Annotated in this window: 41 protein-coding genes and 1 tRNA gene (1 of these 42 cut by a window edge); 23 read left to right on the top strand and 19 right to left on the bottom strand. The window is 69.0% G+C overall.

Annotation, left to right across the window (positions count from 1 at the left end; genetic code table 11):
• A protein-coding gene (locus tag Q8W67_RS16810; protein ID WP_305547560.1) for a zinc-finger-containing protein crosses the window boundary here: on the top strand, positions 1-431 show its 3' portion. The gene continues 79 nt to the left of window position 1, outside the view; 431 of the gene's 510 nt are visible here — the last part of the coding sequence; its start codon lies beyond the left edge, outside the window; it ends in the stop codon at positions 429-431.
• 71 nt (positions 432-502) lie between these two features.
• Here the strand turns inward: Q8W67_RS16810 and Q8W67_RS16815 are convergent, their stop codons facing one another.
• Positions 503-1,366: a hypothetical protein gene (locus Q8W67_RS16815; protein WP_305547562.1), complete on the bottom strand. Its 864-nt coding sequence runs from the start codon at positions 1,364-1,366 to the stop codon at positions 503-505.
• Between the two features lie 77 nt (positions 1,367-1,443).
• Between Q8W67_RS16815 and Q8W67_RS16820 the strand changes: the two genes are divergently transcribed.
• From Q8W67_RS16820 to Q8W67_RS16830, 3 genes are all read left to right on the top strand, one after another.
• Positions 1,444-2,145, top strand: a complete 702-nt coding sequence (locus Q8W67_RS16820) for a hypothetical protein (protein WP_305547564.1) — start codon at positions 1,444-1,446, stop codon at positions 2,143-2,145.
• 4 nt (positions 2,146-2,149) lie between these two features.
• The gene (locus Q8W67_RS16825; protein ID WP_305547566.1) at positions 2,150-2,401 is read left to right on the top strand and encodes a hypothetical protein; all 252 of its coding nucleotides are present in this window, start codon (positions 2,150-2,152) and stop codon (positions 2,399-2,401) included.
• 103 nt (positions 2,402-2,504) lie between these two features.
• The gene (locus Q8W67_RS16830) at positions 2,505-2,831 is read left to right on the top strand and encodes a hypothetical protein (RefSeq protein WP_305547568.1); all 327 of its coding nucleotides are present in this window, start codon (positions 2,505-2,507) and stop codon (positions 2,829-2,831) included.
• A gap of 9 nt (positions 2,832-2,840) precedes the next feature.
• On the opposite strand, the gene Q8W67_RS16835 is transcribed toward Q8W67_RS16830, so the two are convergent.
• Complete coding sequence (locus Q8W67_RS16835; protein ID WP_305547570.1) at positions 2,841-3,092, bottom strand: PilZ domain-containing protein; 252 nt, start codon at positions 3,090-3,092, stop codon at positions 2,841-2,843.
• A gap of 190 nt (positions 3,093-3,282) precedes the next feature.
• On the opposite strand from Q8W67_RS16835, the gene Q8W67_RS16840 reads away from it, so the two are divergent.
• On the top strand, positions 3,283-3,555 hold the full coding sequence (locus Q8W67_RS16840) for an AlpA family transcriptional regulator (RefSeq protein WP_305547572.1): 273 nt from the start codon (positions 3,283-3,285) through the stop codon (positions 3,553-3,555).
• A complete protein-coding gene (locus Q8W67_RS16845; protein WP_305547575.1) occupies positions 3,552-4,706 on the top strand; it encodes an integrase in 1,155 nt (384 codons plus the stop codon). Before Q8W67_RS16840 ends, Q8W67_RS16845 begins: the two co-directional genes overlap by 4 nt.
• Here Q8W67_RS16845 and Q8W67_RS16850 read toward each other — a convergent pair.
• Together Q8W67_RS16850 and Q8W67_RS16855 are read right to left on the bottom strand one after the other, a co-directional pair.
• Positions 4,685-4,761, bottom strand: a tRNA-Met gene (locus tag Q8W67_RS16850). The two genes, Q8W67_RS16845 and Q8W67_RS16850, sit on opposite strands and share 22 nt — an antisense overlap.
• Positions 4,762-4,832: 71 nt before the next feature.
• The gene (locus tag Q8W67_RS16855; RefSeq protein WP_305547640.1) at positions 4,833-6,857 is read right to left on the bottom strand and encodes an OPT family oligopeptide transporter; all 2,025 of its coding nucleotides are present in this window, start codon (positions 6,855-6,857) and stop codon (positions 4,833-4,835) included.
• A 136-nt stretch (positions 6,858-6,993) separates the two neighbouring features.
• Here Q8W67_RS16855 and Q8W67_RS16860 point away from each other — a divergent pair, with 136 nt between their 5' ends.
• The 5 genes from Q8W67_RS16860 to Q8W67_RS16880 all read left to right on the top strand — a co-directional run bounded on the left by Q8W67_RS16860 (position 6,994) and on the right by Q8W67_RS16880 (position 11,207).
• Positions 6,994-7,443: a CHRD domain-containing protein gene (locus Q8W67_RS16860; protein ID WP_305547580.1), complete on the top strand. Its 450-nt coding sequence runs from the start codon at positions 6,994-6,996 to the stop codon at positions 7,441-7,443.
• A gap of 73 nt (positions 7,444-7,516) precedes the next feature.
• Positions 7,517-7,855: a hypothetical protein gene (locus Q8W67_RS16865; RefSeq protein WP_305547582.1), complete on the top strand. Its 339-nt coding sequence runs from the start codon at positions 7,517-7,519 to the stop codon at positions 7,853-7,855.
• Positions 7,856-8,190: 335 nt separating this feature from the next.
• The gene (locus tag Q8W67_RS16870) at positions 8,191-9,096 is read left to right on the top strand and encodes an aldo/keto reductase (protein WP_305547584.1); all 906 of its coding nucleotides are present in this window, start codon (positions 8,191-8,193) and stop codon (positions 9,094-9,096) included.
• On the top strand, positions 9,086-9,832 hold the full coding sequence (locus Q8W67_RS16875) for an NADPH-dependent F420 reductase (protein ID WP_305547586.1): 747 nt from the start codon (positions 9,086-9,088) through the stop codon (positions 9,830-9,832). The genes Q8W67_RS16870 and Q8W67_RS16875 overlap by 11 nt, the downstream gene beginning before the upstream one ends.
• 7 nt (positions 9,833-9,839) lie before the next feature.
• The gene (locus tag Q8W67_RS16880; protein ID WP_305547588.1) at positions 9,840-11,207 is read left to right on the top strand and encodes an NTP/NDP exchange transporter; all 1,368 of its coding nucleotides are present in this window, start codon (positions 9,840-9,842) and stop codon (positions 11,205-11,207) included.
• On the opposite strand, the gene Q8W67_RS16885 is transcribed toward Q8W67_RS16880, so the two are convergent.
• On the bottom strand, positions 11,179-11,310 hold the full coding sequence (locus tag Q8W67_RS16885) for a hypothetical protein (protein ID WP_305547590.1): 132 nt from the start codon (positions 11,308-11,310) through the stop codon (positions 11,179-11,181). The two genes, Q8W67_RS16880 and Q8W67_RS16885, sit on opposite strands and share 29 nt — an antisense overlap.
• Positions 11,311-11,850: 540 nt before the next feature.
• Here Q8W67_RS16885 and Q8W67_RS16890 point away from each other — a divergent pair.
• Both Q8W67_RS16890 and guaA read left to right on the top strand, forming a co-directional pair.
• Positions 11,851-12,270 (top strand): hypothetical protein, encoded by a 420-nt coding sequence (locus tag Q8W67_RS16890; RefSeq protein ID WP_305547592.1) that lies wholly within the window; start codon positions 11,851-11,853, stop codon positions 12,268-12,270.
• A gap of 94 nt (positions 12,271-12,364) precedes the next feature.
• Entirely contained in the window at positions 12,365-13,921 is a 1,557-nt protein-coding gene (gene guaA, locus Q8W67_RS16895) for a glutamine-hydrolyzing GMP synthase (protein WP_305547594.1), read from the top strand.
• A 237-nt stretch (positions 13,922-14,158) separates the two neighbouring features.
• Here the strand turns inward: guaA and Q8W67_RS16900 are convergent, their stop codons facing one another.
• Positions 14,159-15,643 (bottom strand): PAS domain S-box protein, encoded by a 1,485-nt coding sequence (locus Q8W67_RS16900; RefSeq protein WP_305547642.1) that lies wholly within the window; start codon positions 15,641-15,643, stop codon positions 14,159-14,161.
• 1,077 nt (positions 15,644-16,720) lie between these two features.
• Here Q8W67_RS16900 and Q8W67_RS16905 point away from each other — a divergent pair.
• Entirely contained in the window at positions 16,721-17,218 is a 498-nt protein-coding gene (locus Q8W67_RS16905) for a heme-binding protein (protein WP_305547596.1), read from the top strand.
• A gap of 529 nt (positions 17,219-17,747) precedes the next feature.
• Here Q8W67_RS16905 and Q8W67_RS16910 read toward each other — a convergent pair.
• The 4 genes from Q8W67_RS16910 to Q8W67_RS16925 form a co-directional block, all read right to left on the bottom strand.
• Positions 17,748-18,734: an FAD:protein FMN transferase gene (locus Q8W67_RS16910; RefSeq protein ID WP_305547598.1), complete on the bottom strand. Its 987-nt coding sequence runs from the start codon at positions 18,732-18,734 to the stop codon at positions 17,748-17,750.
• Entirely contained in the window at positions 18,731-20,869 is a 2,139-nt protein-coding gene (locus tag Q8W67_RS16915; RefSeq protein ID WP_305547644.1) for a 4Fe-4S binding protein, read from the bottom strand. The genes Q8W67_RS16910 and Q8W67_RS16915 overlap by 4 nt, the downstream gene beginning before the upstream one ends.
• Before the next feature lie 119 nt (positions 20,870-20,988).
• On the bottom strand, positions 20,989-21,996 hold the full coding sequence (locus tag Q8W67_RS16920; RefSeq protein ID WP_305547600.1) for a PQQ-dependent catabolism-associated beta-propeller protein: 1,008 nt from the start codon (positions 21,994-21,996) through the stop codon (positions 20,989-20,991).
• Positions 21,993-23,234 carry an ABC transporter substrate-binding protein gene (locus Q8W67_RS16925; RefSeq protein ID WP_370693894.1) on the bottom strand — a complete coding sequence of 414 codons (1,242 nt, stop codon included), beginning with the start codon at positions 23,232-23,234 and terminating at the stop codon, positions 21,993-21,995. The genes Q8W67_RS16920 and Q8W67_RS16925 overlap by 4 nt, the downstream gene beginning before the upstream one ends.
• A 216-nt stretch (positions 23,235-23,450) precedes the next feature.
• Here Q8W67_RS16925 and pedF point away from each other — a divergent pair, with 216 nt between their 5' ends.
• The 4 genes from pedF (at position 23,451) to Q8W67_RS16945 (ending at position 27,713) form a co-directional block, all read left to right on the top strand.
• Complete coding sequence (pedF, locus tag Q8W67_RS16930; protein ID WP_305547602.1) at positions 23,451-23,879, top strand: cytochrome c-550 PedF; 429 nt, start codon at positions 23,451-23,453, stop codon at positions 23,877-23,879.
• Positions 23,869-24,750 (top strand): substrate-binding periplasmic protein, encoded by an 882-nt coding sequence (locus tag Q8W67_RS16935; protein ID WP_370693895.1) that lies wholly within the window; start codon positions 23,869-23,871, stop codon positions 24,748-24,750. The genes pedF and Q8W67_RS16935 overlap by 11 nt, the downstream gene beginning before the upstream one ends.
• A gap of 273 nt (positions 24,751-25,023) precedes the next feature.
• Positions 25,024-26,793 carry a PQQ-dependent methanol/ethanol family dehydrogenase gene (locus Q8W67_RS16940; RefSeq protein ID WP_305547604.1) on the top strand — a complete coding sequence of 590 codons (1,770 nt, stop codon included), beginning with the start codon at positions 25,024-25,026 and terminating at the stop codon, positions 26,791-26,793.
• Positions 26,794-27,053: 260 nt separating this feature from the next.
• Positions 27,054-27,713: a response regulator transcription factor gene (locus tag Q8W67_RS16945; RefSeq protein WP_305547606.1), complete on the top strand. Its 660-nt coding sequence runs from the start codon at positions 27,054-27,056 to the stop codon at positions 27,711-27,713.
• A gap of 124 nt (positions 27,714-27,837) precedes the next feature.
• Here the strand turns inward: Q8W67_RS16945 and Q8W67_RS16950 are convergent, their stop codons facing one another.
• The 6 genes from Q8W67_RS16950 to Q8W67_RS16975 form a co-directional block, all read right to left on the bottom strand.
• Complete coding sequence (locus tag Q8W67_RS16950) at positions 27,838-29,310, bottom strand: NAD-dependent succinate-semialdehyde dehydrogenase (RefSeq protein ID WP_305547608.1); 1,473 nt, start codon at positions 29,308-29,310, stop codon at positions 27,838-27,840.
• The gene (locus tag Q8W67_RS16955) at positions 29,303-31,315 is read right to left on the bottom strand and encodes an acyl CoA:acetate/3-ketoacid CoA transferase (protein ID WP_305547610.1); all 2,013 of its coding nucleotides are present in this window, start codon (positions 31,313-31,315) and stop codon (positions 29,303-29,305) included. The genes Q8W67_RS16950 and Q8W67_RS16955 overlap by 8 nt, the downstream gene beginning before the upstream one ends.
• A 249-nt stretch (positions 31,316-31,564) precedes the next feature.
• The gene (gene phaC / locus Q8W67_RS16960; RefSeq protein WP_305547612.1) at positions 31,565-32,695 is read right to left on the bottom strand and encodes a class III poly(R)-hydroxyalkanoic acid synthase subunit PhaC; all 1,131 of its coding nucleotides are present in this window, start codon (positions 32,693-32,695) and stop codon (positions 31,565-31,567) included.
• A complete protein-coding gene (locus tag Q8W67_RS16965; protein ID WP_305547614.1) occupies positions 32,688-33,503 on the bottom strand; it encodes a poly(R)-hydroxyalkanoic acid synthase subunit PhaE in 816 nt (271 codons plus the stop codon). Before Q8W67_RS16965 ends, phaC begins: the two co-directional genes overlap by 8 nt.
• Positions 33,504-33,690: 187 nt before the next feature.
• Positions 33,691-34,866 (bottom strand): iron-containing alcohol dehydrogenase, encoded by a 1,176-nt coding sequence (locus Q8W67_RS16970; RefSeq protein ID WP_305547616.1) that lies wholly within the window; start codon positions 34,864-34,866, stop codon positions 33,691-33,693.
• 45 nt (positions 34,867-34,911) lie between these two features.
• Positions 34,912-36,564 carry an acetolactate synthase large subunit gene (locus tag Q8W67_RS16975; RefSeq protein ID WP_305547618.1) on the bottom strand — a complete coding sequence of 551 codons (1,653 nt, stop codon included), beginning with the start codon at positions 36,562-36,564 and terminating at the stop codon, positions 34,912-34,914.
• Positions 36,565-36,852: 288 nt separating this feature from the next.
• Here Q8W67_RS16975 and Q8W67_RS16980 point away from each other — a divergent pair, with 288 nt between their 5' ends.
• The gene (locus Q8W67_RS16980) at positions 36,853-38,316 is read left to right on the top strand and encodes a DUF2252 domain-containing protein (RefSeq protein WP_370693896.1); all 1,464 of its coding nucleotides are present in this window, start codon (positions 36,853-36,855) and stop codon (positions 38,314-38,316) included.
• A 9-nt stretch (positions 38,317-38,325) separates the two neighbouring features.
• On the opposite strand, the gene Q8W67_RS16985 is transcribed toward Q8W67_RS16980, so the two are convergent.
• Complete coding sequence (locus tag Q8W67_RS16985; RefSeq protein ID WP_305547622.1) at positions 38,326-39,264, bottom strand: LysR family transcriptional regulator; 939 nt, start codon at positions 39,262-39,264, stop codon at positions 38,326-38,328.
• Between the two features lie 98 nt (positions 39,265-39,362).
• Here Q8W67_RS16985 and Q8W67_RS16990 point away from each other — a divergent pair, with 98 nt between their 5' ends.
• Positions 39,363-39,722: a hypothetical protein gene (locus tag Q8W67_RS16990; protein ID WP_305547624.1), complete on the top strand. Its 360-nt coding sequence runs from the start codon at positions 39,363-39,365 to the stop codon at positions 39,720-39,722.
• Between the two features lie 37 nt (positions 39,723-39,759).
• On the opposite strand, the gene Q8W67_RS16995 is transcribed toward Q8W67_RS16990, so the two are convergent.
• Positions 39,760-41,403 carry a GMC oxidoreductase gene (locus Q8W67_RS16995; protein ID WP_305547626.1) on the bottom strand — a complete coding sequence of 548 codons (1,644 nt, stop codon included), beginning with the start codon at positions 41,401-41,403 and terminating at the stop codon, positions 39,760-39,762.
• A gap of 188 nt (positions 41,404-41,591) precedes the next feature.
• On the opposite strand from Q8W67_RS16995, the gene Q8W67_RS17000 reads away from it, so the two are divergent.
• The 3 genes from Q8W67_RS17000 to gluQRS are packed head-to-tail and all read left to right on the top strand — an operon-like array spanning position 41,592 to position 44,823.
• The gene (locus Q8W67_RS17000) at positions 41,592-43,628 is read left to right on the top strand and encodes an ATP-binding protein (protein ID WP_305547628.1); all 2,037 of its coding nucleotides are present in this window, start codon (positions 41,592-41,594) and stop codon (positions 43,626-43,628) included.
• A gap of 53 nt (positions 43,629-43,681) precedes the next feature.
• Positions 43,682-43,963 carry a hypothetical protein gene (locus Q8W67_RS17005; protein WP_305547630.1) on the top strand — a complete coding sequence of 94 codons (282 nt, stop codon included), beginning with the start codon at positions 43,682-43,684 and terminating at the stop codon, positions 43,961-43,963.
• Positions 43,960-44,823: a tRNA glutamyl-Q(34) synthetase GluQRS gene (gluQRS, locus tag Q8W67_RS17010; RefSeq protein ID WP_305547632.1), complete on the top strand. Its 864-nt coding sequence runs from the start codon at positions 43,960-43,962 to the stop codon at positions 44,821-44,823. Before Q8W67_RS17005 ends, gluQRS begins: the two co-directional genes overlap by 4 nt.
• Before the next feature lie 9 nt (positions 44,824-44,832).
• On the opposite strand, the gene Q8W67_RS17015 is transcribed toward gluQRS, so the two are convergent.
• A complete protein-coding gene (locus Q8W67_RS17015) occupies positions 44,833-46,863 on the bottom strand; it encodes a M23 family metallopeptidase (RefSeq protein ID WP_305547634.1) in 2,031 nt (676 codons plus the stop codon).
• Positions 46,864-47,698 lie beyond the last annotated feature (835 nt).

A 47,698-nucleotide genomic window follows, 5' to 3' on the forward strand; every position in this document is an offset into this window, starting at 1 on the left:
ACCTCGCGGACAAGCCGATCTGGGCCTGCATGATCTGCGAGGACACGTACGTCGGCTGCCATCCCGGCATCGAGGATCCGCTGGGATTCCCGGCCGACGCCGCCCTGCGCGAGGCGCGGATGATCCTGCACCATCGCCGGATCGACCCGCTGTGGAAGCACGCGCCGCGCACCGGCGGCTACGGCAACCTCGACATGGCCGGCATCAAGACCGTCCAAAAGGCCGCCCGAGGCCGCGTCTACGGCTTCCTGGCCGCGCGGATGGGGCTGACCCGTGAGACCTGCCACACGGCGATGTTCACGCTGGAGCAGTGCTGCGAGGCTTGGACTGCGCTGGCCGGGGTCTCGTACCGGGAGGTTCGGCACTGGGCGAAGTTCGGCGATGGTCGGAAGCGGCACGCCCCGGCGAGCGGGGAGGGCGTGGCGGCATGAAGCGCTCCCCTATCTCCCCGAAGCGGAGCGAGGCATTTTGTGCAGGCAGCCCGCACAATATATTGTCAAATCTAGCCGTCTCTACTTTCTGCAGACTCGATTGCGCTATCTCTAAGCAATTTAAGCCTTCTGAGCTCGCTGTTAACGAGGGCGTAATCGGCCAATTGCTTCAGTTCTATCTCGCGCTCTCTCCTGTTTATTGCGTCGACGATCGCCCTCATATCGTCATGCAAGCGAAGATCGAAGAGCTGATTTTGCGCCAATGGACGGTCAATACTTTTTTTGACGCTTATCAGTTTCTGATATTCTTGTTTAGATTTCTCAAAAAATTGCGAGGCAGCTTCATGAATTTGCTGAGGCATCCTAGCCTCCTCAAGAAGCTTGAATGCTTTGTCTGCGCTGTCATTAATAGCGTTGAGGTTTCTGTTTATTTCCCCGCTTACGCCGCTCATGTCCTCAGTAGTCGCCTTGCCGTCAAACGCCTCCGCTGCCGCATAGAGTTCAGACTTAGATTTGATAAAATTAAAATTATTGATTGCTTCACATTGTGCCGATGCTGCTTTCTCCATGAGCACGAAAATAGCGGAAATGTAAGATATAAGATCGCTAAGCCGAGAGACTGTCTCAGAAAATATCTGCTTTCTCAGAATTTTTACTTGCGCATCGGTGCCGGTGGCTTGTTTCATCGCTCCGGCAAAGGCAAGCCATCCAGCTATAATCGTTGCGGCGGCTCCAATGATTGCCTGGTATCGGTTGAACCAAAATTCAAAGCATCCTGCCGCATCGCCTACTTTCACGGCTTTGGCTGCTTCCTGGTCCCAGCAGACGCTCTCCATGCTTGTTTCGAGAGCGACCGCCAACAGGATCAGCAGCGCTACGCCGATCCATGGCGCCCAGCGCCGCAACTCGCCCTCACGCACGAAGCCCTTGAACACGTCCAGTCCTCTCGATCGCAGGTCGAGAGCGTAGCAGCGGGCCTAGCCGCATGCATCGGCAAAACCGGGGCCGCGGCATGATCCACTACCACGGCACGCCGATCACGCCCGTGGCGGCGCTCTACCAGCTCGCCGGCCGGCACTTCTGCGTCAGCCACGCCCGGCCGGAGCAGGTCGGCCGAGTTCACGAGATCGGCCAGAGCGTCATGCTCGACAACGGCGCGTTCTCAAAGTGGAAGCGCGGCGCCGAGACCGACTGGCCGGCCTTCTACGCCTGGTGTGACCGCTGGCTCGGATTCCCGACCACTTGGGCGGTGATCCCTGACGTGATCGACGGCGGGTCGCAGCTCCAGGACGCGCTCCTGCGGGAATGGCCCTTCGGCCACCGCGGCGCGCCGGTCTGGCACATGGACGAGCCGCTGCCCCGGCTCCTGCGCTTGTGCTCGAAGTGGCCGCGCGTCTGCATCGGCTCGACCGCGGAGTACCGCAAGGTCATGTCCGACCTCTGGCGTCGCCGGATGGACGAGTGCTGGAACGCGCTCGCCCGCGAGCACCGGCATCTGCCGTGGGTGCACATGCTCCGCGGCATGCAGTGCAGCGGCGAGCCCTGGCCGTTCGCCTCCGCCGACAGCACCGACATCGCGCAGAACCACTGGCGCCCGCAGAACACCCCGCGCGGCATGGCCGACGGCTGGGACGCTCTGCAGACGCCGGGCGCCTGGTCACCCAGGCCCGAGCAGATGGAGCTCGGAGCCTCCTTTCCCATCGCCGCGGAGTAGCAGCATGGCCGAGTCCCGCACCATCACGCGTGAGGGCTTCACCGCCGCCGACCTCGCCGACTGTGCCGAACGCGAGGTCCGCCAGCGTCAGCGCGCCTATCCGCGCTGGGTCGAGGCCGGCCGCATGACACAACAGCACGCCGACCGCCAGACCGCGCTCATGCGGGCGATCGCCCGCAAGCTCCGCGCAGAGGCCGATGCCGAGGGCGCGAAGGGGGATCTGTTCGGCATTGAGGAGGTTCGCCGTGGCTTCTGAGTGCCTACATCCTCTTCATCGAGGCGATGAGGCCTGTCTCCTCGTCTTCGGAGACCGTTCCGGTCGGACGTTCCTTACCCGAGGTATTCTCGTCCCGAGGCTGGTGCGGACCACCTTCCTCGATGAATCGCTTCCTGCTGGCATCCTCTCGGGCAGCAACATCCTCTACGGACGGCGCAACGCCGTCTTTCTCGCCGCCAGTCATCGCGCTCTCCCGGTCTTTCGTGGATACGCAGGACGCTCAGAGCCATGGCGTGACCTGTCGTCCGTGGACGGTAAGAACGCCGTCCAATCGATCTATGTTGAATTGATCGACAAGGTCGCTCGTTCCTTGAGAGCAATCATCTGGCGCCCACCATTTTGCTGCTGGCAGCCGCTCGCCCCGCCCGACGCGCTCGAAGTCGCTACCGTGGAGGTGCGCCATGGGTGAGCGCAGCGTTCAGATGACGAACTTCAAGCCCAGCTTCTGGCCGTCACGCCAAACCACCTCGCAGAGTTGGTTGAGCGATAATCCTGTCGAGATCAGACGGAATGTTTCCGGAGCCGTCATGTCGGGTTCCAGTTCGATCATCGCTCCGGATCTAGCGATATCCCAAACGAGGCAATCGCAGTGCTCTTGCGGGTGGCCGAAAGCGAGCTGCCCTGTCTTTAGGGCGTGGCTGCGTGGCTCGTTTCTGCGTTCTTCGGCCACTGTTCGACTCCGAATCATCAGAAATCAGACTATCGGCCGAGGTATTAAGTCCGGCTTTGTTTCCGGAGCTGTTTTCGACGCAATCGATGCGCTCGACATCGCGGGGGCGGCATGAGCGCGGCGATTGACTGGAAGCGCGGTGCATTTGTCCAGGCGCGCGACGCCGGACTTAAGGGGCAGGGAGGGGATAGTGCCGCGTAGCGCTCGTGCACAGGAGCGGCCCGAGCGGCTCGCGCTACCGTTCGCTCCGAAGGGGCTCTCCCGATTGGAAGCTGCCCGCTACGTCGGCGTGTCGACGACCACCTTCGACGAGATGGTGCGCGAGCGCCTGATGCCGCGGCCAAAGCTGGTCGGCACTCGCGTGCTGTGGGATCGCGCGCAGATCGACCTGTTCTTCGAGGCACTTCCGGAACGCGAGGCGTCGCAGGAGAGCGACGAGGAGATCCTGGAGAGGCTCGGGTGACGCGCGTCCGGGTAAAGGGGTTCAAGATCTTTGCGGACCGGCACGGAGCCATGCGGTGTTACCACCGGGCGACCGGCGAGAAGATCGACCTGAAGAAGGCGCCGCTCGGCTCCGCGGCCTTCTTCAACGAGGTCGCGCGGATCGGCCGTAGCGCAGAGGCGGCGGCTGCACCGAAGGCCGGTACGCTCGGCAGTCTCATCGCAGCCTACCGGGCGCACACAGCCTTCACCGACCTCGCACCGCAGACACGCGCCGACTACCAAAAGGTCCTCGACTATCTGAAGGACATCGACGGCACGGACCTGCAGCGCTTTACGCGTCCCTTCGTCGTGAAGGTCCGGGATCGTGCGGCCGAGCGGAAGGGCCGGCGGTTCGGAAACTATGTGAAGGCGGTCCTGTCTCTGCTGTTCGCATGGGGCTCGGAGCGCGGCCACCTGCCGGCCAACACGGCCGCCGGCATCAAGGATCTGCGCAAGAAGAAGGGCGAACCCGACGCGAATCGGCCATGGTCGGACGCCGAGCGCGAGGCCGTGCTGGCCGGCGCCCCGCCGCATATCCTCACCCCTGTGGCCCTGATGATGTTCACCGGTCTCGGGCCGAAGGATGCGCTCACCCTGCCTCGCGCGGCGTACCGGGACGGTGAACTGTCGACGAGCCGCTCGAAGACGGGCGAGCCGGTGTTCTGGCCGGCACCGCTGCCGCTTGCGATGATCCTGGCTGCAGCCCCGGAGCACACCGCGCCGACGCTGTGCGCCAACTCGGAAGGCAAGCCCTGGACGCTCAGCGGATTCCGAGCCTCCTGGCGGCCGATCCGGATGCGGCTGGAGGAGGCGGGGAGGGTGCAGCCTGGGCTGACACTCTACGGCCTTCGTCACACCCTCGCGGTGGTCCTGCGGGAGATCGGGCACGACGAGCGAGCGATCGCGGACGCGCTTGGACAGCGCACGATCGAGATGGCTCGGCATTATGCGAAGGGGGCCGATCTAGCGCCGAAGATGCGGGCGTTAGTGGCTACGCTCGACGCCGAATTCGCCCGCCGGAGCGAGGAGAGGCGTCAAACCGAAGCCGAACAAGTGTCAAACCGGAAAAGAGACTATCCGGCCGATGTCAGTAAAAACAAAGACTTAAATGGTAGCGAGGGAGGGATTTGAACCCCCGACACAAGGATTATGATTCCTCTGCTCTAACCAGCTGAGCTACCCCGCCCCAAGCCGCGCCTGTCCCGAAAGGGATCGCGCGTCCAGCGGGCGGGGTATAGGGAGGGCAGGCGCGGGCTGTCAACGGTCTTGCGCGCGCAATTCGCCGGTGCCGGCGGCTGCGGACTTCAACGGGGCTTCGAAGGGTCCGCGGATGAGCCGGGCCGTCACCGCAAGTCCCACGGCGAAAGCGCCGAGCCCGAGATACGGCGCGGCCTCGGCAATGCCCGGGCCGGCCAGGCTCAGCGTGGACGACCGGCCGGAGGCCGCGTCGATGGCGGTCAGCGCGATGCCGACGAAGCTCTCGCCGACCAGGAACCCGGATGCGATCAGAACACCCCGGCGGCGGGAAGCCTCCACGAGCTCCGGACCGGCGCCGCGCCGGCGCATGGAGCGCTCGCACAGGAAGCCGAGCACGCCACCGACGCCGATGGTCATCTCGACGGAGAGCGGCAGGTACATGCCGATCCCGACGGTGAGCGCCGGGAAGCTGAATGCCCGCCGCTTGAGCACGACCTCGAGGCCGACCATCGCGGCGCCGAGGATGCAGCCGAGCAGCAGCATCGGCCACGGCAGCGTGCGCGCCACGATGCCGTCGGCGATCTGGGTCACCAAGGAGGCCTGGGGCACGGTGAGCGCCAGGGCCGGGTCCATGCCGGACCGCGGCATGGACCCGACGAAGCCGTAGGCGCCGTAGAGCAGCGACAGAAGCGGCACGATCACCACCGAACCCACGGCGACGCCGACGATCAGGACGAGCTGCTGACGCCAGGGCGTCGCGTCGACGATCTGACCGGTCTTGAGATCCTGCAGGTTGTCGTTGGCGATGGAGGCTGCCGTGACGATCACCGAGGCTGCGAGCAGCACCAGGGCCACCGTGACGCGCCGCGCATCGGGGCCGACGGCCTGCCCGAGGATCAGCGGAAGGAGCAGGGCGCCGACCATGGCGGTCAGGATCCCGATCCCGGAGATCGGGCTGGTCGAGGAGCCGAGCAGGCCCGCGAGATAGCCGCAGACCGCCGCCATCGCGGCGCCGAAGGCCACGCAGAACAGCAGCGACGCTGCCGCCACGCTGACCAGCGTCGGGCCCGCGATGCCGAGATCCGCCGCGAACCGGGTGAACAAGGCCCCCAGGGGGACGCACAGGGCGAGGCCGGCCCCGAGCACGAGCGCCAGCGGCAGGTCGCGCTCCTGCCGGGAGGCGGCGCGCGCGGGGCGTCCGGCGGCTGCGGCCGCGCGGATGCTGCGGGCGATCGGCCGGACCAGGGTGGCGACGGTCCAGAACCCGCCGACCGCGATGATGCCGGCGCCGACGAGCCGCACCTGCCCCGCCCAGACGGCCTGGGCGGCCTCGCCGGGCGATAGCCCTGGCTGGGGGGCTAGGGCGGTGAGAACCGGGACCATGATGCCCCAGGCCACGACCACGCCGGTCAGCAGGGCGAGGCAGGCGCCGATCCCCACGAGGTAGCCGACCCCGACCAGCGCCAGCGAGAAGCCGCTCCCGATGCTGAACGCGGCGCCGCCCAGGCTGAAGGCCGTGAGCACGCCGTCCGCCAGTAGGCGCAGCCCGTTCGTCGCGAATGCGACGAGGCCCGAGCCCGCAGCGGCGCCCAGCAGAGTGGCGAGGCCGCGATCGTCCGAGTCCGTATGCCCGGCGCGCAGGACCTCGGCCGCGGCGACACCCTCGGGATATGGGAGATCGCTGCCCACTACGAGGGCCCGGCGCAGCGGGATCGAGAATGCGACGCCGAGCCAGCCGCCGATCAGGCAGACGAGGCTCGTCTCCCAGAACGGGAAGCCATGCCAGTGCCCGATCAGCACCAGCCCCGGCAGGACCAAGATGACATTGCACAGGGTGCCGGCGGCCGACGCCTGCGTCTGCACGATGTTGTTCTCGAGGATGCCGGCGCCTCCCACGAACCGGAGCGCGCCCATCGAGATCAGCGCGGCCGGGATCGACGAGGAGAAGGTCATCCCGGTCTTGAGACCCATGTAGATGTTGGCGGCCATAAAGACGACCGTGATGAGCGCGCCCAGCACGAGGCCGCGCACCGTGATCTCGCGTCCGTGCTCGGTCGCCGGGGCACCCGCCTCCATCACCGCCATCGCGTCCCCGCCGCTGAACCGTCGTGGGACGACACCACGTCCTGCGGCCGAGGACAACGCGATGGCCGGCGTCGGCACGTCCCCTATCTTGCGACACGTGGCCTCGCCTCGGGGCCGTGACGCCCAGGAGCGTTCGATGACACGCCTTGCCCGCACCAGCCTCGCCGCCCTCCTCGCCCTGGCGGCACCCGCGCCATTCGCCTGTTCAGCCGCCTGGGCTGCGGGGTCGAGCATGACCTACAAGGCCACCCTCGACGGCGGCAGCGAGGTTCCGGCCACGCAGTCGAAGGCTACCGGCCAAGTCACCGCGACCTACGATCCGGCCACCAAGCGCCTGAGCTGGAACGGGACCTACAGCGGTCTGACCGGCCCGGTCACCGCCGCGCATTTCCACGGCCCGGCCAAGGCCGGCGAGAATGCGGGCGTGCTCGTGCCGGTGACCGCCACCAGCAGCCCGTTCTCCGGCGAGGCGACCCTGGACGATTCCAAGGCCGCCGATCTCGAGGCTGGCAAGATCTACTTCAACGTCCACACCGCGGCGAACCCGAAGGGTGAGATCCGCGGACAGGTCGAGATGGCGCACTGACACGTCGCCGGGCCTCGACGCACGCGCGCGCGCTCGGTAGGCGGGTCTTCCCGACCCGCCGCCGGAGGTGCCGATGAAGCAGATCGAGGCCATCATCGCCTGGACGCCCGCCCGCTGGGCGGAGCTGAGGCCAGACACCGCCGGGCAGGTTGTCGTGGTGCCTGCGCCCGACGTGGCAGGGGCGGCGAAGCGCTACATGATGCGGGCGGGCGCGAGTTCCTCAGCGCTCGCCGGCCTTTCGGAGGAGGCTCGGATCGCCCGCCTGTTCATCGACTTCCAGACGCTCGTGGTGCGCGACGGCATCGACCCGCAGGCCGCGCACCGCGCCTTCCTGGCCATCGACGAGTATCGGTTCCGCATCGCTCCGGACACCGAGGGTGCCGAGTTCGAGGACCCGCCCGAGGAGGATTAGGCACAGAAGCGACGACCGTCGCGGAGCGGGCTGTTCTCGCGCCGCCCCTGTGGCGGACGCGTGCAGCCCCACCGGAATGCGACCTCGGACCTCGCACGGATGACGGGAAGCGTCCACTCGCGACGACGTCGCTTCTCGATCGTGCGGCTGGGCAGCGCGGCGTCGGCCGGATCCCGGATCGTCTGCCCCTGACGGTCTAAGCGTCCCTGAAAGGGCGGGTCCTGTCGCGGATGACGGCCTATCCGGCGCTCGCGCAAGCGTGAGAATAAAGAATGCACATGGCTCGGACGGCGCCCTATCTCCCGATGCTGTCCTGAACACGCCGGAGGCCGGCCATGCCCGTATCGCGTCGCGCCGTCATCGCGGCGGCGGCCCTCGCGCCGCTCGCCACCCGTCCCGCCCGGGCCGCGGAGCTCCTGATCCGGCGACCGATCCCGTCCACCGGGGAGATGCTGCCGGCGATCGGGATCGGCACGTCGCGTCGCTATGAGGTCGAGCCGACGCCCGACACGGTCGCGCCCCTGCGTGAAGCGGTGCAGACCTTCGTATCGCTCGGCGGCTCGATGATCGACACCGCGCCGAGCTACGGCACCGCCGAGGACGTGCTGGGCATGATCCTGGCGGAACCCGGGCTGCGCCAGAAGATTTTCCTGGCCACCAAGGTCGACACCCAGGGCCGCGACGCCACGCTCGCCGAGTTCGAGCGGTCGCTGAAGCGGATGAAGGTCGATACGATCGACCTCGTGGCCGTCCATAACCTGATCGACGCGGGCGAGAACCTCGCGGTGTTGCGCGACCTGAAGCGCGGCAAGCGGATCCGCTACATCGGAGTCACGGTCTGGCGCGACGGCCAGCTCGATGCCCTCGAGGCCGTGATGAAGCGGGAGACCCTCGACTTCATCCAGGTGAATTACGCCATCGACAATCGGGCCGCGGCCGAGCGCGTGATCCCGCTCGCCGCCGACCGGGGCGTGGCCGTGATGACCAACGTCCCCTTCGGCCGCGACCGCCTGTTCAAGGCGGTCCAGGGCAAGGAGCTGCCGCCCGTGGCGACGGACCTCGGCTGCGCGAGCTGGCCGCAGTTCTTTCTCAAATACGTGCTCGCCAACCCGGCCGTGACCTGCCCGATTCCCGGCATGGCGAAGGCCGCTTACGTCGAGGACAACCTCGGCGCCGCACGGGGCCGGCTCCCGGACCCAGCCCAGCGCAAGCAGATGGAGACGTTCATCGATGCGGTCTGATCGCACCCCGCGGCGCGCCGCGCTCGCCATCGCCCTCGCCAGCCTCCTCACGGCATCCGCGATGCCGGCCCTGGCGCAGGAACATCCCAAGAAAATCCGGATCGGGGTGATCGGGGCCGGCAATATAGGCGGGACGATCGGGAGCCTGTGGGTCAAGGACGGCCACGAGGTGATGTTCGCCTCGCGCCATCCGGAGACCCTGGCGCCGATGATCGCGGAACTGGGGCCGAAGGCCAGGGCCGGGACGCCCGAGGAGGCGATCACGTTCGGCGACGCGGTGTTCGTGGCGGTGCCCTACAAGGCCTATCCGGACCTCTCGAAGGATCTCGCGTCCTCGCTCGCCGGCAAGGTCGTGCTCGACGCCGGCAACGCCACGCAGAAGCGCGACGGCGCCCTCTTCGACGAGGTTCAGGCGAACGGGATCGGCACGACCTCGGCCAAGTACTTTCCGGGCGCGAAGCTGGTCCGGGCGTTCAACGCCGCCAACTACAAGATCTTCGCCAAGGCGGGCGCCAATGGCGGCAAGGACCGACCCGGCGGCCGAATGGCGATCCCGATCGCCGGGGACGATCCCGCGGCGCTGAATGTGGCCGAGGGCCTGGTCCGCGACGCCGGGTTCGATCCGGTTGTGGTCGGCCCGCTCAAGGACGCCGACAAGTTCGCCATAACCTCCCCGGGCTTCGGCCACGAGGCCACCGCGCCGGAACTGCGCGAGAAGCTCGGGTTGGGGAAGTGAGAGACGCGTGGCTGAGGACTCGATTCCCCGCGGCCCGCTCGCGCGCCTGATCGATATCCGCTCCGGCGAGGGCCAGGCGCTCGCTTGGTCCTGGGCGTACATCTTCTCGATCCTGGCGGCCTATTACGTGCTGCGCCCGATCCGCGACCAGATGGGCGTGGCCGGGGGCATCGAGAACCTGCCCTGGCTGTTCACCGCGACGCTGGTCGGCATGCTCGCCCTGAACCTGCCCTTCGCCTACCTGGTGAAGCGCATGCCGCGGGCGCGGTTCGTGCCGATCACCTACCGGTTCTTCGCGGCCAACATCCTGGCCTTCGCGCTGACGCTCTGTCTGGCGCCGCCGGAATGGGGCATCTGGATCGGGCGGGTGTTCTTCGTCTGGCTGTCGATCTTCAACCTGTTCGTGGTCTCGATCTTCTGGGCCACCATCGTCGACGTTTTCTCGAACCAGCAGGGCAAGCGCCTGTTCGGCTTCATCGCGGCCGGGGCGACGCTGGGCGCCATCGCGGGCTCGGCCACGACCGCAATCCTCGCCAAGAACGTACCCACCTGGGGCCTGATGCTCTGCGCGGTGGTGCTCCTCGAAGCGGCCGTGTTCTGCATGCGCGGGCTCGCGGCCCTGTCGGCGCGGCTCCACGCGGTGCCGGGCAGCGGCGATTCGGCCAATGACGGCCAGGACCGCACCATCGGCGGCGGGGTGCTCGCCGGCGTCACCCGCACCCTGGCTTCGCCTTACTTGCTGAACATCTCGCTGTTCCTGCTGCTGTTCTCGGTCACCTCGACCTTCCTGTATTTCGAGCAGGCGGGCATCGCCAAGCGCAGCTTTCCGGACCGGGGCGCGCAGACCGCCTTCTTCGCGAGCGTCGACCTCGCGGTGAACGTGCTGACGCTGGGCGTGCAGATTTTTCTGACCGGGCGGATCGTGAACCGCCTCGGCGTCGGGCTGACCCTCGCCCTGCTGCCGGCCTTCAGCGTGCTGGGCTTCGCCGCGCTCGCGGTCTCGCCGACCATCGGGGTGATCGTGGCGTTCCAGGTCCTGCGGCGGGCCGGCAACTTCGCCATCGCCCGGCCGGTCCGGGAGGTGCTGTTCACCGTGGTCCCGCGGGAGGACCGCTACAAGGCCAAGAGCTTCATCGACACGGTGGTGTATCGCCTGGGCGATCAGGTGGGGGCATGGTCCTTCACCGGCATCCAGGGGCTCGGGTTCGGCAGCACCGGCATCGCCGGGGCGGCGGTGCCACTGTCCCTGGCATGGCTGATCAACAGCCTCTGGCTCGGCCGGACCCAGGACCGGCGCCGGGCCGCGCAGGATCAGAGCGCCACCGCGATCCCCGGCGACGGGCCGCTCAGCCGCGCCGCCGCGCCCGAACGGTGACGGGCCGCAGGGCGGGACGTATCGCCGCCATCCGCGTCAGGGCACCCAGCGCCAGGGCGCCCGAGAGGGCGGCCGCGACTTCGACAACGACCTGGCTCGTCATGGGAGACCCTCCGAACAGGTGAGGAAAGAATGTCCGCCCGCGGGCTAACGAGCCGTTAACCCGCGGGCGGACATTCGGCCATGTTAAGCTCCGGTTTACCATGAGGCGCGAGGTCTCGGGGTCTGCTCCGCAGGAAGGACGAGACGTCATGACGTGCGAGGCTGCTCCGGACCGACGGCTCTGCGCCCAGACGCTCGTGCTGCTCGCCCTCCTGGCCAGCGCGCCGCTCCCGGCTTGCGCGGAGGAGGCGTTGTTCATCCGCATCCGGCCGCTGCCGGAGGCCGGATCGGACGAGGGCGCGCGCGCCGCCCGGGAGGCCCTCTGGGCGCGCCGGCAGGCCCATGCCCGCGCGATCATCGAAACCGTCTGCACCGGCTGTCTCGGGCCGTGGGAGCCCGCGGCCGAGGTGTCCCCCACTCCGCCCCCGCGCCCCATGCCGGCCAGGATTGCGGACCTTACTGCGCCGGCAGGGCTTGAAACTGATACCGGCTCCGGGGCATCCGGGCCGGCACCCGACTCATCGACTCCCGAGAGGCAACCATGACGCAAGCGCACCCGACCAGCGGCGCCGAGCCCGAAGTCGATTGCCCCGTGAGCCTCGAGGTTCTGGGCGAGGTCTACCGGGCCGACGAGTTCGACCTGCCGATGATCCTCGAGACGATCCCGCCGCTGAAGCGCGCCCAGCTCGCCGCCTACCTTTACGGCAAGAGCCACATGCACAAGCTCGGTCTCAAGGTCGCCCGCTCCTGCGACCGGGAGGACCTGATCCGGGTCGCCGGCGAGATCGGCTCGGTGATCCACGGTCAGGCGCACCTGAAGCCCGCCAAGCCGGTGCCGACGGCCGCGCCAGAGCTGCGCGCAAAAACCCTGCCGGGCCAGAAGAAGGTCAGCCTCGCCGGCGCCCCGGCCAAGCCCGCGATCAGCCTGGGCGGGTCGGCCAAGGTCCGCAATTTCGACTGACTGCGCCGCTTTGGCGCGCGCCTTGCGCGATGATCCCCAGCCGGAGCCGGGCACGCGCGTTGCGTGCGCCCCGGCCTTCGGATAATCGCCCGCGATGAACACCGACCACGACAAGATCCTGATCGTCGATTTCGGCTCTCAGGTGACCCAGCTCATCGCCCGCCGGGTGCGCGAAGAGGGGGTCTACTGCGAGATCGTGCCCTTCACGAAGGCCGAGGCCGCTTTCCGCGAGCAGCGGCCGAAGGGTGTGATCCTCTCCGGCGGCCCCGAATCGGTCACCGTCGAGGCGAGCCCCCGAGCCCCGCAGCTCGTGTTCGATTCGGGCGTTCCGGTGTTCGGCATCTGCTATGGCCAACAGACCATGGCGGCCCAACTCGGCGGCGCGGTCGAGGGCGGCCACCACGCGGAGTTCGGCCGGGCCGAGGTCGAGATCCTGGCCGATTGCCCCCTGTTCCAGGGCGTCTGGCACAAGGGCGAGACCTACCCGGTCTGGATGAGCCACGGCGACCGGGTCACCAAGCTGCCCGACGGTTTCTCCACCGTCGCGATCTCGAAGAATGCTCCCTTCGCGGCCGTGGCCGACGAGGCGCGGCGCTACTACGCGGTGCAGTTCCACCCGGAGGTGGCGCACACGCCGCACGGCGCCCTGCTGATCCGCAACTTCGTGCGCGACATCGCGGGCTGCTCGGGCGACTGGACAATGGGCGCCTACCGCGAGGAGGCAATCGCGAAGATCCGCGAGCAGGTCGGCGCGGAGCGGGTGATCTGCGGCCTGTCCGGCGGCGTCGATTCGGCGGTGGCGGCGGTGCTGATCCACGAGGCGATCGGCGACCAGCTCACCTGCGTATTCGTGGACCACGGGCTGCTGCGGCTGGGCGAAGCCGAGCAGGTCGTGGCCCTGTTCCGCGACCACTACAACATCCCGCTGGTCCACGTGGAAGCCAGCGGGATGTTCCTGTCCGCCCTGGAGGGCGTGAGCGACCCGGAAATCAAAAGGAAGACCATCGGCCGCCTGTTCATCGATGTCTTCGAGGCCGAGTCCAAGAAGATCGGCGGCGCCGCTTTCCTGGCGCAGGGCACGCTCTACCCGGACGTGATCGAGAGCGTCTCGTTCACCGGCGGGCCCTCCGTGACGATCAAGAGCCACCACAATGTCGGCGGCCTGCCCGAACGCATGAACATGAAGCTCGTGGAGCCGCTCCGCGAGCTGTTCAAGGACGAGGTCAGGGTGCTCGGCAAGGAACTCGGCCTGCCCGACGGCTTCGTCGGCCGCCATCCGTTCCCGGGGCCGGGCCTAGCGATCCGCTGTCCCGGCACGATCACCGCTGAGAAGCTCGACGCCCTGCGCAAGGCGGACGCGATCTACCTCGACGAGATCCGGAAGGCCGGACTCTACGACACGATCTGGCAGGCCTTCGCGGTGATCCTGCCGGTGAAGACCGTTGGCGTGATGGGCGACGGCCGGACTTACGACCACGTCTGTGCGCTGCGCGCCGTCACCTCGGTGGACGGCATGACGGCCGACTTCTACCCGTTCGACATGGCCTTCCTCGGGCGGGTCGCGACCCGCATCATCAACGAGGTGAAGGGCATCAACCGGGTGACCTACGACATCACCTCCAAGCCGCCCGGCACGATTGAATGGGAGTGAGGCTGGGCTGACGGCCGGACAGTTCTGCGCGGCAGAGAAATCCGCGCCGTCGGACAGGTTCGATCGGTTTCGAGGCGCACCCTCGCATCCGCCTCTCGGCTGCGGAAGATCCCGGGATGATGGAGCGATTCCCCACGATCGATTCGGTACCGTAGGCAAACCGGCATTCGGGACTGTCGGCCGCCACGCGGTGCCCGCTGCGGCCGGCGCTCTCCGCCGGGAATGCCGCGACGGGGGTCAGCCCACCGCGCGGGAGGCCTCCCGAACCTGACGGGTGGCCCGGTCGACCTGCTCGCTCGCCTGGGCGATCGTGTCCATGCCGACAGCGATGGTCGACACGCCTTGAGAGGCTGTCTGCATGCTGGCGGACATCTCCCGTGTGACCGCGGACTGCTCCTCCACCGCCGCGGCGATGGTGGACGACACCTCGTTCAGCGTCAGGATCGTGCCCCGGATGCCATCGATCGCGTCGGCGGCTTCCCGCGTCGCCGACTGGGTCGCGATGATCTGTCCGCGGATCTGATGCGTGGCCCGCCCGGTCTGCTCGGCAAGGGTCTTCACTTCTGCAGCGACCACCGCGAAGCCGCGGCCCGCCGTACCGGCCCGGGCCGCCTCGATGGTCGCATTCAAGGCCAACAGGTTCGTCTGCGCCGCGATGCCGGAGATGAGCCCGACAACGGCGCCGATCTGGGTGGCTTGATCGCTCAGGCCCGCCACGATGCTGCCGGTGCGCTGGGCCTGCTCGACGGCCCGGCCGGCGACATCCGCCGCGTGGCTCACCTGCTGGCTGATCTCGGCCACCGAGCCCGAGAGCTGCTCCGCACCAGACGCCACGGCCTGGATATCGGAGGAGACCCGGCTGACCGTGTCGGCCGCCGCACCGGTCTGCCGCGTCACGTCCTCGACCGCCCGTCCGATCGCGTCGAGATCCGCGCCGATCGCCCGCTGGAGCTCGGCCCGGCGCTGGCGCTCGTAAACCTGGGCGGTGATGTCGGTGGCGAACTTCACGACCTTGACCGGCCGTCCGCGGCCGTCCTTGATCGGGTTGTAGGTCGCCTGGATCCAGATCTCGCGGCCGCCCTTGCCGATGCGCCTGTATTCCGCGGACTGATACTCGCCGCGGGCGAGCGCCGCCCAGAAGGCGCGATAGGCCTCGCTGGAGCGCTCCTCGTGGCTCACGAACAGGCCATGGTGGCTGCCAACGATCTCGTCGAGCCGGTAACCCACCGCGTCGAGGAAGTTCTGGTTGGCGCTCAGGATCGTGCCATCGAGGGTGAAGGCGATCACCGCCTGCGAGTGGTGCAGGGCCGCGATCTGCCCGTCGAGGTCGAGGGCGTGCAGCTTCTGCGCCGTGATATCGGTGGCGAACTTGACGATCTTGACCGGTCTTCCGGCCCGGTCGAGCACCGGGTTGTATGAGGCCTGGATCCAGACCTCGCGACCGTCCTTGCCGATTCGCCTGTACTCGGCCGTTTCGAACGCGCCGCGCCGCAGCCTTTCCCAGAACAGCCGGTACTCCTCGCTCGCGTGCTCGGCCGGATCGACGAACAGGCTGTGATGGCGGCCGCGGATCTCCTCGAACGTGTAGCCCATCGTCGACAGGAAATTCGGGTTCGCGTCCAGAATGACGCCGTCCAGCGCGAACTCGATCGTGGCCAGAGAGCGGCTAAGGGCCGCAAGTTTGCCCCTCTGGTCTCGTCCGCCCTTCAGGCGATTCAACATCGTTTTCTCCGGAAGTTCGGGCAGTTGTGCGCGGCGATTGGCCTGATCGCGCTGCTGAATCGGCAGCCCGGTTAAACGGGGTCTAAGGCGGCTGCCTTGATCGAGTGTTAAGACGCAGAACCCATCGAGACGCGCGAAGAAATAGGCTTCGTCACCATCACGTCTCCGGCTAGAATCTGACCACACGCAGGAGTTGAACGAAAACGTTACAAAGTCGCACCTGAAAACATCCATCGTTAATCGTGAGCCACGACGCATAGCGAATGGAGCGGTCTCAATGTGTAGCTTGAATTCTACGTGTTGGAGCGACTTTCCCCAGCTCCAGGTGGATTTCACATCGTTGACGTTGCAGGATGCAGCGTCATCGGCTGTGCAGCCGGCGAGGCGTGGACGGCCGAAGCGCCGTTCGGGTCCGATACGGACCGGCCTGGAAATGACGAGTTCCCGCTCGGCCACCCGCTTTCACGATACGCCCTGTCGGTGGTCACCGGCTGCCCGCCGATCCGCGTGCGCGCCCGACATCATCACGTAGAATTGCGCATGGCGCCTCGGCGCGATTGAGCCACTCAGTCGGCGATGCGAATAGCTCGGGCCCAGGTTTCGCCCCAAAAATGCGAACCTCACCGCGCACCTTGCGGATGTGCCCGGCGGGCGGTCCTTGGATGTCACGCTCCGATCGCGACCGCCCGACCTCCCGGTGGAGAGAATCGATCTCGGCCCGCTCTGGCCGTCGACGACCGAGGCCGGAGAACGCATGCTGGCGATCCGGAAGAACCCGCTGACCCGCCGGCCCTGGCCCGGCTCCCGGAACAGTCGGATCGCCTCGGCCCTACGCACGTGCACACCGGCGCCGCGTCGTCCCGCACATCCGGTTCCGTCGTCGCGTCCCAACCGGATTTTCGTAATGACGGAAGGCCGCCAATTCTCTCATAACTCACGATTGTCGGGATGGAGATCAGGCCTGCCTTGGCCTAGGCTGAATGGACGCCAAGTGCTCCTAAGAAGCTGCGGCGTTGGAGGAAACGCATGACGCCGTACATCGCCCGCACCGCGGTCCTATGCCTCGCGCTGATCGGCATGCCGGCCCTGGCCCAGACTCCGGAGCCGCCGAAGCCGTCGGGGCCGCCACAGGCGCCGGCAGGCGGAACGCCGGAGAAGATCCCGTTCGGCCTGCCCTACGGCGCGCCGATCACCTACGACCAAGCGAAAACAATCCTGGCCGCCGCGGAAGGGGAAGCGAGAAAGCGGGGTTGGCCCATGAACATCGCTGTCGTCGACACCCACGGCGAACTCGTCCATTTCGCTCGCCTGGACGGCGCGCAGCTTGCGTCGATCCGCATCTCTCAGAACAAGGCGCGCACGGCCGCGCGTTGGCGTCGGGAGAGCCGTGTGTTCTTCAACTTCTACGCCGCCGGTTCGACCTACTACGGCACCCTGGATCCCGATCTGGCGGCTTCGCCCGGCGGGATCCCTCTGGTCGTCGATGGTAAGGTCATCGGCGCGATCGGCTGCTCGGGCGGCACCGGAGATCAGGACGCGCTGATCTGCCAGACGGGAGCCGACGCGTTGAAATAGGTCGGACGCGGGGGACACGGCTGGATCGAGCGGTTTTCACCCGACCTTACGTCTGTCGGACCGCGAGATTCGGGCCCGGAAGCTGGGCAATATCACTCAGCTTTTTTCGGTACACAGGACTTCGCGGCCGGCAGGAAACAAAACCGGATCCCGGTGCAGGCCCGCGAAGTCTTCGGCACTTTCACGCGGGTGATAGAAACGGGATTCTGATCGCATCACCCTCTGGCTCGCCCTTCGATGCCGCTCTGCCTCGGCAGCGTGTCCTCCCTGCGCCCCGCTGGCGCGAGCGTCCCGCTACCCCGGCTCATCCTACGCGGTCGCGTTCGCGCCGGACGTGGTGCGGTTTTCAAGCGTGACAGGGACGCTGCCTCCCGAACCACCCGGAGCCTGAACCCGATGCTGCGGGCGCCTTCTCGGCCGCGCTCGTCGGCGCAGTTCCGTCGGTCCCGTCAGATCGATGGTGGCTGTCCCCGAGCGCTTTCGCGGGCGTGCCGGGATCACCCCAGGCCGGGCCGCCACCAGCCGGTTGTCAGACCTTGTCGGTGAAGCGCACGGCGCAGCCCGCATGAGCGGCGACCAGTTGCGCACCCCGGTCCCGACCGAGCACCATGCAGGCGGTGGACAGGCCGTCCGCGAGGAGCCCGGTCGGGGCCGTGACGGTCACCGCGGACAGGCCGCCAGGCGAATGGCCGGTAGACGGGTCGAAGATGTGGTGGTCGACCCTGTCGTCCGAGAAACTCATGTTGTAGTCGCCCGAGGTGGCTGCGAAGCCGGTGAATGGGGCAATCACGTCGGCGAGCCGGCCCGGATCGCGCGGATCGGCGAGGCCGAGGCGCCAGGGAGCGCCGTCGGGATGCGCCCCCACCGCACCGAACTCGCCGGTATCCACGAAGGCGTCGGCGATGCCGCGGCCACGGAGCGCGGCCATTACCCGGTCGGCGGCGTAGCCCTGGATCAGGGCGTTCAGCGTCAGCGCGGTTCCCGGCACCAGGAGGATCCGGTCGGGTTCGAGCCGCACCCGGCGCCAGCCGACCCGATCGATGGCAGCGCGGAGTGCGTCGGCCGCGGGGCGCGCGCTCCGAGCCGCTGCGCTCGACCAGACCGGCCAGAGCGGCTGCACCGTCGGGTCGAAGGCGCCGTCGGTCTCGGCCGCCAGGGTGAGGGCGAAGCGCAACAGCGCGACGAGGTGCGGATCGGGCGCCGCGAGGCTGCCCTCGCGGTTGAGCTGCGCCAGGGCGCTGTCGGTGCGGAACAGGCTCGCGGCGGCCTCGACCGCGTGCATCGCCGCGAACCCGTCCGTGAGGGCAGCCTCGATCGTCGCCGGGTCGCGGCCGGCGGCTGTCAGCGCCACCGTGGTCCCGAAGGCGACGCCCGCCCGCGTCCGGATCGCCAGCCCCCGCGAGGCGGCTGCCGCTCGGAAGGCCGCGATCCCGCCGAGCCCGGCAGCAGCAGCCAAGCCCGCCACGCCGAGGACGACGCGGCGGCGGGCGGGTCGCTTCAGGTTCCGAAGGGTCATGTGACCGCCATCGGGTGCGGCGCGCTCCGGCGCTTCCGCTTGCGGTCCACGACCTGCGGCACGCATTGCGCCGGATCGTGGATGATCGTGACGCAGTCCATGCACTGGAAGCACTCGGGATAGTCGATCCGGCCCGAGGGCGCGATGGCACCGTAGCGGCAGCGGACCTTGCAGAGCTGGCAGGGCGAGCCGCACTCGGCCCGGCGCGGGATCCAGTCGAGGACCCGCAGGCGCCCGACGAGGGCGAGGCTCGCGCCGAGCGGGCACAGATAGCGGCAGAACCCCTTGTAGACGAACAGGTTGAGGACGAGCAGCCCGGCCGCGTAGGCGACGAACGGCCCGCTGCGCACGAAAGAGAGGGTGATGGCCGTCTTGAACGGCTCGACCTCGGAGAGGCTGTCGGCGAGCGGCGATCCCGCCGCGGCTGCACCGAGGATGCCGGCGAGCACGCCATACTTCAGCTGCCGCAGCGCCCGGTCGAGGCCGGCCGGAACCGTAACCTGCCGGATGCGCAGGGGCCGGGCGAGCAGCGCCACGAACTCCTGCAGGGCGCCGAAGGGGCAGAGCCAGCCGCAGAAGGTACCGCGCCCCCAGACCAGCAGGGTGGCGAGCGCGAAGGCCCAGAGCACCAGGGACGGCGGGTCGTAGAGCAGGAAGGCGAGATCGTGGGTCGTGGTCGCCGCGCGCACGAGGCCGACGAGGGTCACGATCGAGAGCTGTGCCTGCGCGGACCAGCCGACGAAGCCGAGCGTCAGCGCCAAGAAGGCAAGGCGGAACGCCGCGAAGGCGCGCCGATGGGCCACGAGCCCGCGCTGGCGCGCCAACACCGGCACCAGGATCGCCAGCATCAGACCGATCGCCGCAAGTTCCGGGGCTCGAGCCCGCCACGGATCGGTCCAGCTCGGGCCGTCATCCGGCTTGGCCCGGGTGAACAGGTCCGCGGGGAGGGCGGTCTCCACTGGGAACGTCCGGGCGATCTTTTCCGACAGGATCTGCCCGCGCTCGCGCACGATCGTCTCGGCCAGCACCCAGGGCGCTGACGGGTCGAAGCCGGCGGCTTGGTCGATCCGCAGGATCGACCAGTTCCCCGGCGGCAGCCCCTCGGCCAGACCGGCGTCGCGGCGCTCCACCGCCATGTCGCGGGCGCCGACGATCAGGCCGCTCTGGCTGACGGCCAGCCGGTCCGGGACCGCGCCGAGCACGAAGCGCTCGCCGACCGGATTCTCCGGCGCGTCGGCCGGTCCGGTGCTCAGCACCATCACGGCGTGGTTGTCGGGACCGAGTTCCCGCATCAGCGCGTCGAACCGCGCCTGCCCGAGCAGGTTGCGGCCGATCGTCGGCACGTTGAGATAGGCCACGTACAGGTCGGTCAGCACCGCATCCGCGGCGCCTTCACCGGACTCCGCGACACCGCTCCCCTTGAAGGCGACAGCGGCCTGGGCGTTCGTGACGGTCAGCCGCTTCACCCAACCGCGGGCGAGGAGGTCGGGCAGGCCGAGCGGCTCGTAGAGGCCGGGCTTGGCCTGGACCGACAGGCCGACATTGGCCGCCCCGAAGCCGAGCTTCCCGCGGGCCACCACCAGCGCTGAGGCCAGGATCGACTGGTTGATCACCCGGGTCGAGGCCGTGGCCATCGAGATCCCGTCGACGGTGGTCTGCGGCGGGGCGCCGGCCGCCCGGGCATTCGGCCGGCCGACCCGGATCGCCTGCTTGGCCGAGAGGCCGGCATATTGCTCGACGAAGGCGAAGAGCGGCTCGGAGCCGAGCCCCTCCAGGAACACCGGCTCCCGGTGCGCGATCACTTTGACGTCCCGGAAGGTGCCGTCGGGCGCCAGCGCGATCAGCAGGTCGGGCGGCGTGCCGCCGAATCCGGGGATCGGCGCGAGGTCCACCGATTCGAACGCGTAGGCGAACACCTCGTAGGCGCCGGCCTGCTGTTTCAGGATCGGCCAGACCGGAAGCGCGCCGTCCTTCTCGCCGACCACGAGGGGCGGCGGGAAGTGACTTTCCAGCGCCGCGCGATCGAGCTGGCCGGCGCTGGCGGGGAGGATCGCGAGGAGGAACGCGAGCAGGGCGAGGCAGAGCGGGCAGGCGCGTGTCGCCCACCAACCCCCGCGGGGGAGGGGGGAGGGCAGGTGCGCGTCGGCTCTGGGCTGGTCACCCTGTCGAAGCGTGAACGATCCGGCACGCGCTGTGTGGAACCGCAAAGCGGCAGTTCGAGACTGGGAGGGCGCCAGGCCACGGTCCCAAAAGATCACGGCGCCGCCCCGGCGGCGCGCCCGTCCGGAACCTTTGCGTCGGGAATCGGCCGGGCGGCGACGCCCCAGGGGAATCGGCCGACCTTGACGGTCCGGATCGGCCTGCCGGTCCCGGTGTCGATCACCGTCACATCGCCCGAGACGCCGTTGGTGGTGAACAGCCGCGTGCCGGCGGCGTTGAGCGCGAGCTGCCAGACCCGGCGCCCGACCAGGATGTAGCTCTCGACCTTGAAGGTCTGGGTATCGACCACCGCGACCCGGTCAGACGGCCCGAGCGCTACGAAGGCGTGGCGTCCATCCTTCGCGAGCTGGATGCCCACCGGCTGGATCCGGTCGGCCGCAATGCCCTTCAAGGCGAACCCGATCGTCTCGATCACCTTGCGGGTGGCGACGTCGATCACCGCGACCGTGCCGCCGATCTCCGACGAGACCCAGAGCCGAGTGCCATCCGCCGAGAAGGTGGCGTAGCGCGGACGCTGACCGACCGGGGTGGCATCGACCGCCTCGAGGCCCTTCGTGTCGATCCAATGGACCATGTTGGTGGTCTCGGAGGTGGTCACGGCGGTGCGGCCATCCGGGCTCACCGCCACGCCCTCCGGCTCGATGCCGACATCGATCTGCGCCAGCACCTTGCGGGTCTGGGCGTCGACCACCGTGGTGGTGGCGTTCTCCTCGTTGGCGATGAACAGGGTGCGGCCATCGGGGGCGAGCGCGAACTGCTCCGGATCCTCCCCGGAGGGCAGGTCATGGCGCACTTGGCCGGTCTCCGGGTCGATCACCTGAACGGCGTCGGAATCGCTGGCGCAGACGTAGAGCGCGCGGCCGTCCTTCGAGAAGGTCACCCCCCGCGGGCGCCGCCCCACCGGGAAGATGCGCAGCACCTCAAGGCTGTCGCCGTCGATCACAGAGACGGTGTTGTCGCGCTCGTTCGAGACAAAGACTTCCTCCGCCCGCGCGGGCAGGACCGTGGCGAGCGCGAGCGCGAGGGCCGCGAGCCGGTTCATGGCGAGCGTCCGGAAAAGGCCCGGCAGGCGCTCTCGGGCTCGTCGAGGCCCAGCGTGTCGAGTTCCGTCCGGTGATGGAGGAAGCCCTCGATCGGGGCGGTGGCGGTCACGGCCCCGGGCCACAGCAGGAAGACCGGCTGGCGCAGCTGCCCATCCCAGGCGCGGAAGCTCAGCGGCCGGCCCTTGAAGCCGCCGACCTCGAAGGTCGCGGCGGTCAGGCTGGCGCGCACCGCCTCGGGAACGGCGCTGCGCGCCTGCACGGCCGCCTCGCCGATGGCGTGCACGGCCATCCAGCCGGCCCAATCGACCGGCCGCATCGCCCGGCCGGCGAGCTTCCGGAACCGCCCCTGGAGCTGCACCGCGGCCCAGGCCTCCACGGGCCGCCCCCAGGCTGCGGGGGAAAGGCCCTGCGTGCCGACGACCGGGCGCGGCGCGGCGGAGTTGTAGTTCAGGCTCGCCCCGAACGCGCCGGCCTCGTCGGCCACCGCCACCACGTCGTGCTCGGCGCCGCGGGTCGGGATGGCGAATTCGCGCAAGGCGGTGTCGCGCACGTCGCCGCCCCTGGGGTCGTAGGCGGCCTCGGCCACGATCCTTGCCCCGAACTTCTTCGCGCTCCGCTTCAGGGCCTCGGCGTAGAGCCCGTCCCCGGGCGCCGGTCCCGTGACCAGAAGGATGCGGGACCAGCGCTTGAACGCGAGGAACTGGACCAGCGCGTCGGCCAGCATCGCCCGCGACGGCAGGATGTGCAGGAGGTTCTTCCGGCACTCGGCATCGCGCAGCCGCGTGTCCGGCGCCCCGATGTTGAGGAGAACACTTTCCCGGGCCTCCGGCAGGTCGGCGAGCGCCAGCACGTCCGCGGCCGGCGCGTTGATCACCACGAAGTGCCGATCGGCCAGGTCCCGGAACGCCGCGCGGATGTCGTCGCCGGGCGCGACCACCTTCGCGTCGAGGCTGAAGCCCAGCCCGATGAAGCGGCCGGTGGCGCTCGAATCCTTCAGCCCGAGTTCGGCGCCCCTGGCACCCTCGTCGTCGGGGATCGGATCCTCGTTGTTGAGCGGCACCGGCCGCTCGACCCGCCGTTCCAGGTAGTGGATCGCCAGCGGCGGCCCGAGAGCCGGCGTCGCGGCCTCGGCGAGGCCAGGCATCAGGCCGGGAAGGGCGAGCAGGGCGGCCGCGCAGAGTCCGGCGGAGACGGGCCGGCGGCTCAGTGCGTCTCCTCGCGCGCCGAACGCCGCCATTCTCGCTCGTCTCCCCCGCCCAGCATCATGCCGTCCTTTGGGGAACATTACGGCCGGAACAGAGACTGCCGATATTGGACCAAGGTGCACATGGCTAACGTGCTGCAGTGCGGCGCAAGTCATTTGGCAATCTTCGACCGGCTTTTCGTACCAAAGCACAATGGGTCGAAGCGCCGACACTTGCTAACCGTCCTGAAAGAAGATGGGAGGCGGCGGATGCGCAGGATCAAGACGGCGGCGAGCGGGGCGCTCGTGGCCCTGGGGTTCGCGCTGGCGGCCGGCAGCGCACTGGGCCACGGCGATGTCCAGCCGCAGCCGGTCAAGACGGACGGGTTGAAGCCGCTTGGCGCCGAGTGGGTCGCCGAGAACCCCTACAAGGGCGACGCACACGCCATCCAGATCGGCGCCTCCGGGTTCAACCAGAACTGCGCCCGCTGCCACGGCCTGGAGATGATCTCCGGCGGCCTCGCCCCGGACCTGCGCTACCTGCCCCAGGGCAAGGAGGGTGATGAGTATTTCGTGGAGCGCATGCGCCACGGTGCCGTGATCAACGGCGTGACCAAGATGCCGGTCTTCGAGGGTCTGATCTCCCAGGAGGGCCTCTGGGCAATCCGTAGCTACATCGAGTCGAAACATGAGGAATAGGGCGCGAGCCGTGCAGCGGCGGCGGGTCGCCTTGGCCGCCTGCGGCCTGATCCTGGCGGCCCGGTTCCAGCCGGAAGCCGCCGCGCGGCCCCTCGACCAGGTCATGGCCGACGGGACGCTGCGGGTGGCGGTCTACGGCGACAACGCGCCGTTCTCCGAGGACGAGAAGGGCCGGCCAAACGGCATCGACGCGGATCTCGCCCGCGCCATCGCCGAGAAGCTCAAGGTGAAGCTCGACCTGCGCGTCGTCGACGCGGGCGAGAATGTCGACGGCGACTTACGGCTGAACCTCTGGCGGGGCGATCTCGCGGGCACGCCGCTGGCCGACCTGATGCTGCATGTGCCCACCGACCGGCAACTCGCCCTGCGCAACGACCAGGTGTTCTTCACCGCGCCGTATTTCGATCAGGAGATCGCCTTCGCGTACCGGAAGGACGTGATGGAGGGTCTCGACCGGCTCGACGACATCGGCGACAGGACCGTCGCGGTCGAGGGCGCCAGTGCGGCCGACCTGATGCTGCTCACCGCCCAGGGCGGCCGCTTCCGCGCGGGCCTGAAGCACTACAAGAGCTTCGATGCAGCGGCGCAGGCCTATCTCGCCGGGGAGGCGCCGATCCTGGCCGGCACCCGCGCGGCGATCGAGGCCGCCCTGTTCGCCGCCAAGGCACCCCGGGACGACAATCCGATCGGGACGGTCCCGTCTCAGGGGCTGGTCAAGGCCCGCTGGGAGATCGGTGGCGCGGTGAAAACCGACTCGCGCGATCTCGCCTACGCGGTGGCGGACGCGATCACGGCTCTAAACGCGGAAGGGCGCATGAAGGCGATCTGCGAGACCTACGGCGTCACCTACACGCCGCCGAAGGGATACTGACCCCGGCGTATCCGACCGATCACGCACCGGCCGGATACGGCAAAACCGGCGGACCGATCTCGACAGATTGGGCCGCTTGCTACGTTTTATCTATCGAATACACGTAATCATTCGGCAAATTTCGCATACACATTGGACCAATTGCCAATAAGACTTTCCTGAGAAGCCTCTTACGTTGACGTCCAAGGGGGCGCGCCCTGCGACTCGTGCGGTCCGCGCTAAGCCCCGGAAGCTCCGGCCGGACGGACCGGAGACGATCACGGAGGACACGTCATGAGAATGCGGACCCGGTTCCTCGGCGCTGTGGGCATCGCCGCCCTCGTGGCGGGCGGCGCGATCCCGGCGCTTGCCGAGGGCGTCAGCGAGCAGGACATCATCAACGACGCCAAGACGCCGGGCGACGTCGTGACATACGGCCTCGGCCCCCAGGCCCAGCGCTTCAGCCCGCTCAAGACGCTCAACCGCGACAACATCAAGGGTCTCGTGCCCGCATGGTCGTTCTCGTTCGGCGGCGAGAAGCAGCGCGGCCAGGAGAGCCAGGCGCTGGTCAAGGACGGCGTGATTTACGTCACCGGCTCGTATTCGCGCATGTACGCGATCGATTCCCACACCGGCGAGAAGAAGTGGGAATACGATGCCCGCCTGCCGGAGGGCATCCTGCCCTGCTGCGACGTGGTGAACCGCGGCGCCGCGCTCTACAAGGACAACGTCTATTTCGGCACGCTCGATGCCAAGCTCGTCGCCCTGAACACCAAGACCGGCAAGGTGGTCTGGCGCAAGGACATCGACGACTTCAAGGCCGGCTACAGCTACACCGCCGCCCCGATCATCGTGAAGGGCAAGATCATCACCGGCGTGTCCGGCGGCGAGTTCGGCGTGGTCGGGCGGATCGAGGCGCGCGACGCCGAGACCGGCGAGATCGTCTGGAAGCGGCCCGTCATCGAGGGCCACATGGGCGAGTTGAACGGCAAGCCCTCGACCATGACCGGCAAGGTCAACGAATCCTGGCCGGGCGACATGTGGAAGTTCGGCGGGGGGGCGACCTGGCTCGGCGGCACCTACGATCCGGAGACCAACCTGATCTATTTCGGCACCGGCAATCCCGGTCCCTGGAACTCGTGGCTGCGGCCCGGCGACAACAAGTGGTCGGCCTCACGCCTCGCACTGAACCCCGATAACGGCGAGATCGTCTGGGGCTTCCAGACGACGCCGCACGACGGATGGGATTTCGACGGCGTCAACGAGTTCGTGCCGTTCGACATGCAGAAGGACGGCAAGACCGTCAAAGCCGGCGGCACCGCCGACCGCAACGGCTTCTTCTACGTCCTCGACCGCACCAACGGGAAGTTCATCTCGGCCACGCCGTTCGTCGAGAAGATCAACTGGGCCAAGGGCATCGATAAGGACGGCCGCCCGATCTACAACCCAGAGAACCGTCCCGGCGACCCGAGCCAGGCGAATGCCGACGACAAGAAGGGCAAGTCCGTGTTCGCGGTGCCAAGCTTCCTCGGCGGCAAGAACTGGATGCCGATCGGCTACAGCCCCGACACCAAGCTGTTCTACGTGCCCTCCAACGAGTGGGGCATGGACATCTGGAACGAGCCGGTGAACTACAAGAAGGGCGCGGCCTATCTCGGCGCGGGCTTCACCATCAAGCCGGTCTTCGACGACCATATCGGCTCGCTCAAGGCGATCGACCCGGCCAGCGGCAAGGTCGTCTGGGAGTACAAGAACAAGGCACCGCTCTGGGCCGGCGTGCTGACGACGGCGGGCAATCTGGTCTTCACCGGGACGCCCGAGGGCTTCCTGAAGGCCTTCGACGCCAAGACCGGCGAGGAAGTCTGGAAGTTCCAGGTCGGCACCGGCGTCGTGTCCTCGCCGATTACCTGGGAGCAGGACGGCGAGCAGTGGGTCGGCGTTGCGGCCGGCTGGGGCGGCGCGGTGCCGCTGTGGGGCGGCGAGGTCGCCAAGTCCACCGCCGGCATCAACCAGGGCGGCAGCTTCTGGGCATTCAAGCTGCCGAAGACCGTCGCGTCGCGCTGACGCGCCGTCGCGCGGGCTGCGGACCGGACAGCGCCGCAGCCCGCCCAGCCTCCGGATGCTCCCGGGCATCCAAAGCGACAGCGCGCCGGAACCGGATCTCCGGGCCGGCGCGCTCAGGCCTCGGGACGCGCGCGGTCCTCTCAACACCCGCTTGCGCCCCGAGGCCGCATCGATCAACCTCGCATTCCCGGCGCGCGGCGTCGGCCCGCGACATCCGGCGGGTCCCGTGCGAGGATCTCGAGCGAGGTATCGCGCGTCCCGTGCATCTCCTGATCGTCGACGACCACCCGCTGTTCCGCGATGCCCTCGCGGCCACGATCCGCCTCGCGCATCCGGACGCCGTGCTGCACGAGGCCGACGGGATCGAGCCGGCCTGCGCGGTGCTGGCTGAGAACCGGAGCATCGACCTGACGCTCCTGGACCTGTCCATGCGCGGGGTGACCGGCTTCGACGGCCTGATCACGATCCGGGCCCGCTTCCCGCGCGTCCCGATCCTGATCGTGTCGGGCCACGAGGACCCGCGCATCGTCCGCGAGGCCCTGCAGCACGGCGCCGCCGGCTTCGTGCCCAAGGCGATGGACAAGGCCACCCTGACCCGGGCGATCACCGAGGTGCTGAGCGGCGCGCTGTTCCTGCCGCCCGGACTTGCTGAGGCGAGCGCGCCGGCGTCGCACGCGAAGAAGCCGCCGCTTGCCGAGCGCCTGGCCCGGCTCACGCCGCAGCAGCTGCGGGTCCTTATGATGATCCGCCAGGGCAAGCTGAACAAGCAGATCGCGCACGAGCTTCAGGTCGGCGATTCGACCGTGAAGGCCCATGTCTCGGAGATCCTGCGCAAGCTCGAGGTCATCAGCCGGACCCAGATCGTGATCGATACGGCGTCCCTCGACTTCGACCAGATCCACAACACCCATCCGGCCTGACAGCCGCACAGGCACGCCCGGGCGCAGGCCGGCGCGGCTGCGCGCTCGTCTCTCCACGGCGGACGGCGCCCGACCCTGCGCTTCGCGATGCCGCCCTCTCCCGGCAGGGGAGGGGGAACGCGTTTCAGCCGCCGAGGCCGCCGACGCAGAGGTACTTGGTGTTCAGGTAATCCTCGATGCCCTGGTAGGAGCCCTCGCGGCCGAGGCCCGATTCCTTGACGCCGCCGAAGGGCGCCACCTCCGTGGTGATGATCCCTTCGTTGATCCCCACCATGCCGTATTCCAGCGCCTCGGCGACCCGGAAGGTCCGGCCCAGGTCGCGGGTGTAGAAGTAGCAGGCGAGCCCGTATTCGGTGGCGTTGGCCATGCGGATCGCCTCCGCCTCGTCGCGGAAGCGGAACAGGGGCGCCAGCGGCCCGAAGGTCTCCTCGCGGGCCACCGCCATGTCGGGGGTCGCGTTCGCGATCACGGTGGGCTCGAAGAACTGGCCGCCCAGCGCGTGGCGGTGCCCGCCCGCGACGACCCGGCCGCCCTTCTCGAGCGCGTCGCGGATATGGGCCTCCGTCTTCTCCACAGCGGCCATGTCGATCAGCGGGCCCTGTGCGACACCCTCTTCGATGCCGTTGCCGACCTTCAGCCGGTTGGCCGCCGCGGCCATCTTGTCGGCGAAAGCGTCGTAGATCCCGTCCTGAACCAGAAAGCGGTTGGTGCAGATGCAGGTCTGGCCGGAATTCCGGAACTTGGCGAGCATCGCGCCCGCCACAGCCCGGTCGAGGTCGGCATCGTCGAACACGATGAACGGCGCGTTGCCGCCCAGCTCCATCGAGACCTTCTTCACCGTGCGAGCGGCCTGCTCCAGGAGCACCTTGCCGACTTCGGTGGAGCCCGTGAAGGTGATCTTCTTGACCAGCGGGTTGCCGGTCATCTCCCCGCCGATGGCCCGGGCCGATCCGGTGAGGATGCTGACCACGCCGGCCGGGAACCCGGCTCGCTCGCAGAGCACGCCCCAGACGAGGCCGGAGAGGGGGGTCTGCGAGGCCGGCTTGATCACGATCGGGCAGCCCGCCGCGAGCGCGGGGGCGATCTTGCGGGCGATCATGGAGGAGGGGAAGTTCCACGGCGTGATCGCCGCGACCACGCCAACGGGCTCCTTGGTCACCAGGATCTTGCGGTCGCCCCAGGGGGAGGGGATCACGTCGCCGTAGACGCGCCGGGCCTCCTCGGCGAACCAAAGCACGTAGGCTGCCGACATCGCGACCTCGCCGCGGGATTCGGTGAGCGACTTGCCCTGCTCGGCGGTGAGGATCTGCGCGAGATCCTCCTGGTTCTCGGTGACCAGCGCGGCGAGCTTGCGCAGCAGCACGGCCCGGTCAGAGGCGGTCCTGGCGCGCCAGGCCGGGTAGGCCGCGTGCGCCGCCTGGATCGCCCGGCGGGTTTCCTCGGCGCCGGCATTCGGCACCCGGGCGATCACCGCGCCGGTGGCGGGATTGGCGACGTCGATGGTGCCGGACCCGGCCTTCGACCATTCGCCACCGATCAGGCAGGATTCGACCAGGAGGGTGCGATCCGTCAGGGAGAGGCGGTCGGGTTCAGGCATTCAACGGTTCCTTGGGCGGTTCAGGCCTGTCGGGCAGGGACTGGGCGGGCCGGGGCTTGAGAGGCACGCTCTGGGCCGTATTCCTCGCCTGCGCCTCGGCCTTTGTCTCGAACACATGGGGGGCCAGATCGCGGCTCGCCAACGAGGCCCCGAGTTTCAAGCGCAGGAATGCGCTCGTGGTGTAGCGCGATGCGGTCTCGTAGTACCGGTTCTCCAGGTAGGCGATCGCCGAGAAATAGGCGTCGCTCACGGTCGGATCGATCTCGAAGCCGTCGTAATTCGCAATCAGGTGGACCTTGCGGCCGATCTCCTGGCAGGCCCGCTCGTACTCACGCCGCACCAGCTCGACGTCGTCGATGGTGCGGACCTGGAAACCTTCGAGGTTCGAGAACAGGATATTGCGCTCCGGATCGTAGCTGATCCGCTCGGACAGCGAGAGACCGAGGAGCCACGGCTCCAGCCCCATCACGGCCTCCCGGAACAGGCGCGGGTCCATCGGCTTCGGATCCTGCACGATCGGCGCAAAGCCCATTTGGCCGAGGATGTCCCGCGCGATGTCGATCCCGGGCGCGACCTCGGCGAGTTCCATGCCGGCCCGGGTCCGGCGGAACACGCAGCGCTCGGTCACATAGAGCACCGGCTGGCCGCGCTCCGCCGCGTAGGCGCCCGAGAAGGTCACTTGCTCGACGGCCGCAATGAATTTCGGCGAGCGGCCTTCGACCAGGATCCGGATTCCGCTCTCATCGACCGCCACCTGCAACCCGTCGGCCGTGAAGGTGCCGGCGAAGACGAGGCTCTTGGCGTTCTGCGAGATGTTGATGAAGCCGCCGGCGCCGGCCAGCCGCTTGCCGAAGCGGCTGACGTTGACGTTCCCCTCGGCGTCGCACTGCGCCAGCCCGAGGCAGGCGAGATCGAGGCCGCCGCCGTCGTAGAAGTCGAATTGCTGATTCTGATGCAGCACAGCCGCCGGATTCAGGGCGGCGCCGAAATCCAGTCCGCCCTGCGGCAGGCCGCCGATCACGCCGGGCTCGGCAGTGAGCGTCAGATACTTCAGCACCCGCTCCTCGGCGGCGACCGCCGCCACCCCCTCGGGCATGCCGATGCCGAGATTGACCACCCCGCCCGGAGGCAACTCGAAGGCGCAGCGCCGGGCGATCACCTTGCGGGCATCGAGGGGGATCGGCGCGATCCTATCCAGGGGCACGCGCTGGCGGCCCGTGAAGGCGTGGTTGTAGGGCGTGCCGTAGGTCTGGCGGTGGTTCTCCGGCTGGCTCAGCACCACGCAGTCCACCAGGATCCCGGGCACCTGCACCTCCCGGGGGGCGAGCGAGCCGGCCTCGGCCAGCCGCTCGACCTGGGCGATCACGAAGCCGCCCGAGTTCTTCGCCGCCATGGCGGCGGCGAGGTTGTCCAGCGTCAGCGCCTCGCGCTCCATGGTGATGTTGCCGGCCGGATCCGCCGTGGTCCCGCGGATCAGTGCGACGTTCACCGGGAACGCCTTGTAGTGGAGCCAGGATTCGCCGCCGAGTTCGACCACGCTGACGAGGTCCTCGTGGGTCACGGCGTTGAGCTTGCCGCCTTCGAGGCGGGGATCCACGAAGGTGCGCAGGCCGACCTTGGTGATGTGCCCGGGCGTGTGGGCGGCGATCTCCCGATAGAGGTGCGAGACCACCCCGAGGGGCAGGTTGTAGGCCTCGATCTGTCCCTCGATCGCCATCCTGGCCAGCTTCGGCACAAGGGCCCAGTGGCCGCCGACGACCCGGCGCACCAGCCCGGGAATCGCCAGCCGGTTGAGGCCGCGCTCCTTGCCGTCGCCCGGCGCCGCCGCGAACATCAGCCCGAGCCCATGCGGACCCTGGCCGGCCTCGAAGCGGCGGGCCAGCGCCAGGATCAGTTCGTCCGGCGTGCCGATGCCGACGAAGCCCGAGACCGCGACCATGTCGCCGTCCTGCAGGATGGCGAGGGCCTCGTCGGCGCTGACGATCTTGTTCTTCAGGCTCGCCATGGCGTGGTCCTCGGAGCCTGAAAGCTGGGATTTATCTTGGTGCCACGCCGTGGCGGGCCTGCCGCTGTCCTCTGAACATCGGGCTCGCGACAGGCACGAAGTCCGGCGGGGGATACGCGTGTCTTCCCTCCCCCTTCTGCGGGGGAGGGCGGAGGGAGATCTCCGGCAAGCCCGCGATCAAAACGTGAACAAGGCCGCCTCCGCCCGGCAAACGCGCACCCAGCGGCTTCCCCGTCGCGGCCCATCGGCCTACCCACGCGCGCCGAGCCAGTCTGCGATGCCGGAGCCCAGCAACCTCTGCGCCTTGCCGCCGACGAAGACCCCGACATGGCCGCCGGGCAGCCCCAGTTCAGTGTAGTCTTCGGTGCCGATCTTGCCCTTGAGAGCCTGGGAGGTCGCCGGTGGGATGATGTGGTCGTCCTGGGCGAAGACGTTGAGCACCGGGCAGGCGATGTGCTTCAGGTCCACCGTGCGGCCCCCCAGAACGAATTCGCTCCGGACGAGCTTGTTGTCCTGGTAGAGGTCCTTGAGCCACTGCTTGGCCGCCTCGCCTGGATGGTCCGGCCGGTCGGCGATCCATTTCTCCATGCGCAGGAAGTTCAGGAACTTCTTCTTGTCGTCCAACGCGTCGAGCAGGTCGAGGTTGTACTTCGTCATGGTGCGCATCGGCGTCATCATCGAGAACACCGAGCCCATGAAAGCGCCGGGGAGCGACCCCTGCGCGTCGATCAGCCGGTCGACGTCCTCGGGCGAGAGGGACCGCGTCCAGACGTTGATGAAGCCGTGGCCGGCCCGGCTCTCGCGCGTGTCGGCATGGAAGTCGATCGGCGTGATGGTCAGCACCATCGCGTTGACGCGCTCGGGGTAGAGCGCCGCATAGCAGGTCGTGAAGACTCCGCCCTCGCAGATCCCGAGCAGGTTGATCCTGTCGCGGCCCGCGGCTGCGCCGATGAACGCGACGCACTCGGCGAGGTAGTCGTCGACGTAATCGTCGATGGTGACGTAACGGTCGGCCCGGCCCGGATTGCCCCAATCGACCACGTAGAGGTCGAGGCCGAGGTTCAGCAGGTTGCGGACGAGCGAGCGGTCCTCCTGCAGGTCTGCCATCGTGTAGCGACCGATCAACCCGTAGACGATCAGCACCGGCGGCAGGCCCTTGCTCGGGGCGAGCGGCCGGTAGCGGTAGAGCGAGACCTTGTCCTGGCTCCAGACCAAGTCCTTCGGCGTGGTGGCGATCTGCACGTCGGCGTCGCGCACGTCCGAGAACAGCTTGGCGCCCTCGCTGATCCGGCGGCCGAGATCGGCGACCTCGGCGAGCATTTCGGCGGGGCTGAGGGCGAGCGGCGCGGCCGGGGCCTTCGGAGCGTCCCTGTCAGCCATGGGCTTCCTCCGCGGTGCGCGCGCCGGCATCGTGCCTCATCGAGGCCCGTGCGGCCGCCCGGCGCTCGCGGCGCAGGGCCCGGACCTCGCGGCGCAGCTCGGTGAGGCTCTTGTGCACGTCGTCGAGTTCGGCCCGGGTCGGCTGCCCGTAGAAGTCCGCCAGGAAGGCCGAGAGGTCCTGCTGGGCGAGCCGCAGGTCGGTGGAGGCCTTCAGGACCGCCCGCTGCGAGGCCAGGAACGCGTCGGAGCGCTGGACCTCCAGCAGCACCGCATTGGCGGTCTCGATCCAGTGGGTCATCATCGCGCGGGCAGAGGCGAAGCCCTCGCCGCGCTCGGCGCGGGTGTTGGCCTCCTGGGCGAAGGTGCCGGCGGCCCGGGTCCAGGCGTCGAGCATCACCGTCTGGTGCTCGCTCTGCGCCCGCCGCAACGTCGCCCAGGCGTTGAGCAGAGCGCCGTAGCGCCGCTCGGTCTGCCACAGGTCGGCGAGTTGCGGGCCCTCGGCCATGCGGGTCAGCACCGCGTCGAACTCGGCCGAGCCGCCGAGCCAGGCCTGCGGATCGAAGATCCGGGCGAGCACGGCCCCGGCGGTCGGATCGGGCGCCCCTGCGCCGCTCTTCAGCGACGCCGTCAGGGTCTGCGACAGGGCGGTGGCCGAGGCCCAGGCCTGGGCCAGGCTGCTCTGCGCGGCGGCCAGCCCGGCGAGATCGGCCTGCGGGAAGGATGGCCAGCTGGCGCCCGGAGCGAGAATGCCCGCGCCGGCGCGAGCCCAGAACTCGCCCATCGCCTTGAACGCGTCGAACTGATCCATGACGGCGCCCTCCCGGCCGTGTTCGACCCCGCGATGTCGCGAAGCCTGATTGAGCCTGCAATTCCAATCGTACGCCAGTCGGAATCCACGGGCCTCCGCACCCCGTTTCTCAGCCTGAGGTGCCGGAGTGGGGCGCAAGCAGCTCAGGTTGTGGTCGTGGGCGGGACTTCACACATCGATCGAGCGCTCAGGCTGCGGGTCGCGCCGCGCCCAGCGCCTCGGCGTAGATCGCGTAGGCGTCGTTGTAGGTGACCGCCCGCGGGTTGTTCACGAGGAGCCGCGTCTGCTTCATCGCGTCGGCGGCCATCCGCTCCAAGTCCTTCTGCGCCACGCCAACCTCGGCCAGCGAGGCGGGGACCTTGCAGTCACGGCAGATCGCGTCGAGGCAGTCCACGAAACGGGCGGCGGCCTGCGCCGGCGGCAGATCCGCGGCCGCGGGATCGAGGATCGGGGCCAGCTCGGCGTAGAGCGCCTCCGCATGGGACAGGTTGAAGCGCATCACCCCCATCAGCACCAGGGCGTTCGAGAGCCCGTGCGGCACGTGGAAGATGGCGCCGACCGGGTAGGCCAGCGCGTGCACCGCCGCCACCGGCGCGTTGGCGAAGGCCATGCCGGCGAGCATCGATCCGAGCAGCATCCCCGAGCGCGCCTCGAGATCGCGGCCTTCCCTGCAGGCGGTGCGGATGTTGGCCGAGAGTAGGGCGAGCGCCTGCTTGGCGAGCTGGTCGGAGATCGGGTTCTTCTTAAGCTTGCTGGTGAACGCCTCGATGGCGTGGACCATGGCGTCGATGCCCGTGGCCGCCGTGACATGGGCCGGAAGGCCCAGCGTCAGCTCGGGATCCAGCACCGCCCAGTCGGGCAAGAGCTTGGGCGCGACCACCCCCTTCTTCTCGGTGGTCGGCGTCGTGACGATCGAGATCGGGGTCACCTCGGAGCCGGTGCCGGCGGTGGTCGGCACCAGGATCAGCGGCAGCCGCTCGCCCTTGGCGAGGCCGACGCCGTAGATGGCGTCGAGCGGCTCGTCGGACTTCGCGAGATACGCGACGAGCTTAGCGGTATCGAGCGCCGAGCCGCCTCCGATCGACAGGACGAGGTCGGTCCCGAGTTCTCGAGCGCGCTTGGCCGCCGCCTCGATCATCGTGGAGGGCGGGTCGGCAACCACATCGTCGTAGACGTCGATGGCGATCCCGGACGCCGCGAGCGCGGTCTCGGCGGCCTTCGTGAGCCCGGCGCCGCGGACGCCCTTGTCGGTGACGAGAAGGACGCGTCTGGCCCCGAAGGTGCCGACGATCTCCGGGAGCTTCTGCGCGGCGCCGACCTCGAACAGCACGTTCGGCGTGGTCTGGAAGGTGAACGGATTCATCGCGCTGCCCTGTTTGCCTGCCGAGCCTCTAGCCCGCCGCCGTCGTCATTCGGCCGGCTCGAAGTCTTTCACCTTCTCGCGCAGTTCTTCGACGAGGACGCGCGTGTTCTCCGAATAATCGATCGGCACCGCGACCAGATGGACGCCGCCTTCCGCGAAGGCCCGGTCGAGGGTCGGCACGAGGTCGTTGACAGCCTCGACCCGGTGCCCGGTGGCGCCGTAGGACCGGGCGTAAAGGACGAAGTCCGGGTTATTGAAGGTCATCCCGTAATCGGCGAACTTGTCGACTGCCTGCTTCCAGCGGATCATGCCGTAGGCCGAGTCGTCGAGCACCAGCACCACGAGGTTGAGCTTGAGCCGCACGGCGGTCTCGAGCTCCTGGCTGTTCATCATGAAGCCGCCGTCGCCGCACACCGCCATCACGCGCCGGTTGGGGTAGAGCATCGCCGCCATCATGGCGGACGGCAGGCCCGCGCCCATGGTGGCGAGCGCGTTGTCGAGGAGCAGCGTGTTGGCCACGTAGGTGCGGTAGTTCCGGGCGAACCAGATCTTGTACATCCCGTTGTCGAGGCAGACGATTCCATCCTCCGGGATCACCCGGCGCACGTCCCGCACGAGCCGCTGCGGCGTCACCGGGAAGCGGTCCTCGCCGGCCCTGTGGGCGATGTGGCTAAGGATGTGCTCGCGCAGGGGCAGCAGGGCGCCCGCGTTCTTGAGCTTGCCCTCCAGCCTGTCGGCCAGGAGCTTCAGGGTCGGCCCGAGATCGCCGACCACCTCGGCGTCCGGATAGTACACCTGCTCGACGTTGGCCGGCATGTAGCCGATATGGAGGACCTTCTGGTCGGGCTGGCCCATAAAGAACGGCGGTTTCTCGATCGTGTCGTGACCGATCGCGATGATGAGGTCCGCCCGGTCGATCGCCTCGTGGATGTAGTCGCGCTCGGAGAGCGCGGCGGTGCCCATGTAGAGGTTGGTGCCGCCGGCGACGGTGCCCTTGCCCATCTGCGTGGTGAAGAACGGGATCTGAGTGCGCTGCACGAAGCCGCCGAGCTCGCCGGTCGCCCGGGGCCGGCTCGCGGCGGCCCCCAGCATGATCAGCGGCCGCTTGGCCTGGAGGATCATCGCGGCGGCCCGCTCGATCGCGGCCGGATGGGCGACCGGGATGTCGATCGGGTGCGACGGAACGAGACTGGCCTCGGCCTCCTCGGCGGCGATGTCCTCCGGCAGCTCCAGAAGCACCGGCCCCGGTCGCTCCTCGGTGGCGACCCGGAAGGCGTCGCGCACGATCGTGGGGATCGACGAGGCGGAGACGATCTGCCGGGCCATCTTGGTGATCGGCTTCATCGCGCTGATCACGTCGACGATCTGGAACTTGGCCTGGCGCGAGGACAGGATCCCCTTTTGGCCGGTGATGATGATCATCGGCATCGCTCCGAGATGCGCATAGGCCGCCCCGGTGGAGAAGTTCAGCGCGCCGGGGCCCAGGGTCGATAGGCAGACGCCGGGCCGGCCGGTGAGCCGGCCGTGCGTCGCCGCCATGAAGCTCGCCGGCTGCTCATGCCGCGTCAGCACGAGCTCGATCTTGGAGGTGCGCAGGGACTCGACGACGTCGAGATTCTCCTCGCCCGGGATGCCGAAGATGCGGTCGACGCCCTCGTTCTCGAGGGCTGCGACGAGTAGGTCCGAGCCTTTGGGCATGAGCTATCCCGCTGATGCGATGCCTGTCGGCGCCGTCCGAGCCGCGCGTGGCCCCGGCAACCCGATTCGCCCGGAATGGACCGGAAAGGATACCTTCCCGGACAGTCGTCCGGTTAGAGGACCGCACCGTAGAGGGGTCAAGGGCCGCATGGGGCGGAATGGTCACAGACCCCGGCCGACCCTATCGTGTACGAGCAGGATCAGGTTTCGAGGCCGCCCGGTCCGGTCAGGGTTGTGCTGCGTTCGGTTCGGCGGGACATCATGGACCATTCGCAGAGCGAGAACTTCATGGCGGTGGAGGCGCCCGCGCAGTCCGGCGTGCAGGCCGGGGACGTGGTCCTGGCGCCGCTGGCGGATTTCCCGCGCATCGACCTGAGGGCCGGAGTGGAGCCCTGGGACAAGCGTCGCCAAGCCGGGAAGGCCCTCCGGGCGGACGTCCCTCACGCGGCCCATGCGGACCTACCGGCGGAGGCCGATCGCCCCGACCCAGTCACCCTCATCGAGTCGGCGCATGCGGGCCGGCAGCCGCATCTCATCCCTCTGCGGGTCGCCCGGATGGCGACCTCGCCCTTCTCGTTCCTCCGCGGGGCCGCGCACGTGATGGCCTGGGACCTGTCGCGCAGCCCGCGCAGCGGCATTGACGTGGTGATGAACGGCGACGCGCACACCGACAATTTCGGCCTGTTCGGCACACCACAGCGCGACGTCGTTCTCGACCTCAACGATTTCGACGAGGTCACGGTCGGCCCCTGGGAATGGGACCTCAAGCGGCTCGCGGCCGGCCTCGCGGTCGCCACCGCCGACGCGGGGGCGACGCCGGACGCGCGGCGGGAGGCGGTGATGGAGGCGGTGTCCGGCTACCAGCGCACGATGCGGCGCCTCGCGCCGGAGGGTTCCCTCGACGTCTGGTACCAGACCACCCTGGCCGACGCGCCGGATCTCGGCGGAATCCGGATGGACGCGGAGGCCCGCGCGGTGGTGCGCCGGGCCGTGGACAAGGCGCGCCGCAAGAACAACCGCAGCCTCCTGGCCCAGGTCGCAGAGCGGCGCACCGACGGCGGCTGGCGCCTCCGCGCGGACCCGCCGATCCTCACCCCCGTCGACGACGCCACGCGGCAGAGCATCGTCTCGGGGCTGGAGCGCTATGCCGAGACCCTACCGCGCGAGCGGCGATTCATGCTCAACCGCTACCACGTGGTCGACGTCGCCCATCGCGTCGTCGGCGTCGGCAGCGTCGGGACCCGGGCCTATGTCGCGCTGCTGTGCGGCAACTCCGACCGGGATGCGCTCTTCCTCCAGGTCAAGGAGGCGGTCAGTCCGGCCAACGCGCCCTACCTTCCGGGGATGCCCGCGCCCTATGCGGGCCACGAGGGCGAGCGCGTGATCTACGGCCAGCGCCTGCTGCAGGCTGTGGGCGACCCGCTGCTCGGCTGGACCACGATCGACGGCCGACCGTTCTACGTGCGCCAGATGAAGAACCTGAAGGGTGCGATCCCGCTGGCGGAGATGTCCGGGCCGCCGCTCCTGACCTTCTCGTATGCTTACGGGGCACTCCTGGCCCGGGCCCACGCCCGGACCGGCGACGCCGCGGCGATCGCCGGCTATTGCGGCAGCGGCAAGAGGCCGGACCTTCGCGAGGCGCTGGCCGATTGGGCGGCGGCCTACGCGGAGCGCAACGCCGAGGATTTCGGCCGGTTTCGCGAGGCGATCGCGAGCGGCCGGCTGGAGGCTGCGGCGGATCCCTGTCTTTAGGATCCGGGCTCAGATCATCCCGAAGGCGGGCGCCTCGCTGGCGAGCCGCACCAGCAGGTCGCGCAGCCAGCGATGGGCTGGATCCCTGTCGTAGGAGGCGTGCCAGAGCATCGACACCGCCACGTCATCGAGCGGCACGGGCACGGGGCTGACCGCCAGGGAGAGCGCGCTCGCAAACGAGGTGGCGAGCCGGGCGTGCATCGTCGCGATCACCGGCGCGGCCCGGACCATGAACGGCACGACCAGGAAGCGCGGGGTCGTCACCGCGAGGGTGCGCGTTCGCCCGATGAGCGCAAGCGCGTCGTCGACCACCCCGTGGGCGGTCTCGCGCAGGGATGTCAGCACGTGCGGAAACCGCAGGTAGTCGTCGAGCCCGATCGGCGGCCGGAGGCCGACCAGCTCGGCATTGAACAGGACGACGTAGCTGTCCCGGTAGAGCAGCCGCTGCTTGTGGTGGACCTGCCCCTCCGAGAACAGCCCGATGGCGAGGTCGACCCGGTCGGCGTCGAGCTCGTCGAGGATGCGGGAGCGATCGACCGAGCGCAGGAGCAGCCGGATCCCGGGCGCCTCCCGGCGCAGCTGCGCGATCAACCGCGGCCCGAGCAGGACCTCGACGCTGTCGGGCAGGCTCACGGTGAAGCTGCGCTCAACGGTGGCCGGATCGAACAGCTCCTCGCGATGGACCAGGGCCTGCACTTGCCTGAGGGCCGCCCGCAACGGCTCGACGAGCTTCGTGGCCCGCGGTGTCGGCCGCATCCCGTCCGGCGCCCGGGTGAGAAGCTCGTCGTCGAACAGGCGGCGCAGCCGCGCCAAGCTCGAACTCATCGCCGATTGGCCGACGCCGATCCGCGCGGCCGCCCGGGTGACGCTGCGCTCGTCGAGCAGCGCGTCGAGGGCGACCAGCAGGTTCAGGTCGATTCGACTCAGATCGATATGATCAATAGTCACTAGCGATGCAATCGATTTGCTTCATGCTGCGCCGCACATCAAGTTGGCGCCACGGGCGAGGGAGATCCGCCACCCGCCACCTCTCAGGGATAGCCGACATGACTTTTCGTTTCCTCACCGCCGCAGCCTTGCTCGCCGCCTCTCTGGGCGGCGCTCAGGCCGCTGAGATCCGTCCCGTGACCGGCAGCACGCTCGGCCTCGGTCCGCTCTCGGGAGTGGCCTACTACACCGTCGAGCCGAAGGGTTACCACGTGGTGGTCACCCTCGCACCGCGCGGTGCGGCTCCGGCGCTCCGCCTGGAGGCCGTGCTCGCCGCCGACCAGAGCGTCACGCTGTCGACGCCGCGGGCGGCCGGCGAGCCCGCCGAAGCGATCGAGATCGAGCGCGCGGGCGACCACGTCTTCGTCTCGGCCCCTCCGGCGACCGGCGTAGTTCAGGAGGCCGACGCCGTGAACTGATCGTGAGCGGCGGGGGCTCCGGCCCCCGCCGCGCGGATCACGCCGGTACCGGCTCGCGCGGCTCGGTGTGGTCGAACAGCCGGGGCGGCGCGATCTCGTCCCTGGCCCCCATCCGGTCGACGAGGTGGTCCGCCACCCGCAAGGCGTTGGCGATGATCGTCAGGGTCGGATTCACGGCGCCGATCGACGGGAAGAAGCTCGCATCGGTCACATAGAGGTTGTCGAGCTGGTGCGCCTTACAGTGCCTGTCGAGCACGGCGGTCGCCTGGTCGTCCCCGAACCGCAGGGTACCGGCCTGGTGGGCGGTCCCGCCGATCGGCACGTCCTTCCCGAGGTAGAGCGAGCGGTCGAACAGGTGCGGGTGGATGTCGGTGACGCTGCAGATGTCCTGCAGCTTCCGCCGCAGCCGCTTGTGCGCCTCGGCATTGGTCTCGGTGAGATCGAGGTGCACAGTCCCATCCTTGTAGTAGACCCGGTTCTGCGCGAGCGGAATATCCTCCGAGGTCAGCCAGAAATCGACCGAGTGCTTCGCGATCCAGTCGAAGGGTCTGTTGGGGAACCATTGCAAGAAGCCCGGCAGCCCCTCGCCGTGGATCTGGGCACCATCGGACTTGCCGACCATCTGGATGTGGCCCAGCGGGAAGTCCCAGTCGTCCTTCGGATCCGGGTCGCCGAAGTAGAAGTCGTTGAGCCCGAGCGTCTTCTGGAACCGGGTCGGGTTCGGCGTCTTCGAGATCGCCAGCACGGTCGAGTTGTTGTGGCGCATGTAGTTGCGCCCGACCTGCCCCGAGCCGTTGGCGAGCCCGTCCGGGTGCCGCTCGCTGGCGGAGCGTAGCAGCAAGAGCGCCGAGGAGAGGGCGCCGCAGGCCACCACCACGATGTCGGCCGAGGCCTCGAACGGCGCGCCGTCGCGGTTGCCGACCACGCCCCGCACGCTGCGGCCGGCCGGGTCGGTGACCAAGCGCTCGATATAGGTGCGTGTGAGCAGCGTGAGGTTCGGGCAGTCCCGCAGGGCCGGGTCGACCACCATGGTCTGCGCGTCGGCCTTGCCGTTGGTCGGGCAGGGGAAGCCGTCGAAGGATTCACACTTGATGCAGGGCGATGTCGGGACGGCCCGCCCATCCTTCTCCACCAGCCGCACGCCCACCGGCAGATGAAACGGATGATGGCCGGCACTCTTCAGGTTGTCGAACAGTTCCTGGATCCGCGGCTCGTGGGAGACCGGGGGGTGGGCGTAGGGCTTGCGTGACCAGGGCTCGGTCGGGTCCTCGCCGCGCAGGCCGTGGACGTGGAACAGCTCCTCGGCCGCCTGGTAATGCGGCTCGAATTCGTCGTAGCCCACGGGCCAGGCGGGCGAGATCCCGTCCTCGTGCCGGATCTCGCCGAAGTCCTTCTCACGCAGGCGGAACAGGACCGAACCGTAGAATTTGGAATTGCCACCGACGTAATAGTGCAGTCCGGGATGGAAGCTGCTGCCGTCTGAGGCGTACCAGGTCTCCTTCGCCTGATAGTAGCCGTCGACGATCACCGCCTGGCTGTCCCAGTTCCGCGGCTCGCGCAGGAGATAGTCCCCGCGCTCGATCAGGAGGATGCGCTTCCCGGTCTGGGCCAGACGCCACGCCATCGTCCCGCCGCCCGGGCCGGATCCGACGATGATGACGTCGTAATGCTCGCCAGGCATGTGCTCTGTCTCCGTCCGGGCCGTATCCTGGCAGGCAACTCGCGAGCCGGGTTTGGGATCGCGGTGCGGCGACGTTTACCAGCGCGTTTCGGCAGTGCCGCAACGGCCGGTTAAGCGCCTTTCCCAACGCCGCCTTCAGCTTCGGCTGCGATCCTGTTCGGGTCCGGCCTCCCGCCGGGGAGGCACCGATGGTCGTCAAGGATCTCGCGCTCGTGCTGGCGCTGCTCATCGCGGCGGCCCTCGCGTTCGGCCGCTGGCGGGCGCGGCGCGCGGGCCCCGACGAGGCGGAGGCCGAGCGGCTGCACGACCGGATCTGGCGGATCAGCGAAAGCGAGGACCGCTACCGCGCCCTGGTGGCCGCAACCACCGAGGTGATCGTGCAGCGCGACGCGCGCGGGCGGATCACCTACGCCAACGAGGATTATGCGCGACTGCTGGGCCGCGAACCCATCGACCTGTTCGGCGCGCAGATCGACCTCGAGATCCTCGACCGGAGCGCGGTCGAGGTCGGGGCGGACGGGGTGCGGCGCATGGAGGCGCAGGTCCGCTCGGTGGACGGGCGCGTGCGCTGGTTCGCCTTCGTGGAGATGCCGGTGGCACACGGCGACGCGATGCACTGGCTGCGCGCCGGCCGCGACGTGACCGCCCGGGTCGAGGCGCTGCGCAGCCGGGACGCCGCCCTGGAGCGCGCCGAGGCCGCCAGCGTGGCGAAGTCACGCTTCCTCGCCACCGTCAGCCACGAGATGCGCACCCCGCTCAACGGCATCCTGGGCATGGCCGACCTCGTGCTGGGTACCGCCCTGGACCCGGAGCAGCGGACCTATGTCGAGGCGGTGCGCACCAGCGGCCAGGCGCTGCTCGGCCTGATCGATGGGGTCCTGGACTTCTCGCGGATCGAGGCCGGGCGCCTCGACCTGGCGGCCCAGCCGTTCGACCTGCCGGCGCTCGCCGAGAGCGTCGTGGAATTGCTGGCGCCCCGGGCTCAGGACAAGGGTATCGAGATCGCCCTCGATGCCGCCGAGGACTTCCCGCGCAGCCTCGTCGGCGATGCCGACCGGGTTCGGCAGATCCTGATCAACCTCGCAGGCAACGCCATCAAGTTCACGGAGCGCGGGGGCGTCGGCGTGAGCCTCGCGCTCGCCTCCACGGACGCCGGAGGCGCGGAGGTCATCCTCACAGTGTCCGATACCGGCCCTGGCATCCCGGAGGACCGCCTGCCGATCCTGTTCGAGGAATTCGAACAGGGCGACGGCAGCGCGAGCCGGAGCCACGAGGGCACCGGCCTCGGGCTCGCCATCACGCGCCGGCTCGTGACCCGCATGGGCGGCCGGATCGAGGCGGAGTCGCGGCTCGCACGCGGCTCCACCTTCCGGGTCGCGCTGCCGCTGCCGGAGGCCACAGGGACCGACCAGGGCGAGCCCGGCCCGCTGCCGCGGCTCGACGGGCGGCGCTGCCTGATCGTGGCCGATTCGCCTTTCCAGGCCCCCTATCTCGCCCAGAGCCTGTCCCGGGCCGGGGCGGCCACGGTGATCGTCGGCACCCTGGAGGACGGCCTCGACGCCCTCTCGGGGGCAGCCTTCGACGCGGTGCTGGCCGACCGGGCGCTGGGTGACGCCGCCGTCCGCCAGATCGCCGATGCCGGGCGGGCCTGCGGCGTGCGCTGCAGCCTCGTGCTGCTCTCGCCCTTCGACCGGCGCGGCTTCGGAGCGCCGGGCGCAGCGGGCTTCGACGGCTACCTGATCAAGCCGGTGCGGGCGCGGTCCCTGTTCGAGCGGCTGCTCGCCCCGCCCCCGACGGCGGACTCCGCCGCGTCCCCGCCTCCGGCCCCGGCGCAGACCGGTGCCGGCCTGCGGGTCCTGCTCGCCGAGGACAACCCGATTAACGCCCTGCTGGCGACCCGCGCGCTGGAGCGGCTCGGCGCCACGGTCGTGCACGCGGTCGACGGCGTCGAAGCGCTGGAACGCCTGGAGACGGCCGGTCCGTTCGACCTCGCCCTGATCGACGTGCGCATGCCCCGCCTCGACGGCCACGAGACAGCCCGCCGCATCCGCGCCGCCGAACTATCAGGGACGACGCGGCTGCATCTCGTGGCGCTCACCGCCAATGCCGGGCGGGAGGACGAGATCGCCGCCCGCGACGCCGGGTTCGACGGCTTCCTCGCCAAGCCCCTCAACCTGAAGCTGCTTCCGACCCTCCTGGAACGCCGAACCGCGCGGGCGGCCTGAACGCGTCGCGCGCGCGTTGACAGGAGGGCGCTTGGCACGCCAACAGGATTCCCATGTCCACAGCCCGCACCACGCCGTCCGCACAGCGCTCGTCGAGCGATGCGCTCGCCGCCTGGGGCATCGCGATCCTCGTCGTGGCGACCGTGCTCCTGGGTGTGCTGCTGCCGCCACGGCACGGCCCCCCGGTGCGCTCCGTCGCGAAGGATCCGGCCTGTCTCGAGTGGAGTGACGGCTGCAGCGTCTGCCAGCGCCTGGCCGACGGGCCGGCCTGTTCGCTGCCCGGCATCGCCTGCCAGCCCGGCGCGTTGCGCTGCCTGCGTCGCAGCGACGGGTGAGTCCGGGCGCGCCGGTCTTCCGCTTCGCGCCGAGCCCGAACGGACGGCTCCATCTCGGCCACGCCTATTCGGCGCTGCTCAACGCCGACCTGGCGCGGAAATCGGAGGGCCTCTGCCGCCTTCGGATCGAGGACATCGACCCGCTCCGTTCCAAGCCGGACCTGGTCACGGCGATCGGCGCCGACCTCGCTTGGCTGGGGCTGACCTACCCGGAACCGGTGCGTCACCAGTCCCGGCACATGGATGCGTATCGAGCCGCCCTCGACGGCCTGATCGCCCGGGGGCTCGCCTATCCCTGCTTCTGTTCGCGCGGCCAGATCCGGGCGCCGACCGCGGCCAACGCCGGCGGCCCCCACGATCCGGACGGCGTACCGCACTATCCCGGCCTCTGCCGAGGGCTCGATCCTGTCATCACGGCGGAGCGTCTCGCCCGGGGCGAGCCGCATGCGTGGCGCCTCGACATGGCGGCGGCCCTGCGCGGTGCCGTCGGTCCGCTCGGCTACACAGCCTTCGACGAGGCCGGCGCGTGGCCCGTCGCGGCCGATCCTGCCCGCTGGGGCGACGCGGTGATCGCCCGCCGGGACGTGCCGACGAGCTACCACCTCGCCGTCGTCCACGACGACGCGGAGGAGGGGATCACCCACGTGGTACGCGGCCGCGACCTCGAGGCCGCCACCGACCTGCATGTGCTGCTGCAGCGGCTGCTCGGCCTGCCGACGCCGCGCTACCGCCACCACCGGCTGATCCTGGATACCCTGGGCGAGAAGCTCGCCAAGTCGCGCGGCTCGCAGAGCCTCGCCGACCTGCGGCAGGCCGGCACGACCCCCGAGCAGATCCGCAGGCGCCTCGGCTTCGTCTGACCCGGGGGCTCAGCGCACGGCGGCGTCACGCTGGGCGAGCGCCGTGGCGCTCTTCGATTTCAGCATGGTCGCGTCGATCTGCTCGCGCTGGCGCTTGAACTCGGCGAGCAGACGGCCGTCGAGTTCGCGTCCGCGAGGGACGCGGATCTTCATCGGGTCGACGAAGTGACCGTTGATGATCACTTCGTAGTGGAGGTGGGCGCCGGTCGACAGGCCGGTGGAGCCGACATAGCCGACCACCTGACCCTGCCGGACCCGAACGCCCTCCTTCACGCCGCGGCCGAACCGCGACATGTGGTTGTAGGTCGTCACGTAGCCGTTGACGTGCTGGATCTCGACGCGATTGCCGTAGCCCGAGGTCATCTCGGCCCGGATCACCACGCCGTTGCCTGCCGCCATGATCGGGGTGCCGATCGGGTTCGACCAATCGACGCCGGTGTGCAGCTTAGCGTAGCCGAGGATCGGGTGGCGCCGATAGCCGAAGCCGGAGCGCATGATCCCGTCCGCGATGGGCTTGCGCAGCAGGAACTTCTTGAGGGAGCGCCCCTGGTCGTCGAGATAGTCGATCGTGCCGTCGTCCGGAGACTGGAAACGGTAGACCTTGCGGGTCTCTCCGCCGAGCGTCAGCGCGGCATACAGCAGGTCGGGGCGATCGCCGCCGGCCTCGTCGTCGAAGCTGTAGAACACGTCGAGGCCGTCGCCGCTGGCGATGCGGCGCTGGAAGTCGAGGTCGTAGCTGAACACCCGCACGATGTCCTCGACGGTCGCGCGCGGCAGGTCGTGCCGCGCGGCGGTCTCGTAGAGGCTCTGGTAGAGGCGGGGGCCGGAGCCTGAATCCTCGTCCTCGTCCTCCCCGGTCTCGGCCTGGGCCTGGGGCTTGGGGGCGGGAGCCTCCTCGGCCGGAGGCGCCACCGACATGAAGGCGCCCCGGTCGTTGATTGCGGCGATGCCCTCGACGCCGTTCTCGCCGTAGAGGACAACCCGGGTGACCTGGCGCGGATCTCCGGGATGGGGCCCGGGCGCGATCTGCACCCGCATCTGCTGGCCCTCGTTGAGCGACCCGGTACGGGCTTTGCCGCCGAGCGCCGCGACGATGCCGCGGATCTGATCGTCCCCGGCGGAGCCGGTGGCCTTCAGGGAGCTCTCCAGGGTCTCGCCCCGCTTCAGCACGAGGTCGCGCTCTTCCACGAGCGGGGATTCGTTCGGCTTCAGTTCGACCTTCGCGACCTTGGTGACGTTCTCGGGGACGACCAGTACCTCGATCGCCTTGAAGGGATTCGCTTCCTTGGACGCCGCTCCGTCCGAGTCTCCGGCTGCGCCCTGCTGCAGGGTCCGCGACAGCATAATCTGCGGCGCGATCGGGATGGCGGCACGTCGCCCGGCCTCGGCCGCGATGCGGCGTTCCTCCTCGACCTGGGCGGTCACGTCGTCGTCGGTGAGCGCGGGCGCGTTCGGGTCGACGGCCACGTCGACGAGATCGCGCTTGACCACGGTCACCTCGGCGCCGGGCGCGTCGGCCCCGGCGTCGGGGGCACGCTCGAGGGGCTCGTCGGAGACGAACTTCATCGGATCGAAGCGCGGCAGGTCGCCCGCGTAGACCCCCGTGGTCATCGACAGGGGCGTGGTGATGCGCACGAAGGCCTTCGCCTTGATGATCTCGCGGTCCCCCAGCCGGACGGTGACCGGCGCGCGGAAACTCTGCTTGGCCGAGGCGATCATCAGGTTGCGCACCAGCCGGTCGCCCTTGCGGGCGATATTGGCGCCGCTCTCGCTGGGCTGCGGCCGGGCCACGATGGTAGCCTTCTCTGGGATGGCCGCGAAGGAGACGTCGCCCTGGAGCGACACATGCAGCGCTGCAGCGATCAGGCCGGCACCGGTCAAGCCCGTGAGGGAGCTGGCGCAGAGCCAGCGCAGGTTGACGGCGCGGCGGTCGATCTGGGCCGCGTCGGCACCGAGGAGATCAAGGGGGGGCTGGACCCCACGTCCGACGCCTGGAGCGAGGGCGGCCACGTCACCGATCTTGAGTCGCTCGCGCTTCACTCGAAGGCCCTGAGAAGACGATGGCGCACGAGAGCGCTCTTGAAGCCCAGTGATCCGCGGCCGGACTCTCGCCAGGCCCCGCGCGGTGCTCGCGCAGGGCAGGTCCATCTCACGGCCCAGCGTGTCGAGATTGAGGCGTCACGGGCCTGCGCCCGGTCCCTGCACCGCCGGAATGAGGATCCGCCGGGGAGGGGGGACCGGAATCGGAGCGACACGGGAAAACGCAGCGCGGGTGTTGACGGCCTGGGTGGTGGTGGGTATACCCCGGTCATCGGCGCCGGCCGCGGGAGTGGACCGGGCGCTGAGGCATCTTCTGACAGGATCGGCGGGATAGTCCGGCGGGTTAGCCGGGCGGTCTTCTGTTTTTGTCTGTGGGTTCCGGCTCTGTGGCGGTCGTTTCGGCGGTTTGCGGCGGGGTTGACAGGGGGATCGGCGGGGCTTAGACGCCCTCCACCGCTGAGGCGGACCACCGAATGGTCGGTCCGGTATCACGGTTCTCCCAGTCGGACAAGCGGGTAGCCGGGGCTGTATCCCGGGTTTCCGTGTCGTCCGCCGCGGTCCGGATCTGTCCGGCGGCGCGGGGTCTTTGACATTGTTGGATTTGAGGAAGGGAGACGCGGACGGCGTTGTCCTTGCGGCCAGGGCTTATGGTCCTGGCGTGAGAGACTTGTGCCGATCTGTATTTCTCTTTTGAGCTCACCGATCGGTTTACGCTGTGAAGCGCTGGCCGGTCGATTGTGAGGCTCCGTCTGAGAATATACGTGATCGGCCAGATCAATCTCTTCAACGTGAGAGTTTGATCCTGGCTCAGAGCGAACGCTGGCGGCAGGCTTAA

It is taken from the genome of Methylobacterium sp. NEAU K, from assembly GCF_030700285.1.
GTDB lineage: Bacteria > Pseudomonadota > Alphaproteobacteria > Rhizobiales > Beijerinckiaceae > Methylobacterium.

Bases quoted from the DNA above. Each gene is read 5' to 3' on its own strand.
- Q8W67_RS16900 (WP_305547642.1), bottom strand. From the start codon at position 15,643: ATGTTGAATCGCCTGAAGGGCGGACGAGACCAGAGGGGCAAACTTGCG.
- Q8W67_RS16975 (WP_305547618.1), bottom strand. From the start codon at position 36,564: ATGCCCAAAGGCTCGGACCTACTCGTCGCAGCCCTCGAGAACGAGGGC.
- pedF (WP_305547602.1), top strand. From the start codon at position 23,451: ATGCGCAGGATCAAGACGGCGGCGAGCGGGGCGCTCGTGGCCCTGGGG.
- Q8W67_RS16885 (WP_305547590.1), bottom strand. From the start codon at position 11,310: ATGACGAGCCAGGTCGTTGTCGAAGTCGCGGCCGCCCTCTCGGGCGCC.
- Q8W67_RS16990 (WP_305547624.1), top strand. From the start codon at position 39,363: ATGACTTTTCGTTTCCTCACCGCCGCAGCCTTGCTCGCCGCCTCTCTG.
- Q8W67_RS16925 (WP_370693894.1), bottom strand. From the start codon at position 23,234: ATGGCGGCGTTCGGCGCGCGAGGAGACGCACTGAGCCGCCGGCCCGTC.
- phaC (WP_305547612.1), bottom strand. From the start codon at position 32,695: ATGGCTGACAGGGACGCTCCGAAGGCCCCGGCCGCGCCGCTCGCCCTC.
- Q8W67_RS17005 (WP_305547630.1), top strand. From the start codon at position 43,682: ATGTCCACAGCCCGCACCACGCCGTCCGCACAGCGCTCGTCGAGCGAT.
- Q8W67_RS16905 (WP_305547596.1), top strand. From the start codon at position 16,721: ATGCCGGCCCTGGCCCAGACTCCGGAGCCGCCGAAGCCGTCGGGGCCG.
- Q8W67_RS16995 (WP_305547626.1), bottom strand. From the start codon at position 41,403: ATGCCTGGCGAGCATTACGACGTCATCATCGTCGGATCCGGCCCGGGC.
- Q8W67_RS16860 (WP_305547580.1), top strand. From the start codon at position 6,994: ATGACACGCCTTGCCCGCACCAGCCTCGCCGCCCTCCTCGCCCTGGCG.
- Q8W67_RS16890 (WP_305547592.1), top strand. From the start codon at position 11,851: ATGACGCAAGCGCACCCGACCAGCGGCGCCGAGCCCGAAGTCGATTGC.
- Q8W67_RS16920 (WP_305547600.1), bottom strand. From the start codon at position 21,996: ATGAACCGGCTCGCGGCCCTCGCGCTCGCGCTCGCCACGGTCCTGCCC.
- Q8W67_RS16950 (WP_305547608.1), bottom strand. From the start codon at position 29,310: ATGCCTGAACCCGACCGCCTCTCCCTGACGGATCGCACCCTCCTGGTC.
- Q8W67_RS16970 (WP_305547616.1), bottom strand. From the start codon at position 34,866: ATGAATCCGTTCACCTTCCAGACCACGCCGAACGTGCTGTTCGAGGTC.
- Q8W67_RS16855 (WP_305547640.1), bottom strand. From the start codon at position 6,857: ATGGCGGTGATGGAGGCGGGTGCCCCGGCGACCGAGCACGGACGCGAG.
- Q8W67_RS16870 (WP_305547584.1), top strand. From the start codon at position 8,191: ATGCCCGTATCGCGTCGCGCCGTCATCGCGGCGGCGGCCCTCGCGCCG.
- Q8W67_RS16910 (WP_305547598.1), bottom strand. From the start codon at position 18,734: ATGACCCTTCGGAACCTGAAGCGACCCGCCCGCCGCCGCGTCGTCCTC.
- Q8W67_RS16940 (WP_305547604.1), top strand. From the start codon at position 25,024: ATGAGAATGCGGACCCGGTTCCTCGGCGCTGTGGGCATCGCCGCCCTC.
- Q8W67_RS16820 (WP_305547564.1), top strand. From the start codon at position 1,444: ATGATCCACTACCACGGCACGCCGATCACGCCCGTGGCGGCGCTCTAC.
- Q8W67_RS16980 (WP_370693896.1), top strand. From the start codon at position 36,853: ATGGCGGTGGAGGCGCCCGCGCAGTCCGGCGTGCAGGCCGGGGACGTG.
- Q8W67_RS16875 (WP_305547586.1), top strand. From the start codon at position 9,086: ATGCGGTCTGATCGCACCCCGCGGCGCGCCGCGCTCGCCATCGCCCTC.
- Q8W67_RS17000 (WP_305547628.1), top strand. From the start codon at position 41,592: ATGGTCGTCAAGGATCTCGCGCTCGTGCTGGCGCTGCTCATCGCGGCG.
- Q8W67_RS16955 (WP_305547610.1), bottom strand. From the start codon at position 31,315: ATGGCGAGCCTGAAGAACAAGATCGTCAGCGCCGACGAGGCCCTCGCC.
- Q8W67_RS16825 (WP_305547566.1), top strand. From the start codon at position 2,150: ATGGCCGAGTCCCGCACCATCACGCGTGAGGGCTTCACCGCCGCCGAC.
- Q8W67_RS16935 (WP_370693895.1), top strand. From the start codon at position 23,869: ATGAGGAATAGGGCGCGAGCCGTGCAGCGGCGGCGGGTCGCCTTGGCC.
- Q8W67_RS16865 (WP_305547582.1), top strand. From the start codon at position 7,517: ATGAAGCAGATCGAGGCCATCATCGCCTGGACGCCCGCCCGCTGGGCG.
- guaA (WP_305547594.1), top strand. From the start codon at position 12,365: ATGAACACCGACCACGACAAGATCCTGATCGTCGATTTCGGCTCTCAG.
- Q8W67_RS16965 (WP_305547614.1), bottom strand. From the start codon at position 33,503: ATGGATCAGTTCGACGCGTTCAAGGCGATGGGCGAGTTCTGGGCTCGC.